Genomic DNA, 50,320 nt, shown 5'->3' with positions numbered 1-50,320 from the left:
CCGCCCGCACGGTGCCGGACAACATCGGGTTGCTCTACCACAAGCACCTGGCGATGTTCGGGCCGCGCGAGATGCTGCTGAGCTCGGAGGAGCCGGTGGTGCGCCAGTTCCTCAACGCCCAGCGCGTCGGTCCCATCGGGATGTCGGAGGAGAAGGACGCCGGCGAGCTCGCCGCCGAGGCCGGCCAGGAGCTCCCCCCGCTGCCCCCGATCCCGTTGCAGCTCGAGCCCTCCAACGGCATCCCGCGTCGCAGCCAGCGCCCGCCGGGCGCGTGGTGCCGCGAGCACGGCATCACCCCACCCCCCGGGTCGTTCCGCGACGGCTCGCTCGTGGGTGCGCGATGACCGCCACGACGAGCGAGCGCGCCACGGCGGCGGCCGAGCTGCGGATCCTCGCGATCTGCGGCTGGTGCGGCCCCGCGACCGTGGCCGTGGCGTTCGCCGGCTGGCTCGTCGCGGGCGTGCTGCCCTTCCCCCTGCGGGCCAGCAGCACGACGGCCGAGGTCGTGCGGTTCTACGCGGGCGGCGTGCACGTGCCGCTCGGCATCGCCCTCGCCTCCGTCGGCGTCAGCCTCGTCATCCCGCTCGTCGCGGCGATGAGCCACCTCGTCCGCCGCGTCGACGACCGTCCCCTCCTGGCCCAGGTGCAGCTCGTGGCCGGCGCCACGACGGCTGCTCTCCTCGTCGTGCCGATGCTGGTCATGGCCACGGCGGGCTTCCGCCCCGACCGGCCGGCGGACCTCACGGTCCTGCTCAACGACCTCGCGTGGCTCCTCTTCCTGACCCCCGTGGCCCCGTTCGTCATCCAGAACCTGGTGCTCGCCACGGCGGTGCTGACGCACCCGTCGTCGGTGTTCCCGCGGTGGGTGGGCTACCTCAACCTGTGGGTCGGCTTCACCTTCACCTTCGACGTGCTCGCCTACGCGTTCCACACCGGGCCGTTCGCCTGGCACGGGCTGCTCATCTTCTGGCTCGCACTGACGAGCTACGCCGTCTGGCTGGTCGTCATGGGCTGGCACGTCCGCCGGGCCGCAGTGACGCTGCTGCACGAGTCCGAGGAGGACCGATGACCACCCTGCTGCCCCCCGGACGACCCACCGCGAGGGAGCCGCGCCGTACCGCCGACAGCGTCGAGGGCGGCATGTGGGCGTTTCTGCTGCTCGACATGACGGTCTTCGCACTGTTCTTCGGCGCGTACGCCTGGGACCTGCGATCCCACCGACCCGCCTTCACGGCCGAGGCCGCGTCGCTGTCGTCCGTGGTGGGCGGTGTCAACACGCTGGTGCTGCTCGGCTCGTCGTACCTGGTCGTGCGCGCCGTCCACGCCCACCGGAGCGGGGACGTGGCGGGCACTCGCCGTGCCCTGACGGGCGTGCTCGCCTGCGCAGCGGTGTTCGTCGGGCTCAAGTGCGTGGAGTACGTGCACGCGATCGAGTCCGGGCACGGCCTCACGAGCTCACCGTTCTTCTCCTACTACTTCGTGCTCACCGGCCTCCACCTCTTCCACGTGGGCATCGGGTCGGTGCTGCTCCTCACGTGGCGCCGGTCCCTCGCACACGGGCGTCGCCCGGCGAGCGAACGCTGGGCCGAGAGCGCAGGCGCCTACTGGCACATGGTCGACCTGCTGTGGCTCGTCATCTTCACGCTCCTCTACGTCGGGAGCCACCGATGAGCACCGTCGTCGCGCCGCGCACCGACGAGCCCCGGCGCGCCCTGCGTGCACTCGGCGCGCTCGTCGCCCTCACCGTGGCGGGGCTCGCGCTCACCACCGACGCCGCCGTCGCCGCTGCCTCGGCCCGCGGCGTCGCCGTCGTCGGCATCGGTCTCGCGCTCGTCAAGGTGCGCATCGTGCTGACGGAGTTCGTCGGCCTGCGCGACCTGCCACGGGTGAGGCGTTGGTTCGACGCCTGGCTCGTGGTCGTGGGGGTCGCGCTCGTGGTGATGGTGGTGGCCTGAGGGCGGCCGGCTCGCCAGGCGAGGACGCCGTCACGCAGTCCCGAGCTCCAGGTCCGCCTCGCCGACGACGTGCCCGGCCGCACACCGCAGCTCGACCTCGACGGGCTCGCCGCACCCGACGTGCGTACGCCGCGGGGCGGTCCCCTCGGTGTGCGCCGCCCCCCACTGGACCAGCGCCACCACCACCGGCAGGAGGTCGCGACCGGCGTCGGTGAGCACGTAGGCCTGACGGGTGCGCTGACCCGGGTCCCGGTAGGGCTCCTTGGTCAGCACCCCGACCTCGACGAGCTCGCGCAGACGCTGCGCAGCGACGGCCTCGGAGACGCCGACCCGCTTCGCGAGGGCGTCGAACCGGGAGGTTCCGTAGAACACCTCACGCACCAGCAGCAGCGCGGTGCGGTTGCCGATCGCCCGGAGGGTCCGGTCCATCGGGCACCCGGTGCCGAGCGGGACGTCACCGCGTTCCGCCAACCTGCCTGCCAGGGAGATCGCCATGCCCCCAGCCTAGCTTGGCAGATCCATAGCCAGCCCGCTACGGTTCCTGGCTATGGTCACCCATAGTCAGCGACGCGCGCCGGTCGTGCTCGTCGGCGCGGCCTTCCTGGCCGGCGTCGACCTCTTCATCGTGAACGTCGCCTTCGACCAGATCGCCGCCGACTTCGCGTCGACCGACCTCCAGCAGCTGAGCTGGGTCCTCAACGCCTACGCGGTCGTCTTCGCCGCGCTCCTCGTCCCCATGGGACGGCTCGCCGACCGCTACGGGCAGAAGGCCTGGCTGGTCGGCGGCCTGACCACCTTCGTGGTCGCCAGCGTGGCCTGCGGGCTGGCGCCGGGCGTGTGGTGGCTCGTCGCCTTCCGCGCCCTGCAGGCGGTCGGAGCCGCCGCCATGACGCCGGCCAGCCTCGGCCTCCTGCTGGCCTCGGTCGAACCGGACCGCCGCGCAGCCGCGGCGCGGGGCTGGGCGCTGACCGGCGCGGTGGCCGCCGCGGTCGGCCCCGCCATCGGCGGCGGGCTCGTCCAGATCTCCTGGCAGTGGGCCTTCTGGATCAACCTGCCGGCCGGCGTCCTCCTGGTGGCCGGCACCATCCGCTACGTCCCCGACGTGCGCCACGGCCGCGGCACCCCGGTCCCCGACCTCCTCGGAGCCGTCCTCCTCGCCGCCGGGATCGGCGCGCTGGTGCTCGGTCTCGTGCAGGGCCCCGACTGGTCGTGGGGGTCCGGACGCACGATCGCCGCGTTCGCCGCGTCGGTGCTGGCGCTGGCGTTGTTCGCCCGGCGCAACCTGCGCCACCCCTCGCCGGTCATCGCCCCGGACCTGGTGTCCGTGTCCGGCTTCCGCTGGGCGAACGCCGCGATGCTCGTGTTCAACGGTGGGTTCGCCGCCTCGCTGCTCGCCAGCATCCTGTGGATGCAGCAGGTCTGGGGCTACGACGCCCTCCGCACGGGGCTCGCCGTCGCGATCGGCCCGCTCTTCGTCCCCCTGACGTCCACCCTCGCGCACCGCCTGGCGCCCCGGGCGCGGCCCGGACGGATGATCGCGCTGGGCAGCATCCTCTTCGGCGCCGCCGCGCTCTGGCAGGCGGCCGCGCTCGGCCCGGACCCTGCCTTCGCCACCGCGTTCCTGCCCGCGTGGGTGCTGGGCGGCATTGGCGTCGGCCTCGCCGTACCCAACCTGCTGGCCGCCGGCACCTCCTCCCTCCCGCCCGCGCAGGCGGCCACGGGCGGCGGCGTCGTGAGCATGGCGCGCCAGGTCGGCTTCGTGCTGGGGATCGCCGTGCTCGTCACCGTGCTCTCCGACACCGGCTCCCCCGCGGGCTTCACCGACGCGTGGCGCCTCGTCGCGGCCGCGATGGTGCTGGCCGCCGCAGCCGCCCTGCGCATGGACCACGTGACCGCCCGCCCGGCTGTCGCCCCCGCCACTGCCACCGCCTGACCCCCCCGAGGAGCACCGTGTCCACACCCCAGCCCACGTCCCAGCCCGCCCAGCCCGTCGCCGTCGTCACCGGAGCCAGCACCGGGATCGGTCGCGCCGCCGCCGCGGCCCTCGCCGACGCCGGTCACACCGTCATCGGCACCAGCCGCCGGAGCTCACAGGCCCGTCCCCTCGCCGGGGCCACGTTCCTCGACCTGGAGGTCGCCAGCGACGAGTCGGTCCGCGCGCTCGTCGACGCGGTGCTCGACCGCTTCGGGCGCATCGACGTGCTCGTCAACAACGCCGGCGTCGGCGCCATCGGCGCGGCCGAGGAGGCCTCGCCCGACGAGGTGCGGGACGTCTTCGACGTCAACGTGTTCGGCGTGATGCGGATGTCGAACGCCGTGCTCCCCTCGATGCGGTCCCGGGGCGCGGGTCGCATCGTCAACGTCTCCTCGGTGCTCGGCCTCGTCCCGGCACCGTTCATGGCGACGTACGCCGCGAGCAAGCACGCGGTGGAGGGATACACGGAGTCCCTCGACCACGAGGTCCGCGAGCACGGTGTGCGGGCGCTGCTGGTCGAGCCCGCCTACACCAGGACGCAGTTCGAGCAGAGCTCCTCGGCACCCGCTGCTCCGCTCGCGGCGTACGACGCGCGCCGCGCCACCGCAGCCGACGTCGTCTCCGCGGCGATGCGACGCGCCGACGAGCCGACCGTGGTCGCGCAGGCGATCGTGCGTGCCGCGACCGACACCGCGCCGCGGCTGCGCTACCCGGCCGGCCCGTCCGCCTCGCGCACCGCTCTCCTGCGCCGGTTCGTGCCGGCGGCCGGGTTCGACCGGTCGATCAGGAAGCTCAACCGGCTTCCCGTCTGATCCGTCTCGTCGCTCCGCCCGGCGCCGCTCAGCCCGCTCGCGGGCCTTCCGGGTCGGTGTCGGCCAGGTCGGTCTCGACGACCACCCGCTCCTTGCGCACGGGCACGGTGCGGGTCTCGTACTCCGTCGTGACGAAGCGCCGCAGGCGCGACCGGCCCACCTGCTCGGTCGGTCCGACCTGGACGGGTCCCCCCGAGGCGTACGGTCCGGGCGCCGCGTCACCTCCGAGCACGGGACGCTCGGCGGTGTCTCCCTGCCGTGGCTCGTCGCGGTGGCCACCGTGGCGCCTGCCGCGGTCAGCGCCGGGGTGCTCGCCGTCATGCGCGCCGTCGCGCTCGTCGTCACGGTGGTAGTGCTGCCACAGCCGCGCCTCCTCCACCTCGTGGAGGTGCCCCTCGTCGAGGTCGATCAAGGGAGCGCCCTCGACCTGGTCCTTCGTGAACGGGACGGTGAGCCGACCGTCCTCCAGGGTGGCGTCGGCGGTGAGGGCGACGACTGGCTGGTCCGTCGGAGCGGCAGCTCGCCGGATCGTGGACACCGCGCCCCAGGACCGGTGTTCGCCGAGCAGCCGACGGGGGGGGGTGGGAGCCTGTGCTGATGGATCCGCTCCCCTCCCAGTCTGAGTCCGAGTCCGCTCGCCTGGCCGCCACCGAGCGCTGGTTCGCGACGCACGGCCTCCCGTACTTCGTCGCGTCGGGACGGGCCCGGGCGCGCGGCGCGCTGCGGCCCACCCGCGTCGTACCCCGCCTGGCGCTCGTCGTCGTCGCCGCCGCGCTGGCGGGCGGCGCGCTGGCGTGGCTCGGCTCCGACAACGCCCTCGCGCCGGCGACCGTGCTCACCGCCGCGGGGGCGGCTGTGGCGACGTACGCCGTGGTCGCCCTCGGGGCGCGACCTGTGGTGACCTGGGCCGTGGGACGGACGTTCGGGAGCCTGCGCCAGCTGCTGCCGACCGTGACCCGCGCCCTGCCGCTGCTGCTCGTGTTCGTCACGTTCCTCTTCATCAACGCCGAGGTGTGGCAGATGGCGGCGAGCCTGCCCACCGGCTTCCTGTGGCTGACGGTGCTGCTCTTCGGGGCCATGGCAGTCGCCTTCCTGCTCGTCCGCCTGCCCGAGGAGGTCGACCGCGTCGACGACCACGTCGACGAAGCGCTGCTCGTCCAGGCGTGCCGAGGCACGCCGCTCGAGGCCGACGCACAGCGGCTCGTGGACGACGACGGGCCGCCGCCCACGTGTCACGCGGAGCTGACGAGGTTCGAGCGCTGGAACCTGCTGCTCGTGCTCCTGGTCGTCCAGGGCGTGCAGGTGCTCGTCGTCGCCGCGACCGTCTTCGCCTTCTTCGTGCTGTTCGGCGTGCTGACCATGCGCCCGGAGGTCGCCGAGGCCTGGACGGCCGACTCCGTGACCACCGTGCCCGGACTGCCCGGACTGAGCGCGGAGCTGCTCGCCGTGTCGGTGTTCCTCGCCGCGTTCTCCGGGCTCTACTTCACCGTCGTCGCCGTCACCGACGACACCTTCCGCGGCCAGTTCTTCTCCGGGGTGCTCGGCGAGCTCGAGCGGGCCATCGGCGTGCGGGCGGTCTACGTCGAGCTGGTCGATCGGCGCGAGGCGGAGCGGGCCGGCGCGCTGGACCCGGCGCTGGACCCGACGCAGCCGGGGACCTCAACCGCGGGCCGCGCGATCGACCCGGACGAGCGGGGGTAGGCCACCAGGGACTCGAACCCTGAACCAGCGGACTGGTTTCCGGGCGCTCATCGCGGACCGCGCTCGGGTCATCAGACGTCATCCCAGTGCATGTAATCGCAGGTCAGCGACTCTTACTCTCCTCACTGCGGCTCATCACGCATCACCTTCGGTCATCCTCAAAACGTCGTGAAAACGTTGGATCGCAGCCCAAAACGTTGGATAAACGTTGGCCAGATCCACTGCTGCGGGTCGTGATCGCGGGTCCTGGTGAACAAGCGCGGCGAGTTCGACGAGGTGGGCCACTGCGAACCGCCTACGCACCGAACCACAGAGACATACATCCCTTCGGATTGCGACGACTCCGCCGTAGCCGCCCGTTCCGGGGGACCGCCAGCAGGAACAGCAACCAACCGACCCGGCTCACCGCGAAACTGGTGGCGGCGACGACCGGGCTCCCGCTCGTCGCCCACTTCGCCCCCGGTGTCGCCGTCGCCGTCGCTGTCGAGCGCGGTACGCCCGCTGACCGACACGCTCAGGCCGCCGAGGTGCGGGACGCGAGGCGGACTCAGGCGAGCACTGGGCGGCGACGTGCCTGGAGCACGTCCTCATCATCACTGGCCCGAACCGCACGCGCATGAGCAAGTGGGGGCAGCACCCCGCACCTCTGGTGCCCGGTGTGCCTGGTCCAGTACGCCGAGAGCGGGCCGGACGGCGGAGGTGGCCAGCGGCTGACGCCTCAACTGTCAGTCCGCCGTGCTACCAAGGTCCTCCACATTTCTGAAGGGGGACCTTGGTGCCGTCGTTTTCCGAGCGGATTGGTCTTGTGCAGCCCCGGGTGTGCGGGTGTGCGGGCGTGCGGGCGTGCGGGTGTGCGGGCGTGCGGGTCGGTCAGTAGGGCTGGTAGACGCCGACGCGGTCGAGGACCGCGCCCCACCGCGCCTCGAGGGCGGCAGGCACGTCCTCCTGCCTCGCGGTCACGGCGAACTCGTCGAGGAGCTCGTCGGTCACCAGGGCCGTCATGTCGTCCCAGCGACCCTCGCGCGACATCTGCCGCAGGCGGTCGGCGCGCTCGCCCTCGCCGTACAGGTCGAGGACCCAGCGGTACGCCGGGGTCGAGGCGTAGAAGGCGATCTGCTTGCGCACGGCGTGGCGCGCGACGTCGACCTCCTCGTCCGTCGTGCCCGTCGCGACGAGGACCGGGCACGTGAGCTCGAACCCGCCGGAGCGCCGGCGGTCGCCGACGGCGGGGGCCACGCGCTCCTCGTAGGTCCGGGGCGAGGTGAGCGGGTGCAGCACGAGGCCGTCGGCGACCTCCGTGGCCATGGCGACCATCGCCGGCCCGACCGCCGCGAGGTGCACGGGCGGTGCGCCGACGCCCGACGGACCGGGGTCGAACATCGGGGTCATCAGGGTGTGCCGGTAGTGGCTGCCGACGTGCTCGAGCGGGACCCCCTCGTTCCAGCACGCCCAGATCGCGCGCAGGGCGGCGACGTAGTCGGCCATCCGTTGCACGGGCTCCGACCACGTCTCGCTGAACCGCCGCTCGACGTGGGCGCGCACCTGGGTGCCGAGCCCCAGCACGAAGCCCCCGCCCGTGACCCGGGCGAGCTCGTGGGCCAGTCCCGCGGTCACCATCGGGTTGCGGGCGAAGGCGACCGCCACGGAGGTGCGGAGCTGCAGGCCCGGAGCGGCCAGGGCCGCCACGGCGAGCGGGGAGAACGGCTCGCGCGGCGCCTCGAGCGCCCACAGCCCGTCATAGCCCTGCTCCACGGCGGTCCGCGCCACCGAGGCAGCGGTGCCCAGCTCCAGGCCGAAGCCCGGGTAGAGGTCGATCTTCACCGGGGGTCTCCTCCGTCGTCAGGTGTCGTCGGGCGGGGCGGGAGCACGACGCGCGCGGTGCCGCGGACGACGTCGCGACCGTCCTCGGCGCACAACCACACCGCGCAGGTGGCGATGCGGTCGCCGTCCGCCGGATCCGCCACGTCCTCGATGACGCCGCCCGCCACGAGCACCTCGCCGGCGAAGGCGTTGCTGGTGAACCGGACGTCGAGGCTGCGCACGAGCCCGGCGTCACCGGTCCAGCGCGCCAGCATCTCCCACAGGTAGCCCACGTTGAGCGGACCCTGGTTGATGACGCGGTCGCCGAGGCCGAGGCCCCGGACCACCGCGGGGTCGAGGTGGATCGGGTTCGGGTCGCGCAGCAGGAGCGCCGTCGGCTTCATCGCCTCGGCCCGGACGGTCACGGCCAGGTCGGGGAGGTCGTCGCCCACCGCCTCGGCGGTGACGGCAGGGGCGGCGGGGGGCCTCACGCCGCCGCCTCCGGCCGCGGGACGATCATCGAGGCGTGGCACCGCACCGCGACGACCTCGGTCGCCGTCCCGTCGGGGCCCGCGGACTGCTCGACGATCTCGGTGACGTACTCGACCACGTCGAACACCGGCACCCGTCGCCCCGTGCGCCGGGTGGCGCCGAGCACCTCGCACCGCACCACGTACTCCCGCTCGTGCTCCAGCGGCCGGACCTGCTCGATGCGGCACTCGCCGAACATGACGCCGTCGTCGGTGCCGGCGCCCAGCATCCGGAAGAGGCCGTCGAGGCCCTCCCCCATGCCCCGGAACGACCCGACGACGGTCCACGCACCGTGCGGTCGCTCGCCCGACGTGGGTGCGCCGAGCGCGTCGCGCAGCAGCCAGTCCTCGAACGCCTGGATCCGCAACGCCCCGTCCCGCATCCGGGCCGGGCCGACGGACCCCGCGGTGCTCACGCGTCTCCCGTGGTCGCGACCGCGGACGCGGGGAGGCGCGCGGCCCCGGGGAACTGCCCGGGCTCCCGGCCCGCTCCCGGCGGGCCGGCGAACGCCTGCGCCACCGTCATCCACTCCGCGGCGACGTCGCCCTCGGTCTCGAGCGCGGTGTCGGCCACGTGGCGCCGCTGGGTCACGACCAGGCAGAAGTCCTCGGCCGGGCCCCGCACCACCTGGACCGCCGTCGGGTCGCCCCACGACCACCGGGCGCCGTCGGGTGCCTCGAGGTCGACGCGCACCGGCACGTCCGGGACGGCCAGCCCCCGCGTGCGGTAGCTGTTGGGGAAGGCCAGCACCCCGATCCGGGCGACGTGCCGCAGCCGGTCGGTGGGCTCGCGACGGGCCCCCAGGGCGTCGACCACGTCCTGACCGTGCGCCCAGGTCTCCATGATGCGGGCGGTCAGCTTGGACGCCAGGCTCATGGACGGGCCGAACCACGGGACCCGGGTGCTCGGGTCCGCGGCCGCCGCGGCGACGAGCAGCCCCTCGGACTCGCGCTCCCACCAGTCGAGCACCTCGGTGCCCGACAGGTGGGCGTGCTGCGGGCCCACCCCGTCGACGTACCTCTGCAGGTCACCCATCTCCTCGTCGCGGAAGCGGACGAACGCCGGGGGATCGGCGATGCACGTGCGGGTCACGCCGTCGAAGAACGCGAGGTGGGCCATCTCGTCGTGCACCGACCACCCCGCCGCGGGCGTCGGCAGGGACCACACGTGCGCGGGCTGCTCGCGCAGCAGGGCGAGCAGCGCGTCGCGCTCGGCGCGGAGGTCCTCGACCAGGCCGGCGACGACCGCCGCCGGCGTGCTCATCGCCCCTGCCAGCGGGGACGGCGCTTCTCCGCGAAGGCGCGCGGCCCCTCCTGCGCGTCCTCGCTCAGGTAGACGGGAGCCCAGATCTCCTCGGCCACCTCGAACGCGGGCGTGCGCCCGTGCTCCGCGACCGCGTAGACCATGCGCTTGGCCGCCCGCACCGACAGCGGTGCGTTCGCGACGATCGTGGCCACGAGGGCGCTGGTGGCCGCGCGCAGCTCGGCCGCGGGGACCACGCGGTTGACGAGGCCGATCTCGTGGGCGCGCCGGGCGTCCACCCGGTCGCCGGTGAGGAGGATCTCCATCGCGGCGCGCGGCGGCACCAGCCAGGGCAGCGGGGCCGCCCACGGCGATCCCCGCCCCACCTTGGCCTCCGAGACCGCGAACGTCGCGGTGTCCGCCGCGACGACGAGGTCGGCCGACTGGGCGAGGAGGAAGCCGCCGCCGAACGCGCCCCCGTTCACGGCGGCGATGACCGGCTTGGTGACCTCCACGGTGCGACCCGGCTGCGGCACGAAGTCCGGCGGCGGGATCGTGAGACGCGTGCTCGCCATCTCCTTGAGGTCCCCGCCCGCGCAGAACGCCTTGTCGCCGGCTCCGGTGAGCACGACCACCTGCACGGCGTCGTCGGCCTCCGCCCGCAGCAGCAGCTCCTTGAGGCCCGTCCGCACCGCCAGGTTGAGCGCGTTGCGCGCCTCGGGCCGGTTGATCGTGATCCAGGCGGCGCCGTCGACGACCTCGTAGAGGACCGCCTCGGTGTCGGTGTCGGCTTCCGTGCCGGTGGCGCTCATGCCTCGTCCTCCTCGGTCTCCTCCAGCACGATGAGGACGGTGCCCGTGTCGACGGCGCCCCCCGTGCTGACCGGCACGCTCGCGACGACCGCGTCGGCGGCCGCCTTGATCGCGTGCTCCATCTTCATGGCCTCGAGCACCAGCACGGTCTGTCCCGCGACGACCCGGTCGCCGGGGGCGACGTTGACCCGCACGACGGTGCCCGGCATGGGTGCCAGGAGCGAACCGGCCTCGAGGGCACCCGCCTTGTCGACGAACCGCGGGACCACCGTGAGGTCGAGCGTGCCGTCCGCCCAGGACACGTACGCCGCTCCCTGCGCCCGCACGACGTCGAACCGGCGTCGTACTCCGTCGACCACCAGGTCGACACCGTCGGGGTCCACCCGGTGCAGCACCACGTCGAGCGCCGTCCCGTCGACCTCGAAGCGGGGACGCCGCCCGAGGTCGTAGCCGACGTCGAACCGGCGGTCGCCGACGGCGTACGCGCGGTGCTGGAGCTGCGAGCGGACGTTGCGGAAGCCGGACGCGACGTGCCGTACGACGCGGCTGCCGTCCCGCTCGAGGGCCTGGTCCGCGAGGGCGACGGCGAGGACCGCCGCGCCCTCCACCGCCGGCGTCGGGGTGGGCGCCAGGTCGCGCGGGTCGAGCCGGTCGAGGAAGTGCGTGTCGATGCGGCCGGCCACGAACTCCTCGTGCTCGAGGATCCCGACGAGCAGCGTGCGGTTGGTCGTGACGCCCAGGACCCGGGCCCCCCGGAGGGCACGGACGAGCCGGGCGGACGCCTCCTCGCGGGTGCGCCCGTAGCCGATCACCTTCGCGAGCATCGGGTCGTAGTTGGTGCTCACCACGTCGCCCGACTCGACGCCGCCGTCCACCCGCAGCCCCGGCACCTCGGGGATCTCGAAGCGGTGGAGCGTGCCCGCGGCCGGCAGGAACCCGTTGAGCGCGTCCTCCGCGTAGAGGCGCGCCTCGATGGCGTGCCCCGTGATCGTGGGGGCGAAGGCCTCCGGGGGCAGCGGGAGACCGGCGGCCACGTCGATCTGCAGCCGCACGAGGTCGAGACCCGTGACGAGCTCGGTCACCGGGTGCTCGACCTGCAGGCGCGTGTTGACCTCCAGGAAGTAGAAGTCCCCGCCCGGTGCCAGCAGGAACTCGACGGTCCCCGCTCCGACGTACCCCAGCGCGCGACCGGCCTCGACGGCCGCCGCGCCCATGCGCTCGCGCAGCTCCGGAGTCACGACCGGCGAGGGCGACTCCTCGATGATCTTCTGGTGGCGCCGCTGGATCGAGCACTCCCGCTCGTTGAGGTGCACGATCGCTCCGTGCGTGTCGCCGAAGATCTGGATCTCGACGTGGCGCGGCTCGTCGACATAGTGCTCGAGGAACACGGTGTCGTTGCCGAACGCGGACCCCGCCTCGCGCCGGGCCGAGGCGATGGCCTCCAGGAGCTCGGACTCGGCGCGCACGACCCGCATGCCGCGGCCGCCGCCACCGAACGACGCCTTGACCAGGACCGGCCAGCCGATCGCCTCGGCGACCGCGAGCACCTCGTCGTCCGGCACGCCGGTCAGGTCGCGGCCCGGCAGCACGGGCACGCCCGCCGCCTCCATCATGTCGCGGGCGGTCAGCTTCGAGCCCATCGCCTCGATGGCCTCGACGCCCGGACCGATGAACGTGATGCCCGCCTTCTCGCAGCGGCGCGCGAAGTCGGCGTTCTCCGAGAGGAAGCCGTAGCCGGGGTGCACGGCGTCGGCGCCCACCCGCTCCGCCGCCTCGAGGACGGCGTCGGCGCGGAGGTAGGACTCGGCGGGGGTGGCGCCCCCCAGGGGCACCGCCTCGTCGGCCTCCAGCACGAACGGCGCCTGCGCGTCCGCGTCCGAGTAGACGGCGACCGTCGCGATGCCCATCTCGCGGCAGGTGCGGAAGACGCGTCGTGCGATCTCCCCGCGGTTGGCGACCAGGACCTTGGTGATCATCTCTTCCTCACATCCGGAAGACCGCGAACCCACGGGTCCCGGTCACCTCGTTGTTGTGGCACATCGACAGGGCCATCCCGAGCACGTCACGGGTGTCCCGGGGGTCGATGACGCCGTCGTCGTAGCACTGGCCGCTCATGTAGAGGGCGAGCGACTCGGCCTCGATGCGCTCCTCGAGCGCCGCGCGACGCTCCGCGTCGGCCTCCTCGTCGAAGGGCCGGCCGGCGTTCTCCGCGGCCTGGCGGGCGACGATCGACATGACGCCGGCGAGCTGCTCGGGCCCCATGATCGCCGTCTTCGAGCTCGGCCAGGTGAAGAGCAGACGGGGGTCGTAGGAGCGGCCCGACATGCCGTAGTTGCCGGCGCCGTACGAGGCCGCCAGGTTGATCGTGATGTGCGGGACCTTCGAGTTCGTGACGGCGTTGATCATCTTCGAGCCGTCCTTGATCATGCCGTTCTGCTCGTACTGCGTGCCGACCATGAAGCCCGTCGTGTTCTGCAGGAAGATCAACGGGGTGTCCGTCTGGTTGCAGAGCAGGATGAACTCCGCGCCCTTCTTGGCCTCCTCGTTGAACAGCACGCCGCGCGCGTTGGCGAGGATGCCCACCGGGTAGCCGTGGACCGTCGCCCAGCCGGTGACGAGGGCCGTGCCGTAGAGCGGCTTGTACTCCTCGAAGCGCGAGCCGTCGACGACCCGGGCGATCACCTCGCGCGGGTCGAAGGGCACCTTCAGGTCGACCGAGGCGATGGCGAGCAGGTCCTCGGGGTCGTGCACGGGTGCGTCGACCTCCGCGGCGGCGGGCGTGCCGTGCTTGCGCCAGTTGAGGTGCTCGACGATGTCGCGGCCGATCGCGATGCACTCCTCCTCGTCGGCGGCCAGGTAGTCCGCCAGGCCGGAGGTGCGTGCGTGCATGTCGCCGCCGCCGAGGCTCTCGTCGTCGGCGTCCTCGCCGGTCGCCATCTTGACCAGCGGCGGACCGCCGAGGAATACCTTCGCCTGGTTCTGCACCATCACGGCGTAGTCGCACATGCCCGGCACGTAGGCGCCGCCCGCCGTCGAGTTGCCGAACACGAGCGCGATGGTCGGGACACCGGCCGCCGAGAGCGCGGTCAGCTCGTGGAAGAGCCTGCCCGCGGGCACGAACAGCTCGGCCTGCCGCTGCAGGTCGCCGCCGCCGGACTCGACGAGGCTGATGGTGGGGAGCCGGTTCTCGCGGGCGACCTGCATGGCCCGGAGCACCTTCTTCCACGTGTAGGGGTTCGAGGCGCCGCCCCGCACGGTCGGGTCGTGGGCGACGATCATGCACTCGACGCCGCTCACGACGCCGATGCCCGTCACGCAGCTCGCCCCGACGGGGAACTCGGTCCCCCAGGCGGCGACGTTGCCGAGCTCGAGGAACGGTGCGTCACGGTCGATGAGCAGCTCGATGCGCTCGCGGGCGAGCAGCCGACCACGCTCGCGGTGGCGGGCGACGTACCGCTCCCCGCCTCCCGCGATGGCGAGGTCGAGCTGCCGGTCGAGCTCCGCGATCCGCTCCAGGTTGCCCTCGCGGTTCGCGACGGCGACGTCCGAGCCGAGGTCGAAGGTGGAGGTGAGGACCTTCATCGTTCTCTTCCTTTCCGGGCGGGCTCAGCCCGCCATCGGGTCCGATGCCCGGTGGGCGCTCTCGGCGCGGGCGAGCAGGTCGACGGTGGCGACGATGTCGTCGGTGGAGCAGCCGCGGGAGAGGTCGACCCACGGGCGGTCCAGCCCGAGCACGAACGACCCGAGGGCGGTGGCGCCCCCGACCCGTTCGGCCACCTTGTAGGCGATGTTGGCGGCCTCGAGCGACGGGAAGACCAGCACGTTCGCGGCCCCGGCGACCTGGGACCCGGGCGCCTTGCGGGCGGCCACCCGCGGGTCCACGGCGACGTCGAACTGCACCTCGCCCTCGACGAGCAGGTCGGGTCGCTCCTCCCGCACCCGGCGCGTGGCCTCCTGCACGAGCAGCACCCGCGGGTGGGCCGCACTGCCGGCCGTCGAGAACGAGAGCATGGCGACGCGGGCGCGCTCCGCGAACGTGCGTTCGTGGTGCTCGGCCGCCGTCACCGCGATCTCGGCCAGCTGCGCGGCGTCGGGGTCGGGGACGACGACGCAGTCGGCGTACGTCGTCCAACGGCCCTCGGGGCCCCCGATCGCGAAGCAGGCCGAGACGAGGCGACCGCGCCGCAACCGGCGGATGCCGGCGCGGACCATCTCGGCGCTGGAGGTGAGGCTGCCGCCCACACCGGCGGCCACGATGCCCTCGGCCACCAGCCGGGCGAGGTGGTCGACCGGGCTCGTGCCCGCCGGCGCGGTGACCCGCTCGGCACCGGGCGGTGCGTCGTCGCCGGCGGTCCCGACGAGGACCGGCACGACCCGACCGGCGGCCACGAGGCGGGCCGCTGCCTCCTGGACGCGGGCGTCCTGCGCGTCGGCGAGCCCGATCCGGACGGTCATCCCAGCAGCTCGGTGGGCACCTCGACGGTCATCTGCAGCAGGCCGAGCGACAGCGTCTTCCCCTGCGCGTCGGTGCGCAGCGACGCCGCGCCCCCGCCGTCGAGGGCGTCGTGGAGCAGGAAGTTCAGCGCCTTCAGGTTGGGCAGCTCGTGGCGCTCGACCCCGCCGCGGCAGAGCGCGCGGAAGTGCGCCTCCACCCGCGCGGGGGTCACCTGCTCCCGCAGCACCTCGAAGACGCGCTCGTCGTCGGTCCAGAGCCCGATGTTGGCGTCGGCGCCCTTGTCTCCCGAGCGGGCCGAGGCCACCCGGCCCAGCGGAACGGTCGTCGTGCTCATGCCACGACCTCCTTCACCTGCACGCGGGCCTCGACGGCCGACTTCTCGATCAGGGCCGGCCAGAAGCCGACGATCTCGCTCGCCTTGGGGCGTCCTCCGGCGAAGCCCGTGAGACCCGGGGGGCCGGAGGTGAGCAGCGAGGCCAGCTCGGCGCCGAGCCTGTTGACGGCCGCCTTGTCGGTCGAGCGCACGGAGACGCGCAGCACGACCTCGGAGGGGGCGGTCGCCGGCTCGGGGAGCATGTCCGCGTAGAGCACGTTGGTGCCGACGACCTCGACGAGGCAGTCCTCGGCCGGGAAGACGACGCCCTCCTCGGCGAGGCGGGCGAGCAGGATCTCGGCGGTGAGGCGGGCCTTGGCCGCGGCATCCGGTCCGCCGACCGTCAGCTGGGCGGTCGTGCGCCACCCGTCGAGGGTGCTGATCGACACCTTGTAGGTGTCGGTGGGCGCGCTGCCGCGCACCCCGTGCACCCGCACCCGGTCGGGGCCGTCCTGCTCGAGGCGGATGGAGGTGAAGTCGGCGACGACGTCGGGGGTCAGGTAGCGCTCGGGCTCCCCCAGCTCGTAGAGCAGCTGGGCGGTGACCGTGCCGACGTCGACGAGTCCGCCGGTGCCGGCCTTCTTCGTCACGACGAACGTCCCGTCCGCGGCGACCTCCACGAGGGGGTAGCCGATGCCGGCCAGGTCGGGCACCGACTCCCAGCGGTCGTAGTTGCCGCCCGTGCACTGCGTGCCGCACTCGAGGATGTGTCCGGCGACCGTGCCCGCCGCGAGGAGGTCGTGGTCGTCCTCGGTCCAGCCGAACTCGTGGATGAGCGGCGCCAGCGTGAGCGACGGGTCCGTGACCCGCCCGGTGATGACGACGTCGGCACCGGCGGCGAGCGCCTCGGCGATCGGGAACGCCCCGAGGTAGACGTTCGCGCTCTGCACCCGGTCGAGCTCGTCCGCGAGCGGGGCCCCGGTCGTCATGTTGGTCAGTCCGTGACCGCTCTCGAGGAGGCGCGGCAGGTCCGCCATGACGTCGTCCCCGCCGACGGTGGCGACGACGACGTCGAGCCCCAACCGGCGCACCACGTCGTCGACGGCCGCCGCGCACGCCTCCGGGTTGACCCCGCCGGCGTTGGCGATGACCTTGATCCCGTGCTCCTTGCAGTGGGGCAGGATCCGCTCGAGCTGGGCGACGAAGTCGGTCGCGTAGCCCGCCTGCGGGTTCCGCGAGCGGAGCTTCTGCATGATGCTCATCGTCACCTCGGCGAGGAAGTCCATCGTCAGGTAGTCGATGCCCCCGCCCTGCACCAGCTGCAGCGGACCGCGGGCGGAGTCGCCCCAGAAACCTTGGCCGTTGCCGACCCTCACCACGTTGCGTGTCATCGTCGTTCCTTCTTTAGTGAAAGTGAATTCACTATTACTTGGCGGACGGATCCTGTCAAGGTCCCGTCGTGGCTTTCGTACGGCGCGTGGCTCAGCCCTCGGCGAGCGCGGACTCCCCCAGGAAGGCGCGCAGCACCGACGCGTCGGCGCGCACCTCGGCGCTGGTGCCGCGGAAGGCGACCTGCCCGCGGTTCACCACCGTCACGTCGGAGGCGATGCCGAGACCGGCCTCCGCGTTCTGCTCGACCATCAGCACGCCGATCCCGCTCTCGGCCATGAGCCCGACCTTCTCGACGACGACGTCGACCATGGCGGGGGCGAGACCCATCGACGGCTCGTCGAGCAGCACGAACGCCGGGTCGGACACCAGCGCACGCCCGAAGGCCAGCATCTGCTGCTCCCCGCCGCTCAGCAGCCCGGCTGCCCCCCGGCGCCGCTCGTGGAGCACGGGGAAAATCTCCCAGATCCGCTCCAGCACCTCGCGCGCCCGGCCCGGCGCCGTCGTGTGGCCCCCCAGGCGGAGGTTCTCCTCGACCGTCATCGGCGCGAAGACGCGACGGCCCTCGGGGACGAGCGCGACCCCGGCTCCCACGACCCGGTGGGCCGGGAGGCCCGTGGTGTCGAGGTCGCCGACCCGGACCGATCCCCGGGCCGGTCGCACGACCCCGGCGACGGCGTTGAGCGTGGTGCTCTTGCCCGCGCCGTTGGGCCCGAGGACGAGCGAGACCTGGCCGGGCCGGACCTCGAGGTCGATCCCGGCGACGGCCTCCACGTGCCCGTAGCTCACGTGCAGGTCACTGATCTGCAGCATCGGCCTTCCACCCCTTCCCGAGGTATGCCTCCTGGACCCGTGGGTCGGCGACCACGTCGGCCGGCCGCCCCTCGGTCAGCAGGCGACCCTGCGCCATCGCGAACAGGTGGTCGCAGGTGTCGAGCATCATCTGGACGTCGTGCTCGATGAGCAGCTGCGAGAGCCCCTCCGAGCGCAGCTGCCGCATCAGCGCGGAGATCTCGACCCGCTCGGCGGCGTTCATGCCCGCCGTCGGCTCGTCGAGGAGGAGCAGCCGCGGGTCCATCACGATCGCGCGCGCGATCTCGACCCGGCGCTGCGTGCCGTAGGACAGCTCGGACGGGCGGGCCCGGGCGACGTCGGTCAGGCCGGTGCGCTCGAGCGCCTCGGCCACCGGGCCGGGGAGGCCCCGCAGCGGCGCGCGACGCTCGGCGCGCGACCGGGCGTCGTACCCCAGCTGGACGTTGGCGGCGACCGAGAGGTCGCCCAGGAGCCGCACCGTCTGGAACGTGCGCGCGATCCCCAGTCCCGGGACCCGGCCCGGGCGGACCCGCTCGTAGCGGGTGCCGCCGACCGTGAGCTCGCCGCGGGTGAGGCGGGTCAACCGCGTCAGCGCCGCCACCAGCGTGCTCTTGCCGGACCCGTTCGGGCCGATGATGCCGGAGATCCCGCCCTCGGCGAGCGTCATCGTGATGCCGTCGACGGCCTTCACGCCGCCGTAGTGGACGGCCAGGTCCCGGATCTCGAGGACCGCGGTCCCGGTGCCCGGGACGTCGACAGGGTCCGCCGGTCCGGCAGGGACCGTGCCGTGCCGGGTGCTCGGGCTGCTCATCGGGCTGCCACCTCGTGCTCGGGGGCCACCGTGGCGGCCGGTACGTCGGGCTCGTCCGGCCGCCGCGGGCGCACGGGCGGCCGGAACCGCTCCACGACCCGCCGGCGGGCCGAGCACCACAGGCCGTAGAGGCCGGTGGGGAGGAAGATGGCCGCGAGCACGACGATGAGCCCGTAGACGAACTCCTGCCACTCGCCGACGACCTCGAGGACGCTCGGCAGCCACGTGAAGAGCACCGCGCCGATCACGGCGCCACGCCACGACAGGGCACCGCCCACGATGATCGTGGTGAGCGCGACGACGACGAGGTGGAAGCTGACGTCCTGCAGGCCGACGGCCGAGCGGGTCAGGGTGTTGAGGCAGCCGGCGAGCCCGCCGAGGAAGCCGCTGACGACGAACGCGGTCAGGCGGTAGGCCCGGACGTTCACCCCCATGGAGGCGGCCAGCTCCGGATCCTCCCGGACGGTCGTGATGCGGCGCGCCAGCCGGCCCACCTCGGTGAGGTGCACCAGCACGAGCACGAGCACCACCGTGCCGAACAGCAGGCCCATGGTGAGGTCGGCGAAGACCCCGAAGAGGCCGACGGGTCCGCCCGTCCACTCCCCGCCGTTCAGCGCCACCACGCCGACCGTCAGGTCGAAGGCGATGGTGGCCATCGCCAGGTAGAGCCCGGCGAGCCGGTAGATGACGACGCCGAGCACCAGGCCGACCGCCGCAGCCACCAGGCCGGACACGAGCATCGTGGGGACCGCGCCCATCTCCTCGCGCAGCACGAGGTTGGCGGAGACGTAGGCACCGATGCCGTAGGACCCGACACCGGCGAGCGAGAACACGCCGAGGCGGAGCGGCACCTGGATGCTGAGCGCGAGCAGGATCGCGACGAGGGTGGCCTGGACGAGCACCAGGTTGGAGGCGTAGAAGGCGCTCATACCCGTCGCACCTCCTGGCGGCCGAAGATGCCCTGGGGGCGCAGCAGGAGGACGGCGAAGATGATCCCGAAGGACACCGCCTCGACCCACATGCCGCTGGTCTGCGTCAGCACCCACACCTCGGAGGCGGCGAGCGTGAAGCAGCCGACGACGACGCCGAGCGTGCTGCCGACTCCGCCGAGCACGACGCAGGCGAAGGCCTTGATGAGGAGCGCGTCGCCGCTCTCGGCGGAGATCGCGCCCAGGTTGAGCGTGAGCAGCACCCCCGCCAGGCCGGCCAGGCCCCCGGCGACCGCCATGGTCGCCCACGCGTAGCGGCGTCGGTCGATGCCCATCAGCGCGGCCACCTGGTCGTCGACACCGAGCGACCGGAGCGCGAGCCCGGCGCGGGTACGGCGCAGGTACCACGCCAGCGCGGCGGCCGCCCCGACGGCGCAGACCACCGTGGCGACCTGGACCGAGCTGACGCGGACGCCGCCGATGGTCCAGACGCTGGCCTCGAAGCCCGAGGCCGAGAGACCGAACGCCAGGTTCTTGGTCTGGTGCGAGGCCAGGGCGATGGGCAGCATCGCCACGCCGATCCCCCCGATCAGGATGCGCGTCTCGGCGGCGCGCTCGCTCGAGGCGCGACGTCGCACCTGGTCGAAGACGAGCACCTGCATGAGGAGCGACATGGCGGCGCCGATGAGCACCGCCACGACGGCGAGCACGAGCACGGGCAGCTGCCGCACCTCGAGCAGCTCGTAGCAGCCGTAGGCCGCCGAGACGAAGATCGCCCCGTGGGCGAAGTTCAGGATGCCGATGGTGCCCCACGCGGTGCTCAGGCCGAGCGCGAAGAGCAGGTAGACGGAGCCGAGGCTCGCGATGGCGACGAGTTCCTGCACAGCAGGCGTCCCCTCTCTGGTGACGGTGGTCCGGTCCGTCGGGACCGTGGGCGAGGGCGGGGTCGGGGACCGGACGCGCCGGTCCCCGACCCCGCGGCGCTCCGCGGCCGCGGGGCCGCGGACGCGCTCAGCGCTCGGCGCTGTAGAGGACGTTCTCCTGCGAGCCGTCCCACTCGACGGCCACGCCACCGACGACGAGGCTGTTGTCCTCGAAGGTGTGGTCCGTGCCGAGCGCACCGGTCCAGGGCTCGGCGGCGATGGTGGCCATCGCGTCCTTGAGCTCCTCGCGGCCGGCGCTGTCGGCCTCCTTGAGCGCACGGGCGACGAACCACACGGCGTCGTAGGCCTCGGCGGCGTAGGGGTACGGGTCCTCCCCGTCGTTGGCCTCGCGGTAGAGCTCGACGAACTCCTGCACCGCCGGGTCGTCCGCGCCGGGGGCGAAGTCGACCGGCCAGACCATGCCGGCACCGGCCGCTCCCGCCGGGGCGAGCGTGCCCGCGCCCGCCGACGAGTTGCCGAGGACGGGACCGTCGTAGCCGGCCTGCCGCAGCTGCTGCATCGCGGTGGCGTTCGCCGGGCCGATCTGGAGGATCGAGACCACGTCGGGGTCGCTCGCGAGTACCTGCTCGATCGGCGCGCTGAAGTCCTGCGTCGTCTGCTGCGTCGCGACGGACGCCGTGACCTCCATGCCGAGCTCCTCGGCCATGGCCGGCAGGGCGACCTCGCCGACGTCCTTCAGCGTGGGGATCCACGGGGCGTAGACGACGCCCACCGAGTCCCAGCCCTCCTCCTCGACGTAGGTCGAGAGGACGTCGTAGTACTCGCTCATCGGCGTCGGGAACCGGTAGGTGTAGTCGCCGAGGACGACACCGGGCGAGCCGGCCTGGATGTAGACCGTCGGCATCTTCTGGTTCTCGGCGATCGGCGACTGCGCCACGGCCTCACCGCTGCTCAGCGAACCGAGGACCGCCGACACCTCGGGGTCCGAGACCGCCGCCGTGAAGTCGCTCGCGGCCTTCTGCACGGAGGCCTGGGTGTCCTTGACGTCGATCTCCAGGGTCACGCCCTCGCCGAGGAAGCCGGACTCGTTGATCTCCTCGACGGCCAGCTCGTAGCCCTTCTCGGCCTCCGTGCCCGCGAACGCCGCCGGCCCGGTGAGCGGGGCGCTCACCATCAGCCGCACCGTGTCGGGCAGACCGTCGCCGCCCTGCGGACCCGAGGCCGCCGGGCCCGCCGATCCGCAACCGGCGAGGGCGACGACCGACATCGCCGCCACACCCCCGACCCAGCACCGACGCGTCCTGACGACGCGTCCACCAACCCACCGTTCCATGCCGCTCCTCCATCTGTGTGACGTGGCGCACAGCGTGGCACGAGTGAACCTGGATTCACAAGGATTTCGTGATTTGTCATTCACTAGAGGTGGGTGGACTAGCGCAGTTGCCTCATGCAAGGACGCCAGGGCGGGCGCGCCGTGACCGACCGAGCCGCCCGACGAGGCAGGGAGGTTAACGACCGTTCACTAATGCGGTCGAGCGCGACGCCGCGCGGGACACCCGGTCCCGGGCGGTCAGGCGAGTGTCAGGATCGCGTGCGCCGACTTCGTCAGCATCGCGGTCAGCTCGTCGTCCGGCAGGACGACCTGGTGGAAGAGCACCGCCTGGATGGCTCCGATGGCGACGTTCACCCGCGTGCGGGTGACCGGCTCGCTCGTCTGCTCGAGCTCGGCCAGCACGTGCACCCACTCCTCGAGGTACAGGCGCTGCTTGCGGCGCAGGCGCACCTGGTCCTCGCGCGGGAGGTTGGAGATCTCGTTGTGGTAGATCTGCGCGAGGTGCCGCTTGTGCACGACGAAGCCGACCTGGCCGCGCACCAGCTCGTCGAGGGCCGCCGCCAGGTCGGTGGTGCCCTCCACCGCTGCCCGCCCCTGCTCGAGCAGGTCGTCGATGACGCGCTCGAAGAGCTCGACGAGGATCGCGGCCTTGGAGCCGAAGTGGCGGTAGATGCCCGAGCCGACGATGCCGGCGCGCTCGCCGATCTCGGCCATGGACACGGCGTGGTAGCCGTTGTCGGCGAGGAGGCCGGCAGCTGCCTCGAGGATCTTCTCCCGACGGTCCGGGTCGCGGGTGCGTTGCGCCACCAGACCCACCCCCTCGCTCCGCGGTGCCGACCACTTCCGGACCCGGACCCTAGCAACGCCGTACGGCGCTGCCGGTGCGGACCCGCGACGTCAGGTCCCGTGGTGGCGCACCACGGTGGCCGCGCTGCAGAGCCGGCCGTCGCCGTCCCGCGCCTCGACGCCGACGACGGCGAGGGTGCGGCCGGCGTGCAGCACGCGCGGGACGAGCTCGAGGTCGACCCCGGTCGGTACGCCGCGGACGAGCTGCACCCGCACCGAGGCCGTCGACGGCAGCGTCGGGGCGGCCAGTGCCGCCGCGCGCTCGTGGAAGCAGACGTGCATGCCCCCGTGGAGGTTGCCCAGGGGGTTGGCGAAGCGCGACGACGTCCGCACCGTGAGGCCGCGGGCCCGCTGGGCGACCCCGCCGCCCAGCACGGTGTCGAGGTCGGTGCGGTCGACCGGACCGAGGTCGACGGTGCGCCCCGCGGCGAGCACCGCGGGATCGGGCTCGTGGTCACGGAACCGGCCCCGCAGCACCGCCCGCGCCACGACGTCCCCGCCCACGGTCACCACGCCCTCGGTGACGGCTCCCGTCGCGTCCGCGTGCACGACCCGCGCCCGGCACTCCGCCCACCCGTCGGCGGGCAGCGGGGTGAGCAGGTCCATCGACACCTCGGTGCTCACCGACCAGCCCGCGGCGAGGGTGTTGACCGCGTAGCCGAGCACGTCGTCGACGAGCACCCCGAGCGCGGCGGCCTGGGGGCGGCCGCCCACGCGCGTGCCCGGGCCGAGCGGCATGGTCGCGACGAGCTCGGCTCCCTCCTGCGCGACGGGCGAGACGCCGAAGAGCTGCTCCGGGCCGCTCGTCACGACCGTCAGCGGCCGGGGCGCGACGCCCACGTCAGTAGGACCGGGGCAGACCGAGGGTGTGGGTCGCGACGAAGTTCAGCACCATCTCGCGACTGACGGGGGCGACCTTGAGGAGGCGCGCCGTCCCCCACAGGTGGGCGAGGCCGTACTCCGTGGCGAGGCCGTTGCCGCCGTGGGCCTGGATCGCGGCGTCGAGCGCCTTGAGGGCCGCGTCCGCCGCGGCGTACTTCGCCATGTTCGACGACTCCCCCGCCGGCAGGCCGTTGTCGTGCAGCCACGCGGCCCGCGACGTCATGAGGCGCGCCAGCTCGACGTCGATCGCGGCGGCGGCCAGCGGGTGGGCCACCCCCTGGTGGGCACCGATGGGCGTGCCGCCCCACACCGTGCGCTCGCGCGCGTACGCCGCGGCCTTGCCCAGCGCGTACCGCGCGATGCCCGTCTCGATGGCCGCGCCCGTGATGCGCTCGGGGTTGAGCCCCCGGAAGACGACGTCCATGCCGCGCCCCACCTCGCCGACCCGTCGGTCGTCGCCGACCCGGACGCCGTCGAAGGTGAGCGTGTACTGCTTCTCGGGCGCCCGCACCTCGACGGGGATGAGGGCCCGGTGGAGCCGCTCGTCGTCGGTCGGGACGACGAACAGCGTCATCTCGCCCCGACCCGACGGGCTCGTCCCGGTGCGCGCCACGACGAGGAGGTTGGAGGCCTCGTCGACGCCGGAGATGTAGTACTTGGTGCCCGAGAGCACCCAGTCGTCGCCGTCCCGCACGGCCTTGGTGCTGATCTGGTGGCTGTTGGAGCCCGCGTCGGGCTCCGTGATCGCGAAGACCATCTTGTCGGAGCCGTCGGCCATCGCGGGCAGCCACCGCGCCTTCTGCTCGTCCGTGCCGACGTCCTTCAGCACCTCGCCGGAGATGGCGGCCGAGACGAGGAGCAGGAGCAGCGGGTTGCCCGAGGCCGCTGCCTCCTCCACGACGATGGCGAGCTCCGCGATGCCGGCGCCGCCCCCGCCGTACTCCTCCGGGAGGTTGACGCCGAGGAGCCCCGCCTCGCCGAGGGCGGACCACAGCTCGTGCGTGCGGCCGTCCTCGGCGATGACGCGCCGGAGGTAGTCGTCACCGAAGCCCGCGCACACCTGGGCGACGGTCTTGCGGAGGCTGGCGTGCTCGTAGCTCTCTTCGAAGTTCATGGGTTGTCCTCGGGTCGGGCGGTGGCGACCTGCGCCACGGGGAGATGGGAGAGGGAGAGCGCGCTCAGGCCTGTAGGGCCTGGCGCAGCTTGTACTTCATGACCTTGCCGCCCACGGTCTCCGGCAGGGCGCTCTGGAAGACGATGCGCTTGGGCGTCTCGAACCCGGCCAGGCGCTCCCGGGCGAACGCGATGATCTCCGCCTCCAGGGTCGGCGAGGTCCCGGAGTCGTCCACCGGGACGACCACCGCGGTGACGGCCTCGCCCCACCGCTCGTCGTGGAGACCGACGACGGCCACCTTGGCGACGGCCGGGTGGAGGGCGACCACGGCCTCGACGCGGATCGTCGAGACGTTCTCGCCGCCCGACTTCACCAGGTCCTTGTAGCGGTCGACCATGACGCGCAGGCCCTGGTTGTCGTAGAGACAGCTGTCGCCGGAGTGGAACCAGCCGTCCCGGAACGCCTCGCGGGTGGCGGCCTCGTCCTTGTAGTAGCCCGCCGCGATGACCGGCGACCGGTAGACCGCCTCACCGGCCACCCCCGGGAGCCCGTCGAGCGGCTGGCCCTCGATGTCGACGACGCGCGAGGCGAGCAGCGGGCTGGGCAGCCCGACGTAGTTCTGCTGGGGGGCGGTGGCCTCGTAGACGTCGGGGTGCATGTCCGGCCAGAACCGGTGGCACGCGATCGACTCGGTCTGCCCGAAGATCTCCACCACCTGGAGGTCGGGGGCGTGGTGCCGGAGGCCCTTGAGCACGGTCGGCGGGAGGGCCGCCCAGCCGTAGACCGCGACGGTCAGGCTCGAGAGGTCGCGGGGACGCTCGTCGACCTCCGCGAGCAGGGCCTTGAGCATCGCGGGCGCCCCACCCCACAGGGCGGTGGCCCGCTCGGCCTCGACAGCGGCGGCGATGCTCGCCGGGTCCGGCCTGCGCCCGAGCACGACGGACCCGCCGGCGACCATCGCGGCGAGGGCGAAGACGTAGTGGCCGACGTGGTACATCATCGGCAGGAAGGTCGCGACCTTGACGTCGGACTCGAACCGCAGGCCGCGCGTCAGGCTCAGCGCGAAGCCGTGCGCCGCGAGCGTCACCGTCGTGTGCGACTCCATGACGCCCTTGGGCATCGCCGTCGTCCCCGACGTGAAGAGGATCTCCCAGATGTCGTCACCGTGGACACGGGCGACGGGCTCGTCGGTCGGCTGGTCGGCGACGAGCTCGCTGAACGTCCGGCTGTCGCCGACGCGGCCGCCGCCGACCTCGATCGTCACGTCCGGCGCGTGACCGTCGGGGAAGGCCGGGGCCACCTTGGGCCACAGCTCGGCGTCCGCCACGAGGAGACGCGGCTCGAGGCGCTCGACGAGGTGGGCCACGACGTCAGGGGCCAGGTTGGGGTTGAGCGGTGCCACCACGACACCGACCTTGGCGGCGCCCAGCTTGAAGGCGTAGCCCTCGACGCTGTTCTCGCAGATCATCAGCACGCGGTCGCCGCGCTCGAGCCCGGCGGCCCGCAGGGCGTGACCGACGCGGTTCATGAGCGTGTCGAGCGCCCGGAAGGTCAACCGGGCGAAGGCCGGGTCGCCGTAGGCGCCCTCGGCGCCCACCAGCGCCTCCTTCTCCGGGACGCTCCAGGTCAGGCGCTCCACGATGTCGGCGACGCTCACGCGGTTCCAGCGCTGGTCGGCACGGCGGTCGAACAGGGAGACGACGTCGAACTCGGGGGCGAGCTGGTCCATGGGTCCTCCTCGGGGTGACGGGCGCCACACTAAGCGAATCTCAATTCACTCCGCTAGGCCCTCGGGCATTTTGCTTGCCCGGCAGGCCGTCGTGAGCCACCCTAGTGAATCATGAATCACATCCGAACGGTGGTCGAGGACGGGATCGGCATCCTCGAGCTGGCGCGCCCCGAGGTCGGCAACGCCCTCGACCTGCCCACGGCCCGCGACCTGTCGGCGGCCAGCCGGTCGCTCCTGGCCGACCCCCGCGTGCGCGTCCTGCTCGTGCAGGCTGCGGGCGACCACTTCTGCGTGGGTGGGGACGTCGGCGCCATGGCGGCCCACCCGCCCGCCTGGTGCACGGACGTCGCGAGCGCCGTGCACGAGACCGTCCTGGCCCTCCACGACGCCGATCGCGTGGTGGTCGCGGCGGTGCAGGGGGCCGCGGCCGGCGCCGGGCTCTCGCTCGCGCTCCTCGCCGACCTCGTCGTGGCCACCCCGACCACCAGGTTCGTGCCGGCGTGGGGTCGCATCGGCCTCACCCCCGACGGCGGGGCCAGCTGGCTGCTGCCGCGCGCGGTCGGTGCCCGACGCGCGGCGGCGATGCTCGTCGGGGGCACCGTGCTCGACGGGCCGGACGCCCTCGCCTGGGGCGTGGCCACGGAGCTGGTCGACGGCGACCCGCGGCCGCGGGCCCGCGCGCTCGCGGCCTCCGTCGCGGAGGGCGGCTGGCGGGCCGCCGGCACGACCCGCCGGTTGGCACGCACGGCGTGGGACGTCGGCCTCGCGGACCGCCTCGTCGAGGAGGCTGCCGCGGTCGGGGCCGCCCGCGCCCGGAACGGGCCCCTGCTCGACGCGTGGTCGTCCCGCCGCCGGCAGCGCAGCCGCGACGAGAGCGTGGCGGGGCCGGGCACACCGCTCCGCGCGCCGTTCGCCGGCACCGTGACCGTGCACGTCGCCGTCGGCGACGACGTGGCCGCGGGCGCCACGCTCGCGACGGTCGAGGCGATGAAGCTCGACGCTCCGCTGACATCACCCCACGACGGCACGGTCGCGGCCGTCCTCGTCGGCGACGGCCAGCGGGCGGACGGGGGCTCGGTCGTGCTGGTCGTGCGGTGAGCGGCAGGACCAGGTCGGCGCGCGCCGGACGCACCGCGGCCCGGGCCCGGGGACCATCCCCGACCCGGGCCGCGGCCCGATCGCTCAGGCGGGCTTGACCGCCAGCACCGGGCACGTCGCGTCGAGGAGGATCCGCTGGGCGGTGCTCCCGAGGATGGCCTTGCCCACCGGGCTGCGGTGCCGCAGGCCGACGACGACGAGACGCGCGTCGTACCGCTGCGCGACCTGCACCACGGCGTCGCTCGGGTCGGCGACGCTGCCCTCGTCGACGACGACCTCGCCGCCCGCGTCCCGGAGGGCCTGCACGAGGTCGGGCTCGAGCGCGGCGAGGTCCGCGACCGTGGGCCGCGCACCTCCCCGGGTGGCGTCGACGACGACGAGCCGCTCCGCGTGGTCGGCGGCCTCCCGCAGCGCCGCGGCGAGCGCGGCGCGTCCGGGGTCGGAGTCGGCGTGGGCGAGGACGACGGTCATGGGTGCCTCCTGGGTCGGGTCGGGCGGGGGTACGGCGCGGTGGCTGCGGGGCCGGGCGTCACTGGAGGAGCCCCGTCGGGAGGTCGACGGGCAGGAGCGACGGCAGGGCCAGCAGCACGACGCCGAGGATGATCGGGTAGAGGATGCTGGTGCGCACGCTGGCCCGGGCGACGTACAGGAGGAAGCCCGGCACGAAGAGCAGCACGGCCGCGAGGTAGCCCACCACGACGACGAGGCCGAGGAAGACGCCCATCAGCACGAACGTGCGCACCGCGGTGGTGACGTCGGGTGTCCACCGTGGACCCCGTCGGCCCCCGGAGCGAGCCCGGAGCTCCTGCACGAGGAGCACGAGCCCCAGCACGAGCCCGCCCGTCGCGACGAGCCGCGGCATGAGGCGCGCCTCCTCGGAGAACGATCCGCTGACGAGCCAGGCGCCGGCGAAGAGCCCGACCACGACCGCCGCCACGGACAGCGACCACACCGAGTTCGCCAGGGAGCCCTCGAGCTCGTCGCCGCCCTCGAGGACCTCCTCCGAGCGGTGCCCCTCGTCGAGGGTCGCCCGGCGCTTGCGCCACGCCTTGAAGAGCGCCCACAGGACGGGCACGACGAGGACGGCGAGGAACACGACCACGCCGGGGCGCAGCATCCAGCCGGCGCCGTCGTAGAGGTTCGCGGTCAGGTAGTAGTAGCGCTCCATCGGGATCGCCAGCACGAATCCGATGAGGAACGGCGCGCGCGGGAAGTCCGTGGCCTTGAGCAGCCAGCCCGCGACACCCAGCGCGACCATGATCCACAGGTCGCCGAGCTGGCCGCTGTCCTGGAAGGCGCCGAGCAGCATGACGACGAGCAGGCCGGGGCCGAGGACCGCGAAGGGCACCTTCGTGAGCTTCGCGAGCGAGGGCGTCGCGAGGAAGCAGAGGAACGCGCCGACGATGCTCGCGATCGCGAAGGACCAGATGATGAGGTACATCAGGTCGAGGTGCTCGCTGACGATCGCGGGGCCGGGCTGGATGCCGTAGGTGAGCAGCATCCCGAGCAGCATCGCGGAGGGCACGCCCCCGGGGATGCCGAAGAGCAGGGTGGGGATGAGGTCGCCGGCCTCCACCGAGTTGTTCGCGCTCTCGGGGCCGACGATGCCGCGCGGGTCGCCCTTGCCGAACTTGCGCTTGTCCTTCGCGGTGGCCACCGCCTGGCCGTAGGCCAGCCAGGTGCCCGCCGTGGCGCCGACGCCGGGCAGCACGCCCGCCCAGATGCCGATGAGCGAGCCGCGGATGACCTGCGACCAGTGCGTCAGCCACTCCCTGATGCCGGAGAACCAGCCACCGGTGAGCTGGACGGAGTCCTCGGTCACGCGCCGCTGGGAGACCCGGCCCGCGATCTCGGCCAGGCCGAAGATGCCGAGGGCGACGGCGACGAGCGACAGGCCGTCGCCGAGGAAGAGGCTGCCGAAGGTGAAGCGCTCCTCCGCCGTCGTCGGCGAGGTGCCGACGAGGCCGAGCAGCAGCCCCAGGAAGCCGGCGACGAGGCCCTTGACGACGTTGCCCCGCGAGAGCACGGCTGCCAGGGACACGCCCAGGATGGTCAGCATGAAGAGCTCGGGGCTGGCGAAGGACAGCACCAGGGGCCGCGCCAGCGGGATCGCGAGCGTGAGGCCGAGGGCGCCGATGATGCCGCCCGCCATCGAGGAGAGGAAGGCGAGCGACAGGGCCCGCTTGGCCTCGCCGTTGCGAGCCATCGAGTAGCCGTCGAGCATCGTCACGCTCGCCGACGCCGAGCCGGGGGCACCGAGCAGCACCGCGGCGACGGTGTCCGAGGTGTGCACGACGGCGAGGGCGCCGATGAGCATGGCGAGCGCGGGGGCGGGGTCCATGCCGAACGTGAGCGGGAGCAGGATCGCCACGGCGCCGGTGCCGCCGAGTCCCGGGATGAGCCCGATGACGAGGCCGGCGAGGACGCCGACGGCGAGCATGACGAGGAGCGAGGGGTCGGTCAGCGACCCGAGGGCGGTGAGAGCGGAGTCGAGCATGGCCGGCCTCAGTCGATCGTGATGTCGTAGGTGGACGAGAGGAGCTCGCGCACGTAGTCGCGCACCTCGTCGTCGACGGCGTAGGCCTCGTCGATGCGCTGCTCGAGGTCGTCCCCGGCATCGATCGGGTAGCCGCCGAGGACCTCGGCGGCGGCCTCCCGGAACTCCGGGTCGGCACCCATCGCGGCGGACGTCTCCCGCAGCAGGTCGACGGCCTCCTCGGGCGTGCCGGGCGGGACCCACAGGGCCTTCTGGTAGGTGTACGTGAGGCCGAGCAGCGCCTCGTAGGCCGCCAGCTTCTCGGGGTCGGGCTGCTCGCCGTACACCTCCTCGTAGACCTCGACGACCGTCGGGACGTCCTCGAAGTTCGGGTCGCGCACGACCCGGCCGTCCGCGTCGAGCTGACCGAGGGAGAACAGCGCGACGGCGCTGCCGTCCTCGATGAGCGGCGCGACCGCGGAGCCGTACGACGAGGTCGTCTGGTAGTCGACGTCGATCTCGCCGCGCTGGAGGGCGAGGTTGACCGGGCCGCGGCCCTCGAAGCCGAACACCGCGTCGAGGTCGAGGTCGAGGAGGTCGAAGGCGACGAGCGTCGTGAGGTCGAGACCGGTCGCGGCGATGCCGCCGAAGGTGAGCTCGTCACCCGCTGCGATGACGTCCTCGATGGACGCGACGCCCGCGGCGGTGCGGGCGTAGACGACCGCACCGGTGCCGTTGGCGAGGATCGGCACGAGCTCGGTGAAGTCGTACTTCACCGCGGGCAGCTCGAGGAGGTACGGCACGACGCTCGTCGCGGTGCTCACCAGGATCTCGGTGCCGTCGGGACGCGCGGAGGACACGAAGTGGTTGGTGCCCGCGATGCCCTCGCCGCCCTCGTCGTTGACGGGCGCGAAGCCCGGCTCGCCGGGGAGCGTGTGGCTCAGCTCGGTGCCGACGTAGCGGGCCCAGGTGTCGGTGCCGCCTCCCTCGGCGAGCGGGATGAGGAGCTCGAGGGTCTCCCCGTCGTAGTCCCCGTCCGCCGTGGACGCGGGCGGGTTGAGGAGGTCGCCGCCGACCACGGAGCCCACCACCGCGAGCACGGCGAAGGCCGCCATCACCTTCGCGGCGGTGCTGCGCCGCGGCGGGGGCGGGTCGTCGGGGGGCGGCGACGCAGCCGCGCTGCTGACGTCGGGATCGGGTCCGGGCATGGTGCTGTCCTCCAGGTGCTGGTGTGAGGGGTATCACGTCGGGGCCCGCCACGGGGCCGTGGCTCCTCGCCGGATCGGCGGAGCGGGGCCCGTGGGGGCCGGGGTGCTACGCAGCCGTGTCGGGGCTGGAGAGCTGGGGCAGGTGCACCACACCGGTGGAGAGCCGTCGGTAGGTGCGGACGACGCCGACGACGGGGGCGCCGCCGTGCACGTCGTAGAAGGTGGTCACGACGCCGGCGGGCGTCTCGATCCGGAGCGAGGAGAGGTCCTCCCCCGGGCGGCCGAGCACCTGCTGCACGACCGTGCCGGCTGCGCGGGCCGCGAACGTGAGGGCCACGCTCCCGGTGATCGGCGCCGCCGGGTGGACCTGGCCCATCGAGAGCATCCGGAGCCGCACGTCCGCATCGGGGGCGTCGGTCGCGCTCACGAGCGCCAGCTTGGGCACGGCGCGGGCGGCGTCGGCCGGGGTCGCGGCGAGCCCCATCCGCACGGCCCCCGCCCGACGCACGGCGTCGAGACGGGCCAGCAGGGTCGGATCGGCGTCGATGGCGGCCGGGGGCTCGTCGCCGCGGAGCCCGACGGACGTCGCGAGCACCGCCACCACGGGCGCCCCCGCGTCCACCAGGGTGACGGTGGCGGTCAGGCCGTCCACCTCGACGGTCTCGGCCGCCCGACCGCTGGGCAGCAGCGCGCCGGTGGTCCGCCCCACGGGGTCGACGAAGCCCATCCGCACCGGGGCGCCGAGGAACGGGACGCCCGGGATCGCCGTGCTCCCCTCCTCGTCCAGGACGCCGTCGGGCGTGGCCAGGAACTGCAGGATCAGCTGTCCGGTGTTGGTGTTGTGGACCCGGACGACCGTCTCGTCGCCGGTGGGTCGCACCCAGCCCTCACGGACGGCGTACGCCGCGACGACGGCCGAGCAGTTGCCGCAGTTGCTGCCCCAGTCGACCTTCGCCTCGTCGATCCCGACCTGGGCGAACGTGTAGTCCACGTCGGCGTCCTCGCGCTCGGAGGGCGCCAGGATGACGGCCTTGCTCGTCGTCGACGTGCCGCCGCCGACCCCGTCCACCTGGCGGTGGTCGGGGCTTCCGAACGCGCGGAGCAGCACCTCGTCGACGGAGAGGTCGGGCAGCCGCAGGTCCGCGTCGCGGAAGACCCAGCACTTGCTGGTGCCCCCGCGCATCCACACCGCGTCGATCTCGTGCATCCGTTCCCTCACCGTCCGTCGTCGTGCCTGACGGGGCTCAGGTTGTGACGGCGGACATATGAAGCACAATCACGAGTTCGTACATCTGCCTGAAGCATTGCTACAGGCTGAACGGCGCTTCAGCGAGCCTCCGGGTCGCGTCGAATGCCTGAAGTGCTGGTTCAGACTGCTTTACACCCATGAAGCAGTGCTGTATGCAGGTCGGGTGTACGACGTGAAAAGACTGCAGGTGCTGGCCGCCGTCGTGGAGAACGGCTCGGTGACCCGGGCAGCGGCCGCCCTGAGCTACACGCCCTCGGCGGTGTCGCAGCAGATCCTGCGGCTCGAGCGCGAGGTCGGCCAGCCGCTGCTGGAGCGCCACCCCCGGGGCGTGCAGCCCACCGAGGCCGGTCACGTGCTCGTCGGGCACGCGCGCAAGGTGCTCCGCCAGCTGGCGGCGGCCGAGTCCGACCTCGCCGAGATCGCCGGCCTGCGTCGCGGCCGCCTGGACCTCGGCACGTTCCCGACCATGGGAGCGTCGTTCCTCCCCCTGGCCGTGCGCCAGTTCCGGAGCGACTACCCGGCGATCGAGCTCACCATCCACAGCGACCGCGAGGACGGGCTCGTGCAGAAGCTCGAGGAGGGCCGGATCGGCCTCTCGCTGCTCTGGGACTACGAGTGGGAGCGCATGGACGCCGAGCGGCTCTCCCTGACGGCGCTCTTCTCCGACCCCACCGTGCTGCTGGTGGCGACGGACCACCCCCTCGCCCAGCGGCGCCGGGTCGCCATGACGGACCTCGCCGAGGAGCAGTGGGTCATCCGCGCCGGAGGGCACCCGGTCGTCGAGGTGCTCGAGCGGAGCGCGCTCGCCGCCGGGTTCACCCCCCGGATCTCGTTCCAGGCGAACGACTACCAAGAGGCGCAGGCCATGGTGAGCGTGGGCCTCGGCATCGCCCTCGCCCCCCGCACCGCCGTGCTCAACAAGCACCCGGGCGTGGAGGTCGTCTCCCTCGGCAGCAGCGCCCCGCCGCGACGCATCCTCGTCGCGCACCGGCCCGACCGGGTGCGCACCGCGGCCGAGATCGCCTTCGCCGAGGTCCTCGTGGAGACGGCGCGCGACTACGAGGCGGAGGTCTCCGGAGGGCGGTCGTGATCCCTGGGGATTCTGCGGCGCCGACGGCGGCTCCTCTGGCAGGCTGGGAGGGCACCTCGCTGGTCCGGGGTGCGGGTCACGACGTCTCATCCGATGCTGCTCCGGCACTGCTCCACGTCGGAGCCCAGGACAGGTACCAGGGGAACGCGATGCCGGTCGCGCAGCTGCGCAGGTCGAGCCGGATGGGGTCGTGGGCGACGGCCGACTCCGACGACCCCCGCGTCCTCCACTGCGTCTTCATCGCGCTCCTCCTCGTCGAGCTGGGCGTCAGGGCGAGCTCGGGCAGCAGTCCCTCGGGAGCAGCCACCGGGGTCGCGCTCGCGGCCGCCGTCGCCCTCACCACGGTCGTGCTCATCCCGTGGGCCCGGCTCGGCGCTTCCAGCCGCACGGCTCTCCTTGCCGTCACCGCCGTCGTCGACATCGCCCTGATCGGCGCTTCGTCCGCGACGACGAGGGAGAGTCTCGCGGTCGTCCTCGTCGGCATGCCGGCGCTGTGGCTCGGTCGAGCAGGACGGCGTGGCGTCGTCGCGTGCGCGGCGGCCAGCCTGACCTTCCTGTCGGCGCCGGCACTGGCGACCTACGGACCGACGCCCGCGGCGATCGTCGGCGGGGCCCTGCCCTCCCTGCTGGCTGCACTCGTGGCGGCCTCCAAGCTCACCGCCCTGCGCTCGGCGCAGTACGAGCGGATCGTCGTCGACGCACTGCTGTCCAACACGGAGGCCGGCGTCCAGCTGGTCGACGGCAGTGGCAGGACCCTCAGGGTCGCGGGTCGCGTGCCCGACGTCACCACCCGGGCCGCCGCCGGAACGTCCCCCCACGCTGCCCACGCTCGCAGCGTCATCGCCCGTGCGGAGGCAGGCGAGCGGATGGTCGACGAGCTCGTGAGGTGGGGGGACGAGGCAGCGCCGTCGGCCTACCTGCTGTCCTCGTGCCCGGTCCATGCGCCCGGCATGTCCGGCGCCACGGTGCTGACCTGGTCGGACGTGACGAAGCTGTCGGCGGCGATCGACGCACAGTCGGACGTCGTCGCCAAGGTGACCCACGACGTACGGTCTCCGCTTGCCACCATCATCGGCTACCTCGACCTCCTCAGCGAGGCGGACCTGGAGGAGGGCCAGCAGGAGATGGTCGCGTCGATGCGACGCAGCTCGGATCGAGCCCTCCGGCTGGTCCGCGACCTCCTCACCAGCACCCAGGCCGGCACCCACCGGTTGGCGATCTCGCCCGCCCCGACCGACCTGGTCGAGATCGTGACGAACGCGGTCCGTTCGGCCTCCCTCCACGCCGAGTCCTCGGGAATCCGCACGACGTGCTCGATGCCGGACTCGCTCGTCGTCCCCGTCGATCCCGTGCGCATGGGACAGGTGATCGAGAACCTGCTCTCGAACGCCATCAAGTACTCGGGGCGGGGCGGGTCGATCCACGTCGGTCTCGACGAGCAGCCGACGTCGGTCCACCTCACCGTCAGCGACACCGGGCGCGGGATCGCCGAGACCGACATCTCCCGGCTGTTCGACCCGTACTTCCGAGCGGAGCAGGTCGTCGACTCCGGCATCCCGGGCACCGGCCTGGGGTTGAGCATCGTCGAGGACATCGTCGAGGCGCACGGCGGGAGCCTCCGCGTGGAAAGCGTCCTGGGCGAGGGCTCGTCGTTCACCGTCGACCTGCCCCGCGCCCTCGCTCCGACGGACGCTCCGGTCACGGGACGAGCGGGCGACGCGAGCTCGTCGACGACGCCGTGATGCGCCGGAACGAGGGCGCCGCAGGTCAGACGTCGTTCCAGTAGGCCACCAGGGACTCGAACCCTGAACCAGCGGATTAAAAGTCCGATGCTCTGCCCATTGAGCTAGTGGCCCTCGGTGGGCCCCACGCCGTGGCGCCCACCGCCTCCCAGTCTCTCAAGACCCGGCCGCCGCCGCGACCCGCGGGTCCACCGCGTCGAGCACCCGTCGGGTCGCCACGACGAGGGCGGATGCGGCGAAGGTGTCGGCTCCGGCGTGCTGGCGCTCGCGCACCGCGTCGGCGAAGCGTGCGACGGCGGCGTCGGCCGCGCCGTACGCCGGCTCGCGGTCGTCCCCCGTCGCCCGCAGCACCGCGGCGACGGCGACGAACGCGTCGGCGGCCGCGGGGCGCAGCAGCGGCCCGAGCGCGACCTCGTCGCGGTCGGCGTGCTCGTCGCGGGCCAGGGTCCGGAGGATCTCCTCCACCTCGTAGGACAGCCAACCCAGGGCCCGGCCCTGCGTCACCGTCGACCGCGCGGAGTCCTGCCGCCGGCGGGCGCGCCAGTTGGCCCGCTGCGCCTCGGCGGCTCGCGCCACCAGGCTCTCGAGGGTGCGGGCGGGGGTGACGAGGTCCCGGGCTCGTCCCTCCCACTCGGCGGACCGGGGCAGCGACTCCTGGCGCAACCCGTCGGCGAGGTCGTCGAGCTGGTCCGCGAGCAGGGCGCGCAGCTCGGCCTGGGCGGCGTCGGCCGTCGCGAGCGGCAGGGAGGGCAGGACCACGTTGACCAGCACCCCGACGGCAGCGCCGACGGCGGTGAGGCCGAGGTACCCCAGCACGTATCCCCCGGGGTCCCCACCCCCGATGAGCAGCACGAACAGCGCCGACACCGGCACCCACGACGCCATCGCCCCGAGCCGCCCCCACCACGACAGCAGGCTGCCGGACGCCACCACCGCGGCGATCCCGGCGAGCGTCGGCACGGAGGTCATCGTCACCGCTACGGCGAGCGCCGCACCCAGCCCGATCGCGACCGCCGACTGCACGGCAGTACGGACCGAGTGCACCGTCGTCGTCGACACGGTGACGACCGCGCCGAGCGGCGCGTAGTAGGCGTAGTGCGACGCCACCCCGCCCCACGGTACGACGGCGAGGTAGGCGAGCACGGCGGCGACCGCGGCCTTCGCCGCGACGGCGGGCGCGGGGTGCAGCGCGAGGTCGGCGAGCGGGCGGGGCAGTGGCACGGCGCGCCGGTACCCACCCGCGGACCACCACCCCGGAACGACGAGGACCCGCGCCGACGGGGGAGGCGACGCGGGTCCGGATCCGGGGGGTGGTGGCCGAGTCTCGGGTCTCGGCCACCACCTGAGGTCCAGTGTGGCACCGCGGCGGTGAGACGTCCCGCGAATCGCGGCAACTCGGCCCGACCGGTCTGCACCACCCCGTCGGCGCGTCGCTCGGGGATTCCTTCGCGCGGCAACCCGCTCACCACGTAGTTTCTGCCCATGAGCAATCCACAGGACGGCGGGGACCGGCCCACCGACCTCCGGAGCCGCTGGCTGGAGATGCGGGAGCGCCGGCTCGCGCGCAGCGGTGCCCCCGAGCAGCCGGCCGCCTCCGCTCCCGTGGAGCGTTCCGAGGCGCCCGCCCCCACCCCGGCGTACGCCGCGGGCGACGCCCCCGCCGACCACGAGCCCGTTCCGGTCGAGCCCGAGAGCGTCGAGCCCGAGAGCGTCGAGCCGGAGCCGGAGCCGGAGCCCGAGCCCGAGCCGGAGGTGGCACCGCAGCACGCGGCGGCTGCCTCGGTGCTCGCGGCGTTCCGCGACAGCGACGAGGCGCGCGGCGCCACGACGCACGGCCCGGGACCGGACGTGTTCACCGCGAGCGGTCCCCTGCCGTCCCTCTCCCCCGCGGCGACCGCCGACGACGAGGCCCGCGCCCGCGACGCCGACGAGCCGCTCCACACCGGGGATCCCGTCGACCCGCTGACCGGACCGATCGAGCTCGTCGGTCTCGACGACGACAGCCCGCTGGGTCGCGACGAGCCCGGGCCCGAGCCTGCCCGCGACCCCGAGACCGCTCCCCCCGCGCGGCCCGACGCCGCACCCCCGGCTGCGGTCACCCACAACGCGGCCGCCGCGTCGGTGCTCGCTGCGCTGCGGCCCTCGGAGCCCGCGCCCGTCCCCGACCGGGATGACCACCCGGAGGACGGACCGGCTGAGGTCGACCTCTACCCCGGTCGGGACGCGGACCCCGCCAACCCCCCGCTCCCGCCCGAGGACACGGCGGGCCGCCACGTCAGCACGGCTCCCCCGCCGAGCACCTCCCACGACATCGCCCAGTCGGTCGTCGCGGCGTTCCGGCGCCCGGAGCCCGAGGGCGCGCCGGAGACCGACCCGAAGACCGCCACGAAGACCGAGCCCGACACCGACCCGGAGGGCGACGCTCCCAGCGCGACGGCCGCGGCCTCTCCCCTCGTGGCGGCGGCGCGACGCGTCGAGGAGGAGCGGGCCGCAGCGGCGGCCCGTGAGGAGGCCGCGCGCGCGGAGACCGCCGCGGAGGCACCCGAGCCGGTGGGCCGACGTACCCGGGACGAGGCCTCCCGACCGACGGAGGAGCGCACGCCCCTCCGCGTCGAGTTCGCGTCGCCGCGCACGGGGCAGGTCACGGCGACCCTGCTCATCGTGGCGGGACTGCTCGTGACGGCCGGGATGGCGTGGGTCGCCTACGACACCCGCGACGTGGCCGACGCCGCGCTCGCGGGGGTCGCTGCCGTGCTGACGCTCGTCGTGTGGGCCGTGCGCGCCGGCTCAGCGCCCACCACGGTGGTCATCGACCGCGGCGTCCTCCACATCACCCGGGCCACCAGCACGTCGTCCTTCGACCTCACCAACGTCCAGCTCGACGTCGAGGAGCACGGCACCCCCGGTCAGCGGGGCTGGCGCCTGGAGATCCACCGCCGCAGCCTCGGGCCGGTCACCATCGACCGCACGATGGTGGACCCGGTGGCGTTCATGCAGGCGGTACGTCGCTACCGCCGCGACCTCTGAGCGCACGCTTCCCGGCGGCGGGCGGGGCGCCCGGAGGGGCCACCGTCGCCGCGGCGATCGCCGTCGTGATGGGGACGCTCGCCACGAGACCGATGGCCGAGGCCAGGGTGCGCACGACCTCCTCGCTCAGCATGTCGGAGGAGAGCACGTCGGCGATCGGCCGGTCGTAGAGGGAGAGCAGCAGCAGCACGCCGAGCGCCGTGCCCGCGTAGGCGAACACGATCGTGTAGATGGTCGAGGCGATGTGGTCGCGGCCGATGCGCATGCCGCGGGAGAAGATCTCGCGCCGGGTCATGTCGGGGGCGGCGGACCTCAGCTCCCAGACGGCGGAGGCCTGGGTGATCGTGACGTCGTTGAGGACGCCGAGCCCGGCGATGATGATGCCGGCCGACAGCAGCGCCTTGAAGTTGAGCTGGTCGGCGTAGAGCTGGAGGAACTCGCCGTTCTCGTCGCTCATGCCGGACAGCCGGGCCGCGCCCACGGCCCAGACACCGAGGAGCGCGGTCACGGTGATGCCGAGGAGCGTGCCCGCGAGGGCCGCGCTCGTGCGGAGCGAGGGTCCGTGGGCGAGGTAGAGGACGACGTACATGATGACGATCGAGCCGACCACCGCCACGCCGATGCCGCTCTCCCCCGCCAGCAGGCCGGGGATCATGAACCCCCAGAGCACGACGGCGGCGAAGCCGAGGCCGAGGAGCGCGAGGATGCCGCGCAGGCGGGCGATCACCGCGACGACCACCACGAAGACGATGGTCATGGCGAGCAGCGGCGCGTCGCGGTGGGGGTGGGAGAACCCGTAGACCGTCTCCGGCTGGCCCTCCACCGGCGGCACCCGCATGAGCACGACCTCGTCGCCGGCCCGCAGGCCCGAGCGCACGACGGAGGCCTCCGTCTGCACGCGGGTCTCGTCGCCCTCCTCCGGTCCCTCGCTCAGCCGGGCGACGAGGGTGTTGCAGTTCTCGGGGAAGGCCTGGTCGGCACCGCCCTCCGGCTCGGGCAGACCCGGGCCGACGGCGATGACCGGGCACGCGTCCTCGACCCGCAGGACCTCCGCGTCGACGAAGGTGACCCCCTCCGCGGCGTACTGGACGTCCTCGACGGCGTCCTCGGCCGACGGCCAGAGCGCGACGAGCCCGGCGAGCGTCCCCACCAGCACGACGGCGAGGAAGCCCAGCAGCAGCACCACGGCCCGTCGGTCGGTGCGCACCGCGCCGACCGACGGGCCGTGTCCGTGCCCGTGTCCGTGGCTCACCCGACGGCGACGCCGCGCTCGCCCGCGTCGGTCAGACGGGACTCCTCCGCGGCCTGGTTCTCCAGCTCCGCGCGACGCGCCTCGAGGGCCTCCTCGGCCTTCGTGTCGTCACGGCTCACCAGGTCGCGGGCGCCGCCCTCGAGCCGCGCGAGCGCTCGGCGGGCGAACACCTGCTGCTCCGTCATGGTGCGCTCCGAGCGGTCGCGACCGACGAAGGAGACGAACCAGCGCAGCAGCGCGGTGACGCGGTTCTTGAACCCGGTCAGGTACATCAGGTGCACCGCGAGCCACGACAGCCAGGCGATGATGCCGCTGATGCGGATCTTGTTGCCCACCATCATGACCGCACGGAAGCGGCCGATGACGGCCATCGAGCCCTTGTCGAAGTACTTGAACGGCTTCTGCGGGGCCTTGCCCTGCAGCCGGCCCTGGATCTCCGTCGCCGCGTACTTCGCCCCCTGGATGGCCACCTGGGCGACACCGGGGAGGTTGTTGAGGCTGATCATGTCGCCCACGACGAAGACCTCCGGGTAGCCCGGGAGGGTGAGGTCGGGGTTCACGCCGATGCGGCCGGCACGGTCGAGCGGGGCGCCGCTCTGCTCGGCCAGCGTCTTGCCGAGCGCGTTCGCCTGCACGCCGGCGGCCCAGATCATCGCCGTCGAGTTGATGCGCTCGGTCGAGCCGTCCTTGTACTTCACGTCGAGCCCGTCCTGGTCGACGGACGTGACCATCGCGCCGAGCTTGACCTCGACGCCCAGCTTCTCCAGCGACCCCTTCGCCGAGGCCCCCAGCTTCTCGCCGAACGGGGGGAGCACCTGCGGGGCGGCGTCCACGAGCACGACGCGGGCCTTCTCGGTGTTGATGTGGCGGAAGTCGGTGCGCAGCGTGCGGTGGGCGAGCTCGGCGATCTGGCCCGCCATCTCGACACCCGTCGGGCCGGCACCCACCACGACGAAGGTGAGGAGGTCCTGCACCTTCTCGCCGCGGGCGGCGGCGATCTCGGCGAGCTCGAACGCCCCGAAGATGCGGCCGCGCAGCTCGAGCGCGTCGTCGATGCTCTTCATGCCCGGCGCGAACTCGGCGAAGTGGTCGTTGCCGAAGTAGCTCTGGCCCGCTCCCGCCGCCACGATGAGCGAGTCGTAGGGCGTCAGGGTCTCCAGGCCCAGCACGTGGGACGTCACGATCCGCTTGTCGAGGTCGATGTCCGTGACCTCGCCCAGCAGGACCGTGGCGTTCTTCTGCTTCGCCAGCACCTCACGGGTCGGCGGGGCGATCTCGCCCTGCGACAGGATGCCGGTCGCCACCTGGTAGAGCAGCGGCTGGAAGAGGTGGTGGGTCGTCTTGGCCACCATCGTCACGTCGACCGGCGCCTTGCGCAGGGCCTTCGTGCCGAAGAGCCCTCCGAAGCCGGAACCGATCACCACGACCTTGTGCCGACCCGAGCTGCTCTGCTGGTTCATGAACCCACCCTTCCTCGCCGATGTGTGGGGCCGGTGACCATTCTTCTCCTACCTACGACACAAAGCACATCGAGCGCGGTGGTTTCGACCACATCCCGCCGGGGAAGCAGGCGCCAGATGACCGAACCCCCCGCGTCCTGCTCGGACTGACGCGCGCTTGTGACGACGAAGGTTGGCGTGATGCCGCAGAGCCGAGAGGCCGTCCGACTCGAGCCCGGCCCGACCTGCGTGCAGCAGGCCCGGCGCTGGGCCGCAGCGGTCTGCCGCGACATGGGCCGCGAGGACCTCCTCGACGCGGCCGAGCTCGGCGTGTCCGAGCTCGTCACCAACGCCCTGCTCCACGCCAGCGAGCCCATCACCGTGCGTGTCCGGGGCACGCAGGCTCACCCGCGCTTCGAGGTGTCCGACGGCTCCCGCGTGCCGCCCAGCCTGTCGGTCGCCGAGCCGGAGCCGGACCTCGGGGACGACGACGAGTTCGGCTTCCTGCTGACCGTCGGGCGCGGGCTGGGCCTCGTGGCGATGAACTCCGCCGCCTGGGGCGCCGACATCGTCCCCGAGGGCAAGGTCGTGTGGTTCGAGCCGGTGCCGGAGCCGCGGCTCGACGCCGACCTCGAGGGCGAGGTCTTCGACATCACGCTCACCACCGGCGACATCGAGCGGGTGCCGACCGTGTTCGTGCGGCTGCGCGGCATGCCGCTGCTGCCCTACCGCGACTTCCGCCGGCACTACGGCGACCTGCGGCGCGAGGTGCGCCTGCTCTCGCTGGCCCACCAGGACGACTACCCGCTCGCCCACGAGCTGTCCCGGGTGTTCGACCTCTTCGAGAACCACATCGACCACGCGGGGATCGCGGGCAGCGTCGACGCGGGTCTCGCGGCCGGGCGCTCCACCGGCGACTTCCTGCTGACGGTGGGCCAGCCCGCTGCCGACCTGTCCCACCAGATGCGGGACCTCCTCGACCTCGCGGACGCCTTCTGCCGCACCCAGCGGCTCCTGTCGCTGGCCCGCTCCGAGCAGCAGCGGGACTTCCAGCGCTGGCTGCTCGGCGAGATCTCCGCACAGGCCGCCGGCGAGGCGCCGACGCCGTGGGTCGAGCCGCGCGGCGAGTCCTGGCACGCCAGCTGACCGGCGGGGTTCACCCCCAGCCGAGGTCGTGCAGCGCCGCGTCGTCGATGCCGAAGTGGTGCGCGATCTCGTGCACGACCGTGATCCGCACCTCGTCCTCGAGCTCCGCGAGGTCCTCGCACATCGCCAGGAGCGGCTTGCGGAAGACGAAGATCCGGTCGGGCAGCACCCCGCCGTAGTCGAACCCGCGCTCGGTCAGGGCCACCCCGTCGTACAACCCCAGCAGGTCGGCGGGCTCGCCCTCCGGGGGTTCCTCCTCGACCAGCACCACGAGGTTGTCGACGAGCGCGGCGAGCTCGTCGGGGATGCCGTCGAGCGCGCGGTCGACGAGCAGCTCGAAAGCGGGACGGTCGAGGTCGACGGGCATGCGCCCATCTTCGCGGGTGGGCGGCAACGGGCCCGAAATGACCACCGCTCCGGACCTCGATGAGATCCGGAGCGGTGGTGTCGGCGACCCCGACGGGACTCGAACCCGCGGCCTCCGCCGTGACAGGGCGGCGCGCTAACCAACTGCGCTACGGGGCCTTGCTCAACCCCTGCGGTGCAGGAGCCGGTGAACCATAACGCACACTCGCTCCCGATTCACAATCGAGCTCCAGCGGCCTGGTTCGTCGCACCCCCAACCGGATTCGAACCGGCGCTACCGCCGTGAAAGGGCGGGGTCCTAGGCCGCTAGACGATGGGGGCCGGACGCGCGCCCCAGCATAGGGCGGGGCCCGGGACGCCGCCAACGAACCCCTGGACCACCCGTCGGTCGTCCGCCTGCCGAGAGATCCGATTCGTGGGGCGCCGCGCGCTGCGGTATGGTCTACCCCGCTCGGGCAGGTAGCTCAGTTGGTACGAGCGATCGCCTGAAAAGTGATAGGTCGGCGGTTCGACCCCGCCCCTGCCCACGAGCACGAAGGCCCCGCGAGATCCTCGCGGGGCCTTCGCCGTTCTCGGGGTCGGCTCCCCCGCCGTACGCCGCGGGTCAGCCCTCCGAAGTCGGCGGCAGTTCCGCGAGGAACTCTGCCACGGCGCCCACGGCCCGGAGCTCGAGTAACGCCTCATCCCCAGGAGCGCTCGCGAGGAAGCGCGCGTAGCTCCTTGCCCCCACCGAATCACGGTCTGCGAACGCTCGGCGCAGCAGTTCGATCTGCGGGGCGACCTCGGTGGCCCCGAAGGCAGGCCTCGCCGCAAAGGCAGCAGCCGCAGCAGCGGGCCCACCTGGCCAGCTCTCGATGAGCCACACGATGTCGTACGCGTCCTTCGGCTTGTCTCGCTCGTGCAGTGCTTGCACTTTCGCTACCAAGAACGCGACGGGGCCGGTGACCCTGAAGGAGAAGCGGACCCTGCCCTTGCCTCCCGGGAGCTCGATGTCGCGCTCGACGACTTCGACGTCCGACGTCAGCAGCGCACCTGCCTCCAGGGAGAGAGCCGAGAGCCTTCCTCCCATGTTCTGCTTGCCGATCGGATTCTCGGCCGCCTTCGGCCGCCAGGCGCGGCCGGCCGGTCGCCCAGGCCCAGCCGGACAGAAGAACTCGACCGTCATCGGGAAGCCGTGGCGGCGAACCCAGCGGAACGTGTCGTCCCCCTGGGCGAACTGCAGTTCTTTCAGCACGGCCTCGATCCGCTGATAGGTCCCGGTGTCACCCTCGACCAGCGCGACACTCAGACAGAGATCCACGTCTGCGGTGCCGACATGGGGTTCCACGCCCGCGTCGAGAACGGGCACCAGCAGGCTCGGCACCAACCCCCCGATCACGACGATGTGATGAGAGGCGAACCCGTTGGCGCGAAGCACGTCGGCGGCGTGGGATAGAACGAGATCCGCAACCTCCGCGTCGTACTGCCCACGATGCTGTCCGGCTGGTTCAGTCAATGGCTTGCTCCTTGAAGAGTGCCGCCGCATCGGCGTCGCGACCACCGAGACGCAGCATGTCGATCCAGATGCGCGTACGGGGCGCAACACAGACTCCGCCCGCCGTCACACGCGCCCCCTCCGCTGTCGGCGCACCGAGCCCCCCCTTGTCAGTCCACAGCTCGACGTTCATGCCACGACCAGCTTCTTCGCGCCGCAGGTCGAGGAGCGTCAGCGCCTCAACGGCATCGACGTTCGACACGCGGGCTTGGAGCACCTTGTTGGTGGTGAGCAGCGTGAACCCGAGGGCCGCAGCACCCGCGGCCCCCGTGACCCCGTAGTCGACACCAGCGCCCTCGGCGCGCTTCGCAAAACGCGTAATGAGGTCGTCCAGCGACCGCGCATAGAGGTGCCCGCCAGCGCGTTCGGGTCGGCGTCGAGCTTGATCCAGGCTCGCAAGCCACTGGAGAGCCCGGTCTCGATCGCGGAGGTAGCGACGTTGCATCGGACCACCTCCCTTCCACTCGAGCAGACGCTCACCGTCGAGGAGCTTCAGGACCTTGTGCGCCTGCCCCGTGGAGAGCGACGCGGCGTCTGCCAGCGACGCCACGGTCCACGGAGCGCCTGGCCGCTCCACCACAGTTTGGATGCCCCTGATGGCCACCACCCCCAACCCCTCAGAGGGCGCTCCCACCCTGGCGCGAGCTGCCCTTCCAGCACGCTCGACGTGGAAGTAGACACCGGGCGAAGTCACGTGGGCGGCCCCCTGCGCGTCACACCAGGACAGACCGGCCCTCTCGATTCTCGCTCGCTGGTCAGCAGTGATCCGAGAGCCGACAACGACCCACAGCGAGTCGTCGGCGTGCGCTACGCCCGGTGGCGGCCCCACCCCCGGGCCGACATCGGCGAGAGCGAGAACAACTAGCCGACGGCGTATCCCGCCGATCTCCAGCGATTGGCGCTTCCCGCGACGCACGTCGAACTCGGGTATCGATGCGAACGCGGCGACCTGCGAGGGAGTCACCTCTGGTCCCAGCCGGACGATGGCCTTCAACTCAGCACACCTTTCAGAGAAAAGTGAATAATGCGCTGGAGTGAATGGTAGCCGTTTGGTCCGCGCCATGACAGATCTGTCACGAACGGCGGTCACGCACCTCCCGGGCGGCCCGCTCGATCCCGGCCAGGCCGAGGCGCAAGGCCGCCAGCTCGGCGTCGGACAACCGCACGAGCAGCTCGCGGCGGTGCTGCACCTGGAGGCGCGCGACCTGGTCGAGCGCCCCCTCGCCGGCCTCGGTGGCCCGCAGGTGGCGCACCCGGCGGTCGTCGGGCGCGGGCTCCTGGCGCAGCAGGCCGTGGTCGACGAGACGTCCGACGAGACCGGAGACCGTCGCAGCGCTCACCCCGAGCGTCCCGGCGACGTCATGGGCCGACAGCGGCGCCCGGTAGACCGCGAGCATGAGCACCTTCAGCTGCTGCAGCGTCAGCTCGCTGGCCACGAGGGCGTCCACCCGCACGTCGGTGAAGAGGTCCTGGATCCGCACGAGGGTCGCCTCGACGGCGTCGGCATCTCGCTCGCGCTCGTCCACCCGACCAGCCTATGGTTAGCGCAAGGCTAACTGTCTCGTCGCGCCCCCTCCGCGGCTCCCGTTCCGACACCCCAGGAGCAGACCCCCGTGGGCCGACTCGCGTCCTTCTCCCTGCGCAACCGCGCACTCGTCGCCCTGACGGCCCTCTTCGTGGCGGTCTTCGGCGTCATCTCGATGGGCTCGCTCAAGCAGGAGCTCATCCCCAACCTCCAGTTCCCGGCCGTTGGGGTGGTGCTGCCGTACGCCGGCGCCTCGCCCGAGGCGGTCGAGCAGGAGGTCACCGTCCCCGTCGAGGCGGCCCTCTCCGGCGTCGACGGCCTCGAGGAGCTCGACTCGACCTCGTCGAGCGGCTCGTCGCTGGTGCTCGTGCTCCTCGAGTACGGCACCGACCTCGACCGTGCCCAGCAGCAGGTGGAGAGCGCCGTCTCCAGCCTCGACACGCTCCCCGACACGGTCGACCCGATCGTGTTCGCCGGCGACTTCGACCAGTTCCCGGTGGTGCAGCTGGCCGTCACCTCCGACGCCGACCCGGCCGTGCTCGCCGAGCGACTCGAGCGCATCGCGCAGCCCGAGCTCGAGGACGTCGAGGGCGTGCGCCAGGTGCAGGTCACCGGCGCCCCGACCGACCGCGTCGAGATCGCCCTCACGCCCGAGGCGAGCGCCGAGGGGCTCACCGGCGCCGAGGTCGCCTCCGCGCTGCAGACCAACGCCTCGCTCGTGCCCGCCGGCTCGGTCGACGAGGGCGACACCAGCCTGTCCGTCCAGGTGGGACGCACCCCGACCACCCTCGAGGAGCTGCAGGCCGTCCCGGTCACGCTCCCCGCGGGCGGCACCGCTCCGCTCGGGACGCTCGCCGAGGTGACGGTCGCGCAGACGGAGGCCACGGCGTACGCCCGCACGAACGGCGAGCCCAGCCTCGCCCTCGCGATCACCAAGACCCCCGACGGGAACACCGTCGACATCTCCCACGCCGTGGCCGACCTGCTCCCGGAGCTCGAGGAGGAGCTGGGGGACGACGCGGAGTTCACCGTCTCGTTCGACCAGGCGCCCTTCATCGAGAAGTCGGTGGAGGACCTGGCGACAGAGGGCGGCCTCGGCCTGCTCTTCGCCGTCGTCGTGATCCTCGTCTTCCTGTTCTCGGTGCGCTCGACGCTGGTCACGGCGATCTCGATCCCGCTGTCGCTGCTCGTCACGCTCATCGGGCTGCGGCTGGGCGACTACACCCTCAACATCCTCACGCTCGGCGCGCTCACGGTCGCGATCGGTCGCGTGGTCGACGACTCGATCGTCGTGATCGAGAACATCAAGCGGCACCTGTCGTACGGCGAGGAGAAGGTCACCGCGATCGTCACCGCCGTGCGGGAGGTGGGCGGCGCCATCACCTCCTCGACCATCGCGACGGCCGCCGTGTTCCTGCCGATCGGCGTGGTCGGCGGCCAGGTCGGTGAGCTGTTCCGGCCCTTCGCCGTGACCGTGGCGCTCGCCCTGCTGGCCTCGCTGGTGGTCGCGCTGACGATCATCCCGGTGCTGGCGTACTGGTTCCTGCGTGCGCCCGCCGGCAGCGTCGACGCCGCCGCGGTGCAGGCGGCCGCCGAGGAGAAGGAGGAGCGCGCCTGGCTGCGCCGCGCCTACGACCCCGCCGTCCGCTGGGTCGTGCGGCGGCCGTGGACGACGGTGCTCGCGGCCGTGGTCGTGCTCGTCGCGACCCTCGGGCTCTCGCCGTTCATCAAGACGAACTTCCTCGGCAGCAGCGGCCAGAACACCCTGACCATCACCCAGGACCTCGAGCCGGGCGCCTCGCTAGAACGCCGCGACGAGGCCGCCCGCCAGGCGGAGGACGTGCTCGTCGGGGCCGACGCCGTGGAGACGGTGCAGACCTCGGTCGGCTCGACCGACCCGGCCGCCGCCGCGTTCGGCGGCGCCGGCGGCGGCAACACCTTCGCCGTCACCCTCGACGAGGACGCCGACGCCGATGCCGTCGCCGACCGGCTCACCCGCGACCTCGAGGGCGTCGACGGCGACGTCACCGTCACGGCCGGGGACGCCGGCTTCGGGTCCGCGCTCGAGGTCGTCGTCACCGCGACGGACCAGTCCCGGCTCGAGGAGGCGGCCGAGCTCGTCACCACCGAGCTGCAGGACGTCGACGGGATCGGCCAGGTGACCTCCGACGCCGCCCCGGCCCAGCCGGTGCTGTCGGTGCAGCCGCGGCCCGAGGCGGAAGCCGCCGGCCTCACCGCCGCCGCTCTCGGCCAGGTGCTCGCCCAGGCCCTCGTGCAGCCGCCGATCGGTCAGGTGAGCATCGACGGCCAGCAGCTCGACGTCGCCCTCGTGGCGGGCGTGAAGCCGACCTCGATCGCGCAGCTCGAGCAGCTGCCGGTCGCGCCCGGCACGACGCTGGGCCAGGTCGCGGAGATCACCGAGGAGCAGGTGGCGACCGCCATCACCCGCGCCGACGGCGAGCGCACCATCACCATCACGGGCGAGCCGGACGCGGACGACCTCGGCTCCGTCACCGCCGCCGTCCAGCAGGTGATCGACGACCTCGACCTGCCCGAGGGCACCGAGGTCTCGCTCGGCGGTGTCTCCGAGGACCAGGCGGAGGCGTTCGCGCAGCTGGGCCTCGCCCTGCTCATCGCGATCGCGATCGTCTACGTCGTCATGGTCGGCACGTTCCGCTCGCTCGTGCAGCCGCTCATCCTGCTGGTCTCCGTGCCGTTCGCGGCCACCGGCGCGATGCTGCTCCTGGCCGTGACGGGGATCCCCCTCGGCGTACCGTCGCTGATCGGCGCGCTCATGCTCATCGGTGTGGTCGTCACCAACGCGATCGTGCTCATCGACCTCGTCAACCAGCGCCGCGAGGCGGGGGCGAGCATCACCGAGGCGCTGGCGGAGGGCGGCGGGAAGCGCGTGCGGCCGATCGTGATGACGGCCCTCGCGACGATCCTCGCGCTGACGCCCATGGCGTTCGGGGTGACCGGCGGCAGCGCGTTCATCTCGCAGCCCCTGGCCATCGTCGTGATCGGTGGCCTCCTGTCGTCGACCTTCCTGACGCTGCTGCTCGTGCCGGCGCTCTACCTGCTGGTCGAGCGGCGCAAGGAGCGGCGGGCCGCGAAGCGCGCCCACAATCGCGACGCACGGGCGCACGCGGCGCCGACCGCCTGACGCCCCCCGCCCGGGTCGTGTCGCGGCGGCCGCTTTGGTCGCCGCGACACGATGGGCGGCGGGGTCCGGCCAGGGCCCTCCCCCCGATCGGCGCAGGAGGCCCGAGATGACACCCGCCCAGCTGCTCGAGAACGCCTACGACCGCGTGCTCGAGAACGCCCTCGCCGCCGTGGACGGCCTCACCGAGGAGCAGCTCGCCACGCGCCCCGGCCCGGACGCGAACTCGATCGCCTGGCTCGTCTGGCACCTCACCCGCGTGCAGGACGACCACGTCGCCGACGTCGCGGGCACGCCGCAGGTGTGGACGACGCAGGGGTACGCCGCGCGCCTCGCCCTCCCGCTCGAGGAGTCCGACACGGGCTACGGCCACACGTCCGACCAGGTCGCGGCGGTCCGCGCGAGCGCCGACGACCTGGCGGACTACCTGCGGGCGACCCACGCGGCGAGCGTGGCCCACCTGCGCACCGTCACCGCCGACGACCTCGACCGCGTCGTCGACGAGCGCTGGGACCCGCCCGTCACCCTCGGGGTGCGGCTCGTCAGCGTCGCGGACGACGGCGCGCAGCACGCCGGGCAGGCGGGCTACGTCCGCGGGCTCCTGGACCTCTGAGCCGTGCCGGAGCTGCCCGAGGTCGAGTCCGCGCGCGCCGTCATCGAGCGCGCCGCGCTCGGACGCACCATCGCCGACGTCGACGACACCGACACGTGGGAGTGCCGACCCCACGCCCCCGGCGAGATCCGCGACGCCCTGCTCGGACGCTCGCTCGTCGCTGCCCACCGCCGCGGGAAGTCGATGTGGCTCACCACGTCGGGGCGGGACGGGGAGCGGGACGAGGGTCCCCACCTCGGCCTGCACCTGGGCATGAGCGGGCGGATCCTCGTGACGGCGCCCGCCGACGACGGCGAGGAGTCCGTGGGCGGCGACTACGCCGGCCGCAACGCCGACCGGCGCAAGGAGGAGTGGTTCCGCTTCACGCTGCGCTTCGAGGACGGCGGGGCGATGCGGCTGCTCGACCCGCGGAGGCTGGGGCGGGTGCGGCTCGATCCCGACCTGTCGGGGGTCGGCCCCGACGCGGGCGAGATCGGCCGCGAGGAGTTCCGCGCCCGCATCGGCCGCGGCACGGCGCCGCTCAAGGCCCGGCTGCTCGACCAGTCCGCGATCGCGGGCGTCGGCAACCTGCTGGCCGACGAGACGCTGTGGCAGGCGGGGCTCAGCCCGCAGCACCGGGTGGACGACCTCGACGAGGAGCAGCTCGACGAGCTCCGCCGCGTCCTGCGGCGCTGCATCCGCGCCGCGATCCGCCAGGGCGGCGTGCACACCGGCGAGGTCATCCCCCACCGGCGCGCCGACGGCCACTGCCCCCGCTGCGGCGCCGCGATGGTGCGCGGCGAGGTGGGTGGCCGCACCACCTGGTGGTGCCCGGTCGACCAGGTCTGAGCCCCTCGAGGTCGTGGGGCCCCCCCCCCCGGGTGCGGGGGGGGGGGGGGCCGACACCGGTCAGGTGGGGGGGGGGGGGGGGGCCGGGGGGGGGGGGGGGGGGGGGGGGGGGGGGGCCGGGCCCCCCCCGCCCCCCCCCCCCGCGGCGCTCCGCGGCCGCGGGGCCGCGGACGCGCTCAGCGCTCGGCGCTGTAGAGGACGTTCTCCTGCGAGCCGTCCCACTCGACGGCCACGCCACCA

General features: G+C 73.2%; 46 protein-coding genes, 4 tRNA genes and 1 pseudogene. 16 read left to right on the top strand and 35 right to left on the bottom strand.

The window, feature by feature from the left end; all coding sequences use genetic code 11:
• From G3T38_RS19610 to G3T38_RS19595, 4 genes and pseudogenes are all read left to right on the top strand, one after another.
• Positions 1 to 344 (top strand): annotated as a pseudogene (locus G3T38_RS19610) (ABC transporter ATP-binding protein); the annotation flags it as partial.
• Positions 341 to 1,069 carry a hypothetical protein gene (locus G3T38_RS19605; protein ID WP_163774356.1) on the top strand — a complete coding sequence of 243 codons (729 nt, stop codon included), beginning with the start codon at positions 341 to 343 and terminating at the stop codon, positions 1,067 to 1,069. The pseudogene G3T38_RS19610 and the gene G3T38_RS19605, both read left to right, overlap by 4 nt.
• A complete protein-coding gene (locus G3T38_RS19600; protein WP_163774354.1) occupies positions 1,066 to 1,671 on the top strand; it encodes a cytochrome c oxidase subunit 3 in 606 nt (201 codons plus the stop codon). The genes G3T38_RS19605 and G3T38_RS19600 overlap by 4 nt, the downstream gene beginning before the upstream one ends.
• Positions 1,668 to 1,955 (top strand): hypothetical protein, encoded by a 288-nt coding sequence (locus tag G3T38_RS19595; RefSeq protein ID WP_163774352.1) that lies wholly within the window; start codon positions 1,668 to 1,670, stop codon positions 1,953 to 1,955. Before G3T38_RS19600 ends, G3T38_RS19595 begins: the two co-directional genes overlap by 4 nt.
• Positions 1,956 to 1,985: 30 nt before the next feature.
• Here G3T38_RS19595 and G3T38_RS19590 read toward each other — a convergent pair whose 3' ends face one another.
• On the bottom strand, positions 1,986 to 2,450 hold the full coding sequence (locus G3T38_RS19590; RefSeq protein WP_163774351.1) for a winged helix-turn-helix transcriptional regulator: 465 nt from the start codon (positions 2,448 to 2,450) through the stop codon (positions 1,986 to 1,988).
• Positions 2,451 to 2,502: 52 nt separating this feature from the next.
• On the opposite strand from G3T38_RS19590, the gene G3T38_RS19585 reads away from it, so the two are divergent.
• Together G3T38_RS19585 and G3T38_RS19580 are read left to right on the top strand one after the other, a co-directional pair.
• Positions 2,503 to 3,888: an MFS transporter gene (locus tag G3T38_RS19585; protein WP_163774349.1), complete on the top strand. Its 1,386-nt coding sequence runs from the start codon at positions 2,503 to 2,505 to the stop codon at positions 3,886 to 3,888.
• A 17-nt stretch (positions 3,889 to 3,905) separates the two neighbouring features.
• Complete coding sequence (locus G3T38_RS19580; RefSeq protein WP_163774347.1) at positions 3,906 to 4,742, top strand: oxidoreductase; 837 nt, start codon at positions 3,906 to 3,908, stop codon at positions 4,740 to 4,742.
• Between the two features lie 28 nt (positions 4,743 to 4,770).
• Here the strand turns inward: G3T38_RS19580 and G3T38_RS19575 are convergent, their stop codons facing one another.
• Complete coding sequence (locus G3T38_RS19575; RefSeq protein ID WP_163774345.1) at positions 4,771 to 5,280, bottom strand: DUF2382 domain-containing protein; 510 nt, start codon at positions 5,278 to 5,280, stop codon at positions 4,771 to 4,773.
• Positions 5,281 to 5,339: 59 nt separating this feature from the next.
• On the opposite strand from G3T38_RS19575, the gene G3T38_RS19570 reads away from it, so the two are divergent.
• Positions 5,340 to 6,443, top strand: a complete 1,104-nt coding sequence (locus G3T38_RS19570; protein WP_194247594.1) for a hypothetical protein — start codon at positions 5,340 to 5,342, stop codon at positions 6,441 to 6,443.
• Between the two features lie 870 nt (positions 6,444 to 7,313).
• Here G3T38_RS19570 and G3T38_RS19565 read toward each other — a convergent pair.
• The 19 genes from G3T38_RS19565 to G3T38_RS19475 all read right to left on the bottom strand — a co-directional run bounded on the left by G3T38_RS19565 (position 7,314) and on the right by G3T38_RS19475 (position 26,327).
• Positions 7,314 to 8,264, bottom strand: coding sequence for a TIGR03617 family F420-dependent LLM class oxidoreductase (locus G3T38_RS19565; protein WP_163774343.1), 951 nt, complete (start codon positions 8,262 to 8,264; stop codon positions 7,314 to 7,316).
• Positions 8,261 to 8,734, bottom strand: coding sequence for a MaoC family dehydratase (locus tag G3T38_RS19560; protein ID WP_163774341.1), 474 nt, complete (start codon positions 8,732 to 8,734; stop codon positions 8,261 to 8,263). The genes G3T38_RS19565 and G3T38_RS19560 overlap by 4 nt, the downstream gene beginning before the upstream one ends.
• A complete protein-coding gene (locus tag G3T38_RS19555; protein WP_163774339.1) occupies positions 8,731 to 9,189 on the bottom strand; it encodes a hypothetical protein in 459 nt (152 codons plus the stop codon). The genes G3T38_RS19560 and G3T38_RS19555 overlap by 4 nt, the downstream gene beginning before the upstream one ends.
• Positions 9,186 to 10,037, bottom strand: coding sequence for a TIGR03084 family metal-binding protein (locus G3T38_RS19550; RefSeq protein ID WP_163774337.1), 852 nt, complete (start codon positions 10,035 to 10,037; stop codon positions 9,186 to 9,188). Before G3T38_RS19550 ends, G3T38_RS19555 begins: the two co-directional genes overlap by 4 nt.
• On the bottom strand, positions 10,034 to 10,828 hold the full coding sequence (locus tag G3T38_RS19545; RefSeq protein ID WP_163774333.1) for an enoyl-CoA hydratase/isomerase family protein: 795 nt from the start codon (positions 10,826 to 10,828) through the stop codon (positions 10,034 to 10,036). Before G3T38_RS19545 ends, G3T38_RS19550 begins: the two co-directional genes overlap by 4 nt.
• Positions 10,825 to 12,804, bottom strand: a complete 1,980-nt coding sequence (locus G3T38_RS19540) for an acetyl/propionyl/methylcrotonyl-CoA carboxylase subunit alpha (RefSeq protein ID WP_163774331.1) — start codon at positions 12,802 to 12,804, stop codon at positions 10,825 to 10,827. Before G3T38_RS19540 ends, G3T38_RS19545 begins: the two co-directional genes overlap by 4 nt.
• A gap of 7 nt (positions 12,805 to 12,811) precedes the next feature.
• Positions 12,812 to 14,410 (bottom strand): acyl-CoA carboxylase subunit beta, encoded by a 1,599-nt coding sequence (locus tag G3T38_RS19535; protein WP_163774329.1) that lies wholly within the window; start codon positions 14,408 to 14,410, stop codon positions 12,812 to 12,814.
• A gap of 24 nt (positions 14,411 to 14,434) precedes the next feature.
• Positions 14,435 to 15,283 (bottom strand): phosphate acyltransferase, encoded by an 849-nt coding sequence (locus G3T38_RS19530; RefSeq protein ID WP_163774327.1) that lies wholly within the window; start codon positions 15,281 to 15,283, stop codon positions 14,435 to 14,437.
• A complete protein-coding gene (locus tag G3T38_RS19525) occupies positions 15,280 to 15,618 on the bottom strand; it encodes an AtuA-related protein (RefSeq protein ID WP_163774326.1) in 339 nt (112 codons plus the stop codon). Before G3T38_RS19525 ends, G3T38_RS19530 begins: the two co-directional genes overlap by 4 nt.
• Entirely contained in the window at positions 15,615 to 16,988 is a 1,374-nt protein-coding gene (locus tag G3T38_RS19520; protein WP_163774324.1) for an acyclic terpene utilization AtuA family protein, read from the bottom strand. The genes G3T38_RS19525 and G3T38_RS19520 overlap by 4 nt, the downstream gene beginning before the upstream one ends.
• Positions 16,989 to 17,079: 91 nt before the next feature.
• Positions 17,080 to 17,799: an ABC transporter ATP-binding protein gene (locus G3T38_RS19515; RefSeq protein WP_163774322.1), complete on the bottom strand. Its 720-nt coding sequence runs from the start codon at positions 17,797 to 17,799 to the stop codon at positions 17,080 to 17,082.
• Positions 17,783 to 18,610, bottom strand: a complete 828-nt coding sequence (locus tag G3T38_RS19510) for an ABC transporter ATP-binding protein (RefSeq protein ID WP_163774321.1) — start codon at positions 18,608 to 18,610, stop codon at positions 17,783 to 17,785. The genes G3T38_RS19515 and G3T38_RS19510 overlap by 17 nt, the downstream gene beginning before the upstream one ends.
• A complete protein-coding gene (locus G3T38_RS19505) occupies positions 18,607 to 19,539 on the bottom strand; it encodes a branched-chain amino acid ABC transporter permease (RefSeq protein WP_163774320.1) in 933 nt (310 codons plus the stop codon). The genes G3T38_RS19510 and G3T38_RS19505 overlap by 4 nt, the downstream gene beginning before the upstream one ends.
• A complete protein-coding gene (locus G3T38_RS19500) occupies positions 19,536 to 20,423 on the bottom strand; it encodes an ABC transporter permease subunit (RefSeq protein WP_163774319.1) in 888 nt (295 codons plus the stop codon). The genes G3T38_RS19505 and G3T38_RS19500 overlap by 4 nt, the downstream gene beginning before the upstream one ends.
• Positions 20,424 to 20,550: 127 nt before the next feature.
• Complete coding sequence (locus G3T38_RS19495; RefSeq protein WP_163774318.1) at positions 20,551 to 21,690, bottom strand: ABC transporter substrate-binding protein; 1,140 nt, start codon at positions 21,688 to 21,690, stop codon at positions 20,551 to 20,553.
• Positions 21,691 to 21,993: 303 nt separating this feature from the next.
• Entirely contained in the window at positions 21,994 to 22,563 is a 570-nt protein-coding gene (locus G3T38_RS19490) for a TetR/AcrR family transcriptional regulator (RefSeq protein WP_163774317.1), read from the bottom strand.
• A gap of 90 nt (positions 22,564 to 22,653) precedes the next feature.
• Positions 22,654 to 23,442 (bottom strand): PaaI family thioesterase, encoded by a 789-nt coding sequence (locus tag G3T38_RS22390; protein WP_163774301.1) that lies wholly within the window; start codon positions 23,440 to 23,442, stop codon positions 22,654 to 22,656.
• A gap of 1 nt (position 23,443) precedes the next feature.
• On the bottom strand, positions 23,444 to 24,598 hold the full coding sequence (locus G3T38_RS19480; protein WP_163774299.1) for an acyl-CoA dehydrogenase family protein: 1,155 nt from the start codon (positions 24,596 to 24,598) through the stop codon (positions 23,444 to 23,446).
• 64 nt (positions 24,599 to 24,662) lie between these two features.
• A complete protein-coding gene (locus G3T38_RS19475; RefSeq protein WP_163774297.1) occupies positions 24,663 to 26,327 on the bottom strand; it encodes an AMP-binding protein in 1,665 nt (554 codons plus the stop codon).
• A gap of 111 nt (positions 26,328 to 26,438) precedes the next feature.
• Here G3T38_RS19475 and G3T38_RS19470 point away from each other — a divergent pair, with 111 nt between their 5' ends.
• Entirely contained in the window at positions 26,439 to 27,425 is a 987-nt protein-coding gene (locus tag G3T38_RS19470; RefSeq protein ID WP_163774295.1) for an enoyl-CoA hydratase-related protein, read from the top strand.
• A gap of 84 nt (positions 27,426 to 27,509) precedes the next feature.
• On the opposite strand, the gene G3T38_RS19465 is transcribed toward G3T38_RS19470, so the two are convergent.
• From G3T38_RS19465 to G3T38_RS19450, 4 genes are all read right to left on the bottom strand, one after another.
• Entirely contained in the window at positions 27,510 to 27,896 is a 387-nt protein-coding gene (locus tag G3T38_RS19465) for a universal stress protein (RefSeq protein ID WP_163774293.1), read from the bottom strand.
• 58 nt (positions 27,897 to 27,954) lie between these two features.
• Positions 27,955 to 29,922 (bottom strand): tripartite tricarboxylate transporter permease, encoded by a 1,968-nt coding sequence (locus G3T38_RS19460; protein ID WP_163774290.1) that lies wholly within the window; start codon positions 29,920 to 29,922, stop codon positions 27,955 to 27,957.
• An 8-nt stretch (positions 29,923 to 29,930) separates the two neighbouring features.
• Complete coding sequence (locus tag G3T38_RS19455; protein ID WP_194247593.1) at positions 29,931 to 31,109, bottom strand: Bug family tripartite tricarboxylate transporter substrate binding protein; 1,179 nt, start codon at positions 31,107 to 31,109, stop codon at positions 29,931 to 29,933.
• Between the two features lie 106 nt (positions 31,110 to 31,215).
• Entirely contained in the window at positions 31,216 to 32,316 is a 1,101-nt protein-coding gene (locus G3T38_RS19450; RefSeq protein WP_163774289.1) for a PrpF domain-containing protein, read from the bottom strand.
• Positions 32,317 to 32,503: 187 nt separating this feature from the next.
• Between G3T38_RS19450 and G3T38_RS19445 the strand changes: the two genes are divergently transcribed.
• Together G3T38_RS19445 and G3T38_RS19440 are read left to right on the top strand one after the other, a co-directional pair.
• On the top strand, positions 32,504 to 33,448 hold the full coding sequence (locus tag G3T38_RS19445) for a LysR family transcriptional regulator (protein WP_338037776.1): 945 nt from the start codon (positions 32,504 to 32,506) through the stop codon (positions 33,446 to 33,448).
• Between the two features lie 149 nt (positions 33,449 to 33,597).
• Complete coding sequence (locus G3T38_RS19440) at positions 33,598 to 35,190, top strand: sensor histidine kinase (RefSeq protein WP_163774287.1); 1,593 nt, start codon at positions 33,598 to 33,600, stop codon at positions 35,188 to 35,190.
• 41 nt (positions 35,191 to 35,231) lie between these two features.
• Here G3T38_RS19440 and G3T38_RS19435 read toward each other — a convergent pair.
• A tRNA-Lys gene (locus G3T38_RS19435) sits at positions 35,232 to 35,304 on the bottom strand.
• Between the two features lie 42 nt (positions 35,305 to 35,346).
• Entirely contained in the window at positions 35,347 to 36,411 is a 1,065-nt protein-coding gene (locus tag G3T38_RS19430; RefSeq protein ID WP_163774285.1) for an FUSC family protein, read from the bottom strand.
• 261 nt (positions 36,412 to 36,672) lie between these two features.
• On the opposite strand from G3T38_RS19430, the gene G3T38_RS19425 reads away from it, so the two are divergent.
• Complete coding sequence (locus G3T38_RS19425; protein WP_163774284.1) at positions 36,673 to 38,217, top strand: hypothetical protein; 1,545 nt, start codon at positions 36,673 to 36,675, stop codon at positions 38,215 to 38,217.
• Here the strand turns inward: G3T38_RS19425 and G3T38_RS19420 are convergent.
• Both G3T38_RS19420 and G3T38_RS19415 read right to left on the bottom strand, forming a co-directional pair.
• The gene (locus G3T38_RS19420) at positions 38,180 to 39,424 is read right to left on the bottom strand and encodes a YibE/F family protein (protein WP_338037775.1); all 1,245 of its coding nucleotides are present in this window, start codon (positions 39,422 to 39,424) and stop codon (positions 38,180 to 38,182) included. The two genes, G3T38_RS19425 and G3T38_RS19420, sit on opposite strands and share 38 nt — an antisense overlap.
• A 41-nt stretch (positions 39,425 to 39,465) precedes the next feature.
• Positions 39,466 to 40,929, bottom strand: coding sequence for an NAD(P)/FAD-dependent oxidoreductase (locus G3T38_RS19415; protein WP_163774282.1), 1,464 nt, complete (start codon positions 40,927 to 40,929; stop codon positions 39,466 to 39,468).
• A 180-nt stretch (positions 40,930 to 41,109) separates the two neighbouring features.
• On the opposite strand from G3T38_RS19415, the gene G3T38_RS19410 reads away from it, so the two are divergent.
• A complete protein-coding gene (locus G3T38_RS19410; protein ID WP_163774280.1) occupies positions 41,110 to 42,054 on the top strand; it encodes an ATP-binding protein in 945 nt (314 codons plus the stop codon).
• Positions 42,055 to 42,064: 10 nt separating this feature from the next.
• Here G3T38_RS19410 and G3T38_RS19405 read toward each other — a convergent pair whose 3' ends face one another.
• The 3 genes from G3T38_RS19405 to G3T38_RS19395 all read right to left on the bottom strand — a co-directional run bounded on the left by G3T38_RS19405 (position 42,065) and on the right by G3T38_RS19395 (position 42,741).
• Positions 42,065 to 42,421, bottom strand: a complete 357-nt coding sequence (locus tag G3T38_RS19405) for a metallopeptidase family protein (RefSeq protein ID WP_163774278.1) — start codon at positions 42,419 to 42,421, stop codon at positions 42,065 to 42,067.
• An 84-nt stretch (positions 42,422 to 42,505) separates the two neighbouring features.
• Positions 42,506 to 42,579 (bottom strand) — tRNA-Asp (locus G3T38_RS19400).
• An 89-nt stretch (positions 42,580 to 42,668) separates the two neighbouring features.
• A tRNA-Glu gene (locus G3T38_RS19395) sits at positions 42,669 to 42,741 on the bottom strand.
• A 132-nt stretch (positions 42,742 to 42,873) separates the two neighbouring features.
• Here G3T38_RS19395 and G3T38_RS19390 point away from each other — a divergent pair.
• Positions 42,874 to 42,947 (top strand) — tRNA-Phe (locus G3T38_RS19390).
• 77 nt (positions 42,948 to 43,024) lie between these two features.
• On the opposite strand, the gene G3T38_RS19385 is transcribed toward G3T38_RS19390, so the two are convergent.
• From G3T38_RS19385 to G3T38_RS19375, 3 genes are all read right to left on the bottom strand, one after another.
• Complete coding sequence (locus G3T38_RS19385) at positions 43,025 to 43,915, bottom strand: nucleotidyl transferase AbiEii/AbiGii toxin family protein (protein WP_163774277.1); 891 nt, start codon at positions 43,913 to 43,915, stop codon at positions 43,025 to 43,027.
• On the bottom strand, positions 43,908 to 44,948 hold the full coding sequence (locus tag G3T38_RS19380; protein ID WP_163774275.1) for a hypothetical protein: 1,041 nt from the start codon (positions 44,946 to 44,948) through the stop codon (positions 43,908 to 43,910). The genes G3T38_RS19385 and G3T38_RS19380 overlap by 8 nt, the downstream gene beginning before the upstream one ends.
• Positions 44,949 to 45,027: 79 nt before the next feature.
• On the bottom strand, positions 45,028 to 45,480 hold the full coding sequence (locus G3T38_RS19375) for a MarR family transcriptional regulator (RefSeq protein WP_163774273.1): 453 nt from the start codon (positions 45,478 to 45,480) through the stop codon (positions 45,028 to 45,030).
• An 87-nt stretch (positions 45,481 to 45,567) separates the two neighbouring features.
• On the opposite strand from G3T38_RS19375, the gene G3T38_RS19370 reads away from it, so the two are divergent.
• The 3 genes from G3T38_RS19370 to G3T38_RS19360 all read left to right on the top strand — a co-directional run bounded on the left by G3T38_RS19370 (position 45,568) and on the right by G3T38_RS19360 (position 50,080).
• Positions 45,568 to 48,642 (top strand): efflux RND transporter permease subunit, encoded by a 3,075-nt coding sequence (locus G3T38_RS19370; protein WP_163774271.1) that lies wholly within the window; start codon positions 45,568 to 45,570, stop codon positions 48,640 to 48,642.
• 106 nt (positions 48,643 to 48,748) lie between these two features.
• Complete coding sequence (locus tag G3T38_RS19365; RefSeq protein ID WP_163774269.1) at positions 48,749 to 49,252, top strand: mycothiol transferase; 504 nt, start codon at positions 48,749 to 48,751, stop codon at positions 49,250 to 49,252.
• Positions 49,253 to 49,255: 3 nt separating this feature from the next.
• Entirely contained in the window at positions 49,256 to 50,080 is an 825-nt protein-coding gene (locus G3T38_RS19360; protein ID WP_163774267.1) for a DNA-formamidopyrimidine glycosylase family protein, read from the top strand.
• Positions 50,081 to 50,320 lie beyond the last annotated feature (240 nt).

It is taken from the genome of Nocardioides zeae, from assembly GCF_010686755.1.
GTDB classification, from domain to species: domain Bacteria; phylum Actinomycetota; class Actinomycetes; order Propionibacteriales; family Nocardioidaceae; genus Nocardioides; species Nocardioides zeae.
This window is presented reverse-complemented; position numbering and strand designations above follow the sequence as displayed.

Coding starts and splice junctions, on each gene's coding strand:
- G3T38_RS19405 (WP_163774278.1), bottom strand. CDS start 42,421: ATGCCCGTCGACCTCGACCGTCCCGCTTTCGAGCTGCTCGTCGACCGC.
- G3T38_RS19475 (WP_163774297.1), bottom strand. CDS start 26,327: ATGGACCAGCTCGCCCCCGAGTTCGACGTCGTCTCCCTGTTCGACCGC.
- G3T38_RS19495 (WP_163774318.1), bottom strand. CDS start 21,690: ATGTCGGTCGTCGCCCTCGCCGGTTGCGGATCGGCGGGCCCGGCGGCC.
- G3T38_RS19605 (WP_163774356.1), top strand. CDS start 341: ATGACCGCCACGACGAGCGAGCGCGCCACGGCGGCGGCCGAGCTGCGG.
- G3T38_RS19455 (WP_194247593.1), bottom strand. CDS start 31,109: ATGCCCGGACCCGATCCCGACGTCAGCAGCGCGGCTGCGTCGCCGCCC.
- G3T38_RS19600 (WP_163774354.1), top strand. CDS start 1,066: ATGACCACCCTGCTGCCCCCCGGACGACCCACCGCGAGGGAGCCGCGC.
- G3T38_RS19540 (WP_163774331.1), bottom strand. CDS start 12,804: ATGATCACCAAGGTCCTGGTCGCCAACCGCGGGGAGATCGCACGACGC.
- G3T38_RS19515 (WP_163774322.1), bottom strand. CDS start 17,799: ATGCTGCAGATCAGTGACCTGCACGTGAGCTACGGGCACGTGGAGGCC.
- G3T38_RS19460 (WP_163774290.1), bottom strand. CDS start 29,922: ATGCTCGACTCCGCTCTCACCGCCCTCGGGTCGCTGACCGACCCCTCG.
- G3T38_RS19480 (WP_163774299.1), bottom strand. CDS start 24,598: ATGAACTTCGAAGAGAGCTACGAGCACGCCAGCCTCCGCAAGACCGTC.
- G3T38_RS19535 (WP_163774329.1), bottom strand. CDS start 14,410: ATGAAGGTCCTCACCTCCACCTTCGACCTCGGCTCGGACGTCGCCGTC.
- G3T38_RS19550 (WP_163774337.1), bottom strand. CDS start 10,037: ATGAGCACGCCGGCGGCGGTCGTCGCCGGCCTGGTCGAGGACCTCCGC.
- G3T38_RS19585 (WP_163774349.1), top strand. CDS start 2,503: ATGGTCACCCATAGTCAGCGACGCGCGCCGGTCGTGCTCGTCGGCGCG.
- G3T38_RS19520 (WP_163774324.1), bottom strand. CDS start 16,988: ATGACACGCAACGTGGTGAGGGTCGGCAACGGCCAAGGTTTCTGGGGC.
- G3T38_RS19525 (WP_163774326.1), bottom strand. CDS start 15,618: ATGAGCACGACGACCGTTCCGCTGGGCCGGGTGGCCTCGGCCCGCTCG.
- G3T38_RS19425 (WP_163774284.1), top strand. CDS start 36,673: ATGAGCAATCCACAGGACGGCGGGGACCGGCCCACCGACCTCCGGAGC.
- G3T38_RS19470 (WP_163774295.1), top strand. CDS start 26,439: ATGAATCACATCCGAACGGTGGTCGAGGACGGGATCGGCATCCTCGAG.
- G3T38_RS19510 (WP_163774321.1), bottom strand. CDS start 18,610: ATGAGCAGCCCGAGCACCCGGCACGGCACGGTCCCTGCCGGACCGGCG.
- G3T38_RS19410 (WP_163774280.1), top strand. CDS start 41,110: ATGCCGCAGAGCCGAGAGGCCGTCCGACTCGAGCCCGGCCCGACCTGC.
- G3T38_RS19450 (WP_163774289.1), bottom strand. CDS start 32,316: ATGCACGAGATCGACGCGGTGTGGATGCGCGGGGGCACCAGCAAGTGC.
- G3T38_RS19595 (WP_163774352.1), top strand. CDS start 1,668: ATGAGCACCGTCGTCGCGCCGCGCACCGACGAGCCCCGGCGCGCCCTG.
- G3T38_RS19570 (WP_194247594.1), top strand. CDS start 5,340: ATGGATCCGCTCCCCTCCCAGTCTGAGTCCGAGTCCGCTCGCCTGGCC.
- G3T38_RS19545 (WP_163774333.1), bottom strand. CDS start 10,828: ATGAGCGCCACCGGCACGGAAGCCGACACCGACACCGAGGCGGTCCTC.
- G3T38_RS19465 (WP_163774293.1), bottom strand. CDS start 27,896: ATGACCGTCGTCCTCGCCCACGCCGACTCCGACCCCGGACGCGCCGCG.
- G3T38_RS19590 (WP_163774351.1), bottom strand. CDS start 2,450: ATGGCGATCTCCCTGGCAGGCAGGTTGGCGGAACGCGGTGACGTCCCG.
- G3T38_RS19365 (WP_163774269.1), top strand. CDS start 48,749: ATGACACCCGCCCAGCTGCTCGAGAACGCCTACGACCGCGTGCTCGAG.
- G3T38_RS19505 (WP_163774320.1), bottom strand. CDS start 19,539: ATGAGCGCCTTCTACGCCTCCAACCTGGTGCTCGTCCAGGCCACCCTC.
- G3T38_RS19440 (WP_163774287.1), top strand. CDS start 33,598: ATGCCGGTCGCGCAGCTGCGCAGGTCGAGCCGGATGGGGTCGTGGGCG.
- G3T38_RS19415 (WP_163774282.1), bottom strand. CDS start 40,929: ATGAACCAGCAGAGCAGCTCGGGTCGGCACAAGGTCGTGGTGATCGGT.
- G3T38_RS19530 (WP_163774327.1), bottom strand. CDS start 15,283: ATGACCGTCCGGATCGGGCTCGCCGACGCGCAGGACGCCCGCGTCCAG.